The sequence below is a fragment of the Psychrobacter sp. FME13 genome (assembly GCF_014861395.1).
Lineage (GTDB): Bacteria > Pseudomonadota > Gammaproteobacteria > Pseudomonadales > Moraxellaceae > Psychrobacter.
Window position 1 is genome coordinate 1 of the sequence record NZ_RRYV01000005.1, and the last position, 57,671, is coordinate 57,671.

A 57,671-nucleotide genomic window follows, 5' to 3' on the forward strand; every position below is an offset into this window, starting at 1 on the left:
TGCTAACGTACTTGACTAATGATTAATCCCATCAGTGTATGCTGATGTAGGTTAAACCATTAGTAAAAAGCCATCCTCTTAGAGGGTGGCTTTTTTTATTGATATAATTAATCGATTTTCATAAAGTAAATCAACAATAATACGATTTTTATAGAAAAAGAGAGCTGATGTTTACTACAAAAATATTAGGATCTGAGTCAGATGATCACGCAGAAGTTATTAAAGCAGTTGCAATGATTGAAGCTATTGTGCAATTGCAAGAGCCGTGGAATGAAAAAACTTTGAACGATTTGCTTGCACAAGATAGCATCAGTTTGATGGTCGTAAGCACTATGGGTAGTGATGAAACGGTTGGTTACTGCTTATACCAAGTGATATTTGAGCAAGCAGAAATTCTACGTATTGCTACTCATCCTAATAATCAACGGCAAGGTGTTGCCTCGCAAATTTTTGCCAACTTAAATACAGTATTAATGAATAATCAGGTAGAGAGCTTATTGTTAGAAGTACGAGCAGATAATATGCCCGCGATAGCCTTATATGAACAACAAGGGTTTGCTGTGATTCATAAACGTAAAGGGTATTATCAGCAATCACATCAGCCAGCAATTGATGCTTTAATCATGCAGCATGTTTATCATTAGTGGTATGTGATTTGAGGCAGCTTTATTGTTTTAGAAGGTTTGTTATTTAGTTTTGATATGAGAGCTTTAGTCACTGTTTGATAGCATACATTGAAGCTCTTTGATATGTTCGGTCAATAGCTCAATCATGATGCTAGTATTTTCTTGTTGTTTTTGGACTTGTTCCAGTTTGTTTTGATGAAAATTTAGCTGTTCATCGAGTCCCATTTTTCCCGTATAAAAATCATTGAAGCCATCTTTAATTTCATTGAGAGTAAAACCTACCGTTTGTGCGCTTTTGATTAGTTCAATACGTTCTACACATTCTGGATGAAATTCGGTATAAAATCGAGATCCTGCTTGACGCTTACGTGATTTTAGCAAACCCAACTGATCATAATGGCGAACGGTATCCTTAGTGGTGTTGGCTTTTTTTGCAAGTGCGCCAATTAACAGGAATGATTTATCAGATGCCATAATAGTCTCATAGGTCTATAGGTAAGTGCTGGTCAATAGCCATGATGCTCATCGTAACTTGAGCTGCCAAGGTTCTGTATTGTTTAATAACGATACTGCCAATGGTTTATGCGAATCATTTCGCCATCTGACTGAATGACTAGCTATTAAACTGTCTAATTGAGTCAAAAAATCAGTGCGTGGCAAGGTGACAGCACCTAAGCTCATCAGATGTTCGTTCGGTAGCTGACAGTCGACAAGCCCTACGTTACTCTGTTCACATAAGCGCATCAAGCCCCAAAATGCTAGTTTTGAAGCATTGGACGCACGGTGAAACATTGATTCACCAAAATAGAGATTACCTATCTTTAAGCCATAGAGCCCACCAATTAGCTGCCCTTTATCATCCCAAACTTCGATACTGTGTGCAAACCCTTTGGCATGTAATTCAGTATAGGCTTGGATCATGTCATTATGAATCCAAGTATGCTCGCCTTCAGGTAGCTCGTCATTACGGGGCAAACTACAGGCATGTATTACGTCATCAAATGCTTGATTGAGTGTCAACTGCCAACGTGAGCGACTGGCTTGCTTGCGTAGTGACTTGCTGGGTGTGTAGTCGGCGGGTACAATCACACATCGTGGTTCAGGGCACCACCAAGCGATCGGCTCGTCTTCATTAAACCAAGGGAATAACCCTCGTGCATAAGCAGAAATGAGCGTTTCTGGTGCCAAATCACCACCTATGGCGATGATTCCTATGCCTTCAGGATCGATAGAAACAGGATCGGGGAAGTCATAACACCCAAGACTTTTTAATGTCTCAGGTGTGATGTTTTTATCATTTAGTTGCAAGAAATTAACCATTTAGGCTTCTTTATCAGCAGTTGATGTTGATGCATAAGTATGATCATGTGCGATGGTCTCTCCTAATGCATCCAAGTATTTTTCAGCATCAAGCGCAGCCATACAACCGGTACCAGCAGACGTAATAGCTTGACGGTAGACATGATCAGCGACGTCACCTGCGGCAAACACCCCTTCGATACTGGTTTGAGTGGCGTTACCTGCGAGGCCACTTTGGACGACCAAATAGCCATCTTTCATATCTAGTTGATCTTTGAATAAGTCTGTATTGGGCTTATGACCAATCGCCACGAACATACCAAATACGTCTAATTGTTTGGTGCTGCCATTTTCAGTAGATTCAATAATGACACCATTAACGCCTGAATCATCACCAACGACTTCTTTGACGTAGTGGTTCCATTCAATTTTAACATTGCCATTTTTGGCTTTTTCAAACAGTTTGTCTTGCAGAATTTTTTCTGAGCGTAAGCTGTCACGGCGATGAACTAGTGTGACCTCTGCTGCAATATTAGATAAGTATAAAGCTTCTTCAACGGCAGTATTACCGCCACCAATGACAGCGACTTTTTGGTTTTTATAAAAGAAACCGTCACATGTGGCACAAGCCGAAACCCCTAAACCTTTAAACTTGGTTTCTGATTCTAGTCCTAGATACTGCGCAGATGCGCCTGTAGAGATAATCAAAGCATCACAAGTATAGCTGCCGTTATTGCCGGTCAGCTCAAAAGGGCGCACATTTAAATTCACCGCATTGATATGGTCATAAACCAACTCTGTACCGAAGCGTTCAGCGTGTGCTTTCATGCGCTCCATCAATGCAGGACCCGTTAAATCATGGGCGTCGCCTGGCCAGTTATCAACTTCAGTCGTGGTTGTCAGCTGTCCACCCACTTCCATGCCAGTGACCATGACTGGTTTTAGGTTGGCACGAGCAGCATAAACGGCAGCAGCATAACCAGCAGGACCTGAGCCTAAAATAATGAGTTTTTCGTGACGTGTAGCGGTGTTGTCAGTTGCCATGAGTTGTTCCTTGCTAAATATAAGAGTTGAAAATGTGAAGAATCAATATAATCAGAATATTCTAAAGTTTGTCATTAGGATATGTTCTTATTTTAAAAATGGTGATAAAAATGAGATAAATTGCCGTTAAACAAGAAAAATAGTATTGATAATATATAGAATATTGACCAGCTATTTGACGATGTTTAGGTAGATTTAGCCGTTTTTAGCCCATCGAGATGACTATCGATTAAATTGAAGACACGCCCCAATACAGTTTTTATCATTGTTGTGTGATAGTAACATAAGGGTAGTGGCCGAAAAGTGCAAGTTTGCTAAAACAAAGATGGGTATCATTAGAATCAAAGCATGTTTGCCTTGAAATATTATAGCGATGAAACATGAATATTTTGTAGCGTTTCTACAAATTTCTAGCGTTTCTGCAAAATTTCTAGCAATTATTCTGTTAGCTGTATGTCTAAAATATGGTTTTTTGTTTAAATTCGATATTGACAGACTTTCTTGGACTCTTTCTTGATAAGACTGTCGCCACTACGGCTATGTATTTGTTATTATAAGAAGTTATGCCAAGCGTGGTATGAGTCAAAAACAGTTGCTAACGATAGCTTTTATTTATGGCTTTTAAGACGATCAATATCTTTGTAATACTTCGCTAACCATTTTATATCAGCACTTTATGTCAGCATGATTAGGATTAGTCATGTATTGACGACCATCTTTAATAACAAGGCAGATCTTACGTGATATCAGCACCGCTTATTGAGTATTTAAAAAAAGGAATATTTACCCTTATTGGGTTAATACTGGCCGTTTATCTGTTTGTCATTTTAATGACCTATACAGGTAATGATCCTAGTTGGTCGCATATCAGTAGTGATATGACCACGATTAATAATGTGGGTGGCGCATCGGGTGCTTGGTTGTCTGATTTGCTCTATAGTTTCTTTGGTTTTGGTGCATGGTGGCTGTTAGCATTTTTGGTTTATGAGTCCGTCCTTATTTGGTGGGACAATAAGCCAACATTTTGGTTGATGCGTTTGATTGCTTATGTCTTCTTATTGTTAAGTGCCAGCGCCTTATTTGCGCAATTGGTTGCCTTGGTTCAGCACGTAACTGATGCAACTGTAACAAAGCTTGAGGGTGTGGCTGGTGGCATTATTGGACTTGAGTTACAGTCACGTTTGGCTCAGCTTTTATCGCAGTGGGGGAGTGTGTTTTTCTTGACTGCTTTCGTTGTTATTACCGCTACCTTTGCCTTTAATATTCATTGGCTTGCGATTTATCAGAAGGTTACAACGTTGTCATGGCTTGGCTCAGGAGTAAAACAAAAAGATATCATAAATGATACTCGCTCAGCATCTCAAGCAGGCATGATCTCTGAGAAAAGTAATGAAAGCAAAGAGAATGAGAAGACTAATAAAGAAACTGCGGAATACGAGCAGTTGCCACTTGAATTACAGTCTACGGAGAGTGCTCAATCACTGGATAACAGTGGTCGGTTTAGTCACGTTTTATCAGATTTCTTAGCGACATCGGGCCTTGCCGATAGCGTGAAAGCCTCTGTGGTAGCAGCAACACAAACAGCGATGTCTAGTGCTTCTAGTAATGACAATAGAGAGCATTTTCAGACGGCAGAATCGATGCCTAGCGGTACTGTAGATAATACGGCTCACCATACGAATGTATCGTCGACGTCAAGTGCAGCACCGACTCCGGTTCGTAAAGTTGAACCTAGCTTTGCTTGGAATGATGCCAATACCGTGGATGACTTGCTGGCCAGTGAGCAAATGGCTTATAACGCTGATATTGTGAACGATTCGGCTTCTGCTATATCGGTACCTAATGACAGCAAAACTGAGTCGCCAGATATGGCAAATTCAGTCTCTACAAGGATGTCAACCACAGAAACATCTGACGCTCAACCAACGATTCGTTCGCAGACAAAAGCGATTCAGTCGCCAATTGAGGCGCCAGAAGCAACAGCAACAACAGAGAGTATTGATACATTGGCAGATGCTTGGCTAGCAGAGCATGCAACGCCTATCGTTGATAAGTCTATGACAGCGTTGCAATCAGATAATATGGCTGCACAGCCAGTGCAAGAGGCGTCTGTCGAATCTGAGCGAGATATGTCCAGTGAGACTCCGATTAATAACGCTACTGCAGCTGCCAGTATAACGCCGTCCTCTTTTGATGAATTATCTAATAACCAAGTGGAAGTATCTAGTAACGCTATAGCGCCGACTGTGATTGAAAAACCTATCACTAAACCGGTACCAGTAGTCAGCGATCCTGTGTCAGCAGCGATAGATATGACACCAACCAATACGCCTCCTGCCAATCCAAAAGCCGCACCAACGGTAGAAGTAACCAGTCTAGCCTCAAACGTGCCTGAGCCTAAAACGCCTGCGCAACCGTCTGTTAGCTTCGCTGTGCCAGAGGGTGATAGCAGTAATCATATCACTGATATGATGCCAGAGAGCGACAATGACGATACCAATGTACCAGTCATGCCGCATATTAGTGATGATGAAGCTTTTAGTCAAAAATCACGTTCGATGCAAACGGCAGCCTATCGCAGCAGTCTAACGCCTATTCCAGAAATGTCTATATTGGATAAGCCCGATCCTGACCGTAAGCCTAGCTATACCGTGGTTGAGCTGGAAAAACTGTCTGAGTTATTAGAAATTAAGCTACAAGAGTTTAATGTAAAGGCCTCTGTAGTTAATGCTATTCCAGGACCTGTCGTCACTCGTTTTGAAGTGGAGTTAGCTGCTGGGGTCAAAGCCAGTAAAGTAACAGGCATTTCACGTGATTTGGCGCGTTCATTATCGATGGCTTCTTTGCGTGTCGTCGAAGTGATTCCAGGCAAACCATATATCGGTATTGAAGTACCTAATAAGAAACGTGAAATGGTACGTTTGATTGAATTACTCAATACCGAAACGTTTAAAGACCCAAAAGCGCAGATTAGTATGGCGATGGGTAAAGATATCGGTGGTAATCCGATCATTACCGACCTTGCTCGTGCACCGCATATGTTGGTTGCTGGTACGACAGGTTCTGGTAAGTCAGTATTGGTCAACTCGATGTTGCTTTCCATGCTACTCAAATACACACCAAATGAGCTGCGTCTTATTCTGATTGATCCAAAGCAATTAGAGCTTGCTAACTATAATGACATTCCGCATCTGTTAACGCCTGTCGTAACCGATATGACCGAGGCGGCGAGTGCTTTATCATGGTGTGTGGCAGAGATGGAGCGCCGCTATCAGCTCATGAGTTTGCTTAAAGTGCGTAAGCTTAATGAGTTCAATAAAAAAGTCATCGCGGCAGAGGAGTCGGGGAATCCAATGCTCGATCCTTTATGGCGGCCTAATGACAGCGTGAGCATTAGCCAAGCACCCAAGCTCAAAGTATTACCAATGATTGTGATTGTTGCCGATGAGTTTGCCGATATGATTATGCAGGTGGGTAAACAAGCTGAAGAGCTTATCACCCGCTTGGCACAAAAGTCGCGGGCTGCAGGTATTCACTTGATGCTCGCGACTCAGCGTCCGTCGGTAGATGTTATCACTGGTCTAATTAAAGCCAATATCCCTGTGCGTGCGGCACTACGAGTAAACTCAAAAGTTGATTCACGCACGATTTTGGATAGTGGCGGCGCAGAAGATATGCTAGGTAACGGTGATATGTTGTTCCTAGGGCCAGGGCAGATTGAGCCAGATCGTGTACATGGTGCTTATGTTAGTGACGAAGAGGTCAACCGTGTTTGTGATGCATGGCGTGAGCGCGGTGCTCCTGATTATATCGACAACATGGCAGGTAACTTTGAATTGTCTAGCCCAAGTGGTGGTAGCTCAGGTAACGCCTCTGGTGAAGATGATGACCTATATAACGATGCTGTAGCCTTTATTATGGAAACACGTAAGGTTTCGGCCTCTAGTATTCAGCGTAAATTTAGCATTGGCTACAACCGTGCGGCACGTATTGTGGATTCAATGGAGGAGGCAGGACTGGTCAGCTCGATGGGCAAAAGTGGCAAACGTGAGCTGCTAATGTAGCGATGGATATGCTTTATATGATCAATAAAAAGTAAAACCAAGACGACTTATTATCGTGCTACTGGTACAAACTTTACTTGCCTACTGTATTTACAAAGGCTGCGAAAAATTCATCCCAGTAGCACGGTAGCGATTTTCAAATACTTTGACTATAGCGTGGTATATATAGCGCTATATATAGTCGATTCAATTTAAGAATAGTACAAGGCAGGCGAGTGTAGATTTATACGTGATACGTCAAGCGAGACGCTGAAATACTTTTATAGTGGCGTGACTATAATACAGAGTTCAAACTGAATATCAGTGGATATAGCAACCACTCAATACCTGTATAGCGCACTGAACATGATTTGAATGAATATCTACCAATTAAAAAACAGACAACATCTATCACCGTTATTTTAGTTGTCACAAGATAACCCAGTTTTTTGAATCAATTAATGGCGATAAACGATCCGTAGCACACCTATACTCAATCAAAGCGGTAGATGTCCATGCCCAAGCTATGATGCGCCATGCTTTGGTGAATGACTGAGACACGCTGACCCGTACCTAATGCAAAAAACAACGGGAGCAAGTGCTCATCACTTGGATGAATATCTTTGTAGTCAGGGTACTGCTGCCAATCGAGTGCCGTGGGAATATCTGTTTTGAGCTGTTGAAGCAACCATTGCTTAAAGGTTTTGGCTGCTTGATCGATACTGTCAGACTGCCACCGAATAGCTCGCAAGTTATGTGTGACGCTGCCTGAGCCGATGATAAGTATTTGCTCCTCACGCAGGTGCGCCAACAGTGCACCTAGTTGATAACAGGCAACGCTGTCATAGTGCTGTGGCAAAGAGATTTGCACAATCGGTATGTCTGCTTCTGGATACAGGTGTATAAGCGGTGCCCACACGCCATGGTCACAAGCACGTACTGGATTGACACTGCAACTAATACCGCGTGTCGTAAGCTGCTGAGCTAGTGTCTCCGCCAGCGCTGGCTGACCTGAAACAGGATACTGAACGTCATAAAGCTCAGACGAAAATCCTGAAAAGTCATGCCAAGTCTTTGGTTGTGGGTTGTTGCTAATCTCCAGTTTTGAAGATTGCCAATGTGCCGACATAATCACGATGGCGCGGGGTTTGGGTAAGTTTTGTCCGATACGTGCCAGCGCACTGGTTGTGGCTGATTGTTCAAGGGCCAATGTGGGCGCGCCATGTGAGATAAATAAGGCAGGTAAAAGAGCGGTGTTTTTTAGTGAAGCGGGTACATCATCCCATGCAGCCTTAGCATTGATGGGGGCTATAGCATCAGTCGAGCTTGGCTGATGGCTTGCTTTAAGAGTCTGAGCGTTTGAATAAGTCATGTAGCGTTTATTAGGGCGGCTAGTGGTTTTTCAATCCGGCTTTGGCCAGTTGAAGGGTGAGAATTGTACGTTTGAGTTAGTATTTTTACTTCAACACGCCCTAATTAATGATTGTGAAAGCCTAATTTCCACGATGATAAGGGTGATTGTTATTGATACTCATTGCGCGATATAGTTGCTCCATGAGTACGACACGCACTAATGGATGCGGTAATGTTAGGGCGGATAGTGATAATTTTGCATCGGCTTTTGCCAATACTTCTGGTGAGACACCATCTGCACCGCCGATGACTAAGGCAATATCATCGCCTTGCTGCATGCCATCTGCTAATTTATCGGCCAAACCTTCGGTCGATATCATCTTGCCTTTGACGTCTAGTACCCATAACTGCTCTCGGCTTGATGCATTATGAGTGGCTAATATGGCTTGACCTTCTTGCTCACGATACTGTGCCAAATTAGCATCTGAAGGGTTTTTTGCCCGTTTTGCAGCTGCAATTTCGACGATTTCTGTGCTAAGCATCGGTTGAATGCGTTTGTAGTATTCGTCAAAACCTGTTTGCACCCATTTGGGCATTTTATTACCAACAGTCAAAATCCTTACTTTCATAGTGCTTACCATCTCGATAATTAAATTCAAGCTTACTAGGGTGTACCCTAAATAGTTTGTATCGTTCGTTATTTACGGTCTACAATTTACATTAGAGGGCTAATGGTTTCTGATATGTGATTGTTTGCGCTTCGATCATCGCCGCTCTTATCCGCTTGGTTTGGCTTTGGAATAACAGTAAGCTTTGCATCAGATTCAAAAACAATGGCTTCAACATCATCGAAACTATTAATCCCTTCAGAACGCATTGAGCATTCGAGCTCTTGACGAGTCAGTCGCTCCTCTCGCATTGCATCTGGTAAAAACTGTCCTTGATAAAAGACGATACGGGGTTCAGATAAGATAAAGTTACTAAAGGGCGTTGAGATAGAGGCGTATTTGGTGACCAAAAACTGTAAAACATATAGCGTGATAATTGAGGCTGCACCTTCTACAAAAGGGATCTCTTTTAGCAAAATAGTGCTGGCTCCCAGTGAGCCAATCATCACCGTCACAATCCAATCAAAATTATTTAGCTGAGAGGTTGAGCGTTTGCCAGAAATTTTGGTGGTAATCACGATGAGCACATAAACCATGACGGCGGTGAATACAATACGCCCAAGTTTGTCGATACTATCAAAAAAAACAATGTCCATCGTGTTGACTCCTCATTATCTTGAATGCCAAGTTTTTAAGGTGCAAACCTCGCCAAGCGCTTTGTTGGCAGTACTGTATTTATTTGGGTGCTAAGAAATGATTGAAAGCCCACAATCCTAAACGTGTGCTAACCAAGGTCAGCACTATCATCATAAGCAGTGCACCAAGTAATGGCAAGGGCTGCTGTGTGGCCATATCTGTTAATACTTCGCGGCTAACTGGTGTAAACAAAAACAGCCACAACCCTAACATATACAATGCATTTAACAACCACATGGCGGCCACGCTACCAATGGTCAAGCGGTTCATCTCACTGATGGTGAGCGTGCGCTGTTGATGTTTGATGAATTTGTGCGCCGCAATATAAGCGCCAACCAGTACTGCTACCGTCATCACAACGTATGGGCTGAGCGTTAGCTTGGTTTGGACGACCATAAAAATAGCGTTGGCTAAAATGTAACCAATGACAAAAAACCCCATATACATTGGTAGCTTAAATGCTGACGGTAGCCGTGCTGGCGGTTTACTTTTCTTACGTAAATTGTCGGTAGCGTGTGGCATAAAATAGCCTATATTAATGTAAAAAATAAAGGGTGGATAAATTATTATGGTATGGGCGTGTCATCATAGTTAGCCATTTTAAGATACTGAATGTATAGTCGATCCACTATAAAATAAACACAGCGATACTGGGTGCATTTTGCGTAGCCTCTGTCTGCGCAGGCACAGCAAGCAAGGAAAATGTATACCTGTATCGCATGGTTACATTTGTATCTGTTTTATTTAGGACTGACTATATCAAGGTGTTCATTGATGACACGTTTCTATTATACAGGTGCTGTTTTATTGCTGTGCTGTCCAATCTAACATGGCATCTAATACAGTTCTAGCCGCATATACATTGAGCGCCTGATCGGTATTAATCAGTCCGACCACGGTATAATCTTGCCCTGATTGCCCTTTTACATAGCCGGCCATTGAGGTGACATTGTTTAAGGTGCCGGTTTTAATCCACGCGCGTCCAATAGCGGCTGATTCAGGTAACCGTTTGCTATGGGTGGCAATGGTGCCACTAACGCCTGCTATCCCCAAAGAGTCCACATACGCATCAAAGCTTGGGCTGTCGTACGCATAGCCTAACAACTCACTTAGATTGGCGGCACTCACGGTACAGGTGCGGCACAAGCCAGAACCATTGGTGAGATATGGCGGCGGTGTTTTTAAGTGTGTCTGCCACCACTGATTAATGGTTTGTAGCGTTGTTGGGTAGTTGGTGTGATGCGAGCTGCCAAAGTCATATAGGCTGGTTGTGCCCGATATAGTCATGGGTGTAGCTGCATTAGTAGAAGCTGCTTGGCTAGCAGAGGTGGCTGCATACGCCCCAATAGACAATGCCACTTGTTCGGCCATGACATTATTTGAAAAGTGGTTGATGTCATAAATTTGCTGTGCCAATGTGAGTGATGGATAGCTGACAATGGGCAAAGGCGACAGTGGTAATGCGGCTAGACTGCCTGCTTTATGGGTATTGGTCAGGGTGTTGTAAGGGCGTTCTTGGCTGATAATTTGACCGCTTAGCGTATTACCTAGTGCATACCATTTATCTGCCAGTACGTGGGCAGCAAAATCTTTGGCATCGGGATAAGCAATATAAAAAACGTGCTCGCCGCAACTGCTAGGCAGCTCAGAATTTATCTGAAGCTGATTGGCTTGCCACTGCGGGTTCAAGCTGTAATTGGCTGACGCACAGGCCCCTGCACGAGTATTGACAACACTTGGTAGCTGATAGTCGGCCAATTTCGGCGTATAGGTTAATTGTGCTTGCCCATTGTTTAACGGCTGACTTTTAATACCGATGCTGCTAAAGTTGACCAAAAAGCCATCTGGGCTAGCGTTATAAGGGCGTAGCGGCGCATTATCAAATGCGGCAGGGTCTTTACTCACTTGTTCAAAAACTGCGCTGTCAATAACAATATTACCATCAATGTGTTTAATACCTGCTTGTTGCACATGATAAAGCAGCTGTTGTAAGCGCTCATGCGTCATTTTTGGGTCGCCACTGCCCTGAATCACCAAGTCGCCGTATAGGCGGTCGCCCACAATAATACCAGTATGGTATACCCGAGTGAGCCAAACAAAATCAGTGCCTAAGGTATCTAACGCAATAAAGGTCGGTAGCAGTTTCATGGTGCTGGCAGGTGTGCGTGCAGTATCTGGTTGGTGGCTAATCAACGGCGAAAACGAGATATGAGTAGAACCAGCATTGGTATTTTTATCGTTTGCGTCGCGATTTTTATGTTGGTTGATGGTAGCGTTGGCTTGTTGGTCGTCAAGTACATCGGGAATACTTTCTATGCTTTGGTAGGTATAAGCATCATCGGTATAGGCATGTATTTCTTTCTCATGCTGCTCAATAGTTTGGCGCTCAATGGTAACTAAGGTACTTTGTTGGGGAATGCTGTTGTTTTTATTACTGTTTTGATGATTGTCTTGTTGAGCGTTTGGCTGGTTGTCATCAGTATGGTTTTGTGCACTATTAGCCACAGCTTGTTGGCTGCTATCAATTACTTGAATAGGCGTAGGCAAGTGGCTGTTATTTTTATCGCCAACTGGGGTGATGACCATGCTGATGTCAGATTCTGTTAAATTGGCGCGCGTTAATGCTGCCTGAACCGCTTCTGGTAGTGTTGCTTGCGCATATAGTGGCGTTACTGTTAAGGCCAGCACGGCCAATGACTTACTAGCTTGACTGAACGGTCGTAGATGATGAAGCATTGGTGAAATTTTAGTGGCAATAGCAGAATAACGAGAGCGTTCAGAAGTAGGTCGCATGAGCATCTTTTAGTAAGTGGTAAAAGCCGACTATACTAACATGAGTTAAGGCTTTCTCGTAGATGCAGAAGCATGTTAAAAGTTTGATTTTGTCGTCAAACAGCGCGCTTAGCGTACGTGCAAAAACGCCATTGCGGTCATGATGGCATCGTTATAAGCATCATGAGCACCCAGTTCAGGAATATTGTAATGAGCTAAGATATTGGTTAGGTGCTGTGATTGGTTAGAGAGACCCTGAGTATGACCACTCCTGCGCCGACTGTACAGATGGCGTATGTCTATGATTTTGTTTGGCAGTGTTGATCCCATATACTTTTTAACCAGTGGGTTTAAAAAAGCAGTGTCAATTTGCGGGCAGAAACCTACTATAGGGCGGTTGTTTATAAATGGTAGCAATAGCGCTAACATCTCCTCATAGCTCATACCATGTTCAACATCAGCGGTACGTAAACCGTGAATTATAATCGTATCGCGGTCTGGCATCACAGGTGGTCTGCAGACTAAATGCAGACCATTGCCTGTATCGATCGTATTACCATTGATATGAATAGCCGCAACCGATAACAAATGGTGTTTTTTAGGATTAAGTCCAGTCATCTCGCAGTCAATAGCGACCCACTGCTCAGGCATAGGTTGGCTAAACATCGATGCCAGTTCTGGACGTTGTAGTTGAGTCTTTTGCCAAGTGCAAGACAACTGCTGTAGCCAACTCATAGTGGTTGTTCATCCATTTATGAAATCTCTAATTGATAGTGCTGGCGGAGCTGAGCTTTAAAGCTTTTTACCACAGCTAGACACTCTTTTAGCAAGTCACGCTCAAGCGCAGTTAACGTCATTGGATTGACTTGCCGAGCATACTTATCGTCAGTAGAGAGCGCAACTGATAAGCGCTGCGCCATAAAAAACTCTAATGCTTCTAATAAAGTGTCGGCACGCTCTTGGGTCAAGGCTTGAGTTTGCACCAAGGCTTTGAGCCGGTTTTTACTACTGGGCACTTCCAAAATATCATTTTCTAATGCTAAGGTGCGAATACCGTGAACCAATGGAAAGATACCGGCTTTTTTTAGATCAATATCTTGCGAGTTTGACTTATTACCCAGTAGTGGGACAAACTTTTGCCACCATTGGTTTACGTCACCAAACTGCAGTGCGGCGCGTGCGAACTGACGCACAAACATAGGGTCTGACTGTCGGTGGGCTACTTTTAGATGTTGGCGTATTTGGGTCAATAATGATTCATCACCGCAGACGTATTCAGCATCGAGGATGGCGGATAAATAAATGCCATGCATTGGTTCGGTATTTCTAAACCATGAGTTGATTTGGGTATTAAATGCTTTTAGCGGTTGTCGCCATATAGGGTTGGTCATCATGATGAAGCCATCACACAGTGGATAACCAAGGTTTGCCAAATGATGATTAAACGAGTCGGCAAACTGTGCCAAGTCATCATGTGTGTATCCGTCACGTATGATGAGTGCATTGTCTTGATCAGTACGCATGATCTGCTCACCACGACCTTCTGAGCCCATAACGATGAGGCAAGTATTGACCATGACCTCATCAGGTACGATAAGTTGCCAAAGCTTGGTAAATACTTGTGCATTGAGCGTCTGTACCATGCGGCTGATGTTACCGATTTTGACGCCATTTTGATGCTGTGCACGAATATAACGACCGATAAGTTCGACTGCGGTATCTAGGCTCGTCAGATCTTTTGCTTGTTCAATTTGAATACTAATGAGCTGTGAATGATGGCTGATATGAGCGAGCATGTCGCTTTGCCCAAGGATACCTATAACCTTACCTTGGTCATCTAGCACAGGCAGTCTATGGATACGATAACGAGTCATGGTTAGTAGCGCATCGCCAATCTCATCATCAGACTTGATGGTACGCAGGTTAAAGTTGGCATAATCTTGACATGACGTCGTGGCAGGGTTTTTTTGCTCACTCACGGCGCGGCAAATATCGGTATCGGTTAAAATACCTAATAGATGACCTATACCGTATGATGTCTCTTGTACATCTTCTTTTATCGTTTGTACATAAGTCGATGGTCTTACCAGTACGTGCTTTATTCCTATTTGGGTCATAACGCTAGCAGCGTCATACAGGCTATTATTGGCATCAACGATATGTACTGGAAGTAAACGGACATCAATCACTGGTTGCAGCATGATTTGCTGTACTTCTTGTTGATTGGTATAGATGGTTGGGTCAGTTCCTGTGTTGTGACGGCGCTGTTGTAGTGCTTTGAGTCGCTCAGGAAGCTTGTCTGATAGCATTTGGCGAACTAGATGATTTTGAGCACTGATTTTGTCAACAGTGCTACCAGCCACTTGAAGCAGTAGAGTGTCTTCGGTAGCTCGAAATTGATAAGTTTTAGCTGTATCTGCAAGCCCTGTAGCCTCTTTGGTGAGAGTGTTATCAGTCAGTGACTCAGGCTGGCGACGGCTATCGAACCAATCATTGTTGTTAAGGTGATCAGAATGATTGCTACCTAAATAAGAGACGACAAACTCACCGTCGAGTAATTGCTCAACCTGTCCTTTAATGACTACATAAAGGTACTGTAAGTCTTCTGCAAGCAAGCTTTCATCTTTAGCAAGATAGCGTATTTGCGTGTTTTTCCTGATACTTTGGCGTTCAGCTAAACTGAGTACATCAAAGGGCGGCTGGGTAAAATCAAGATGGGGCATGGCATCATCCTTGATGGCATATTGGACTATAGGTAATTACTTATAGATCATTACTATAGCATCATTCACATAAAAAACCTGCAATAACCACATTTATATTATGGTTATTGCAGGTAAATAGCACAATTATTGTGTCAAGTAAGGATGTTGATATCGCGAATTTAACTATGCACCAAGCAATTTTCGAATACGGCTTATCGCTTCACGGCTTTCTTCGACACTAGCGACCAAAGCAATACGCACATATCCTTGCCCAGGGTTGCTGCTATTTACTTCACGTGAGAGATAGCGTCCTGCTAATGCATGAATATTTGCCTGCTCATATAGCGCTTTGACAAACAGTTCATCATCACCATTGAACTGCTCAGGCGCTTTTATCCAAAAATAAAATCCTGCATCAGGCATCCGTAACTCTAATAGCTCACCAAGCTCAGACATCCATAAGGCAAACTTTTCTTGATAGAGTGAGCGATTATTTGCCACATGTTTTTCATCTTGCCAAGCAGCGATAGAAGCCAGTTGATGCGGTATCGGCATCGCACAGCCTTGATAGGTACGATATTGCAAATAAGCCTGTAAAATATCGGCATCACCTGCTATAAATCCAGACCGCAAACCTGGTAGGTTTGAGCGTTTGGACAAAGAATGAAAGACGATACAGTTTTTAAAGGTGTGGCGACCAAGTATTGCGCAAGCCTGTAATAGACCGATAGGGGCGCTATCAAAATAAAGCTCGCTATAACATTCATCGCTGGCAATGATAAAGTCATATTGATCTGACAGACGAATCAGATACTCCCAATCATCCATTGTCATGACAGAGCCAGTTGGATTGTTAGGACTACAAACGAATAATAGCTGCGTACGCTCCCACACTTCTTTGGGTACTGCTCGGTAATCTCCTTTAAAATCATTATCTAATGTGCAGGGTACAAAGTATGGCGCTGCTTGTGCCAGTATCGCTGCGCCTTCATAGATTTGATAAAACGGATTGGGCATCACAACTACAGGAGGCTTACCTGATACAGATAACGAATGGTTTGCTGTGTCGATGACTTTATGATCGACAACTGCTTGTACCAAGCTAAAAATAGCCTCACGCGTGCCCATTACCGGTAATACTTCGGTATTGGCATCGACATGATTCAAAAAAAACCGCTTTTCCAGCCAATGAGCGATGGTCTGACGCAGTTCAAACATACCGTTGGTGGTTGGATAACGACTTATTTTGTCCAAATTTTCGTGTAGTACGTCCAGTACAAATGCTGGTGGCTCATGTTTTGGTTCGCCAATGCCTAGTTTGATTTCACTGTAGCTATCGGCTGGCGTGCTATTGGCAAGTAACGCTGCCATTTTTGCGAAAGGGTAAGGATGCAGGTACGTTAAGTTGTGATTCATAAGTAGGGTAACTATAATAGACAATTAATAATAAAGTTATAAAGAAAAATTACATTCAAGCAGTGTAGCACTTCTCTTGTTTTTTGTCTTTTTCTTATAACAGTACAATAAGCCGCTGTCAGCCTTGATGATAGTTTATGGTAAGGACAATTTGATATGCCTGGTGTTACACAACCCGATAGTCCAAACGCTAAAGATATCAACGATAAAAATTCTGACGATAACTTATCGCGAGATAAGCTATATGAGCTATTAAAACAGCGCGAACAATGTTGGTGGCAAGCGCGGCAGCAGCTCACTAGCCGTAAAGAGAAAAAACTGTTTTGGTACGGTGAAAATAGCTTGATGATGTGGTTCTTATGGCAGTTGGTCAGCTATGTCATCGTGGCGATGTTATTGATGCTGCTTAGTAAGTTGTTGGGCATCATGCTGCCTGTATGGCAGTATGTTGCTTTGTTTGCCATACAGACAGTGATTTTTATTGTCATGCTGTCACTAAAAGGTCGCATGGCTAATATTTTGCAACGCAAGATTGATAAAGATGAGTTGCAACGTGAAGAAGCGCTGAATGAGATGATTATCTTGGCAGAAGACAGTCTTTATCCAGACGTACATGCCAATTCACCTATCTCCTTAAGACAGCTGTATGAGTATTTTGATCAAAGCTTTCATTTGGCCAGTTTACATTGTCTGTTACAAAGAGAGGTCGATACTGGGCGTATAATGCTGACGCAAAAACAGACTGAGGCAGAGGTTCTGCCGCCAGACCTCGCTGATGATGAACTTAATGAACATGCTAGTGAGATTATATATAAAAGCACTTTATAGGAATTAGCTTTGCTCTGAGGTGCGCCTTAGATGTTAAAAAGATTAGATATTAAAAAAACTAGACAGAAAAAAGCATGGCATTGATCGTTTTATCAATGTCATGCTTTTTTATTATGTTTTTTATTAACTCTTGAATGATACCTAATAGAGAGGACAGTCTTTCTGCACACTGAGACTGGTAAGCAGTGCTGCTTTCAGAGAGTCAAGTCGGTCAGTAGATAGCGGCTTATCGTTATGATCACTGATATAAAACATATCTTCTGCACGCTCGCCTAAGGTGGTAATACGGGCAGCATGTACCTCAATTTTCTCTTCCAAAAACACTTGTCCAACTCGTGCCAATAGCCCAGGCTGATCAAGCGTTTCTAAGCTCATGACGTGTTGATCTGAGGCTTCATTGAACTCAAAATTGATAACTGTGGTTACCTCAAAGTTTCGAAGCTGACGTGGAATCCGCTTGTTTGTAATTTTTAATACTGTTGGATCTTTAAAGGCACTAATCAAACGCTGCTTGAGATCCTTTTGGCTGTCTTCGTCAATTAATAGTGTACCGTTCGGATCTAGTAGCACATAAGAGTCCAACGCAAAATCACGGGTAGCAGTGATGATTCGTGCGTCCAAGACATCCAGATTCATCTGATCGAACACTGCCATGGTAACCGCAAATAAGTTTTCTTGATCTTGGGTGTAAACAAATACTTGAACGGCATCAAGTGCCAGCTCTCTATGCTCACGTAGTACGACTAGCGGTGGACTATCTGTATTGGATGCAAGTCCAATAGGGGGGTGATTCAAGATAGCCTCGGTATGCCATAAAATATCCTCAGCGATCTCACGCAAGAAATATTCATCACCCAAATCGTCCCATAGCCTCAATACTTCATCGCGATTCATGTGCTGATTGTTTACATTATCTAGCATGGTTAAGGCTTGTTTACGTGTGGCACTGATCATATCTTGGCGGTTGGTCGGTGCATCAATATCAGCACGCAAAATACGACGAGTCTGTGAGTATAGCTGTTTCATTAGCGTGGCGCGCCAACTGTTCCATAATTGTGGATTGGTGGCGTTCATGTCAGCGACGGTTAGCACGTATAGATGATTGAGATGGGTGACATTGCCCACTAGGTCTGAAAATATAGTCACAATCTCTGGGTCTGATATGTCTTTTTTCTGAGCGGTCATCGACATTAATAAATGGTAACGTGTCAGCCAGCCAACCAAATTAGCATCCGCCAAACTCATGCCATGCGTCAAGCAAAACTCAATGGCTTCGGTTTGCCCAAGCTCGCTATGATTACCACCACGACCTTTAGCAATGTCATGGAACATTGCTGCCAGTACCAAGATTTCTTTTCGTTCGATGCGTTGAAAGATAGAGCTGACCAACGGGAAGTCTTCATAAAACCGTGGGTCAGTGAAACGATGGAGGATGCGAATCAAAAACAAGGTATGTGCATCAACGGTATAGCGATGAAATAAGTCATACTGCATCAGCCCCGTTACTTGTGAAAACGCAGGAATATAGTTACCCAAGACGCCATATCGATTCATCGTACGCAGGCGATGAAACAGGTAGTTTTGTTCTTTTAGGTTGGCTAAAAACAGCGCTTGGTGAGCGGGATTGTCACGGTAAACTTGATCGATACCGCGTGCAGCAATTTTTAGCGCGCGTAGGGTATGGGTGCGGACGTTTTTAATATTGTGCTGACCCATCAATAAAAACATCTCTAAAATAGCGTCAGGGTGCTGAGCAAAGACGCGATGATGCGCCATCGATATTTGATCACCTATTTGGTTAAAACGTGCGTTGATGGGCTGTTTTTTGGGACTCTCATCATCAGTCAGTCTTGGTTCTATAATCGTTTCGTAATAATGATTGATCAGCATCTCGGATAGTGTTGATATCTGCATGGCGCAGCGATAGTAATCACGCATAAAGCGTTCTACTGCAGCATTAGGTTCATCATCTGGCTGCGTCTCATAGCCCATCAATTGAGCAATCTCACGCTGATAATCAAACAGTAACTTGTTTTCGTTACGACCGGTCAATACGTGCAAATAGTGACGTATTTGCCATAGATATCCTTCTGCAAAACTCAGCTCGTCAAACTCTTTTTCGGTCAAAAAGTTTTGCTGCACCAAGTCGTACAGTTTGCCCACTCGAAAGTAACGTTTGGTCACCCAGCCGATGACATGAATATCGCGTAAACCACCAGGAGCTGTCTTGATATTTGGCTCAAGATTGTATTCTGTGGCATTGTGCTGTAAGTGGCGTACCTTACTTTCTTCGATTTTTACTTCAAAAAACTGCCGCGGCGACCACTGCTCGTTGACAATTTTTACTGGAACATCTTGCAAGTCTTCATTACCAATCAACAGTCGAGCTTCTAACTGAGCACTGGCAATGGTGTGATCAAGTGCTGCTTCTAAGGCATCTTCAATCGTACGCACAGAAAGTGCAGGGTCCAATCCTATGTCCCATAGTAACGCTACCAAACGATCAATCTTTCCACTAGTATCAGTGTCAATTTCATCAGGAGATAGCAGTAAAATATCGATGTCTGAATACAGCGATAACTCGCCACGCCCATACCCACCAGTGGCAAAGAAAGCCAAGTCAGTTTTATCTAACTCAAAAAATTTAAATAAAGCAATCAGTAACTCGTCGATGGCACAGGAACGAACCTCAACCAATTGACGAATATTGACACCACGCTCAAGTGCTCGATTGATGTCTTCATTAATTTGAGTTAACCAGTTAGGGATCTCCAGTAGCCATTTTTCGGCCGCGTCGTTATCCGTTGATACTGATGTATCTGTTTCTGCATCATCAGGTAGCAAAGGTAGGGACGTTAGGTCAATAGAAGTGATATCACAATTAAACATAAGTGTTATCCAATTAAGAGTTTAAAGGCAGCTGTTTGAGCTTAAGGTTGTTTTATTATTTGAAGGACATGGTTATCAGAACTCTAAATATCAGTAAGCATAATACTTAATTTATCTTGATTATAGTGCAAAAAAAAGACCGCCTAGGCGATCTTTTATTATATTACTGAGTTAAAAAGCTTAAATCTTCTTCAGGGCGGACAGTAAATACTTCACAGCCATTATCTGTGACGACCATCGTGTGCTCCCACTGAGCAGATAGCTTACGGTCTTTGGTAATTGCCGTCCATTCATCCGGTAAGATTTTGGTCTGCCACTTACCTTCATTAATCATAGGCTCGATGGTGAATGTCATGCCCGTTTTTAGCTCAAAGCCAGTGCCTTTTTTGCCATAGTGCATGACTTGTGGTTCGTGATGGAATTCATTACTAATACCGTGACCACAGAATTCACGTACGATACTGAAGCGCTCAGGCTCGACCACTTCTTGAATTGCAGCGCCAATATCACCCAAACGTGCACCGTCTTTGACGACGCTCATACCTGCATAGAGAGCATCTTGTGCCACTTTGCAGATACGCTTGGCCATAATAGAGCCATTGCCAACGATCCACATTTTTGAGGTATCGCCATAATAGCCGTCTTTAATTACGGTCACATCGATATTGATAATATCGCCATCTTTTAGCAGTTTTTTCTCACTTGGAATACCATGACAAACCACGTGGTTGACCGAGGTGCAGATTGATTTTGGGAAACCATTATAGTTGAGTGGTGCAGGGATAGCATCTTGTACATTGACAATATAGTCATGAGCAATTTGGTTTAACGCTTCGGTGCTAACACCTACTTTTACGTGTTCGTCTAACATAACCAACAAATCACTGGCAAGCTTGCCGGCGACACGCATTTTTTCTATGGCTTCTGGAGATTGGATAAGGGATTTTTTAGTCATCATAATCGTACTTATAGTTATGGAATGAATAGGGTGAATTATAGCATAAATGCATCAATGACTGTTTTGGAAGATTGGTTGGCAAGTCTAACCGCTTATCTACCTGCTTTTAAAAAGTGAGCAGCTCGCGCTATGTCTGGCAAGCTAGGTTAGCAAAAAGCTATCAAGCAATACTGAACTGATGATTGTTGCAATCATATACTCAATCTATAACGACAATCAGGTATTCGTTATGCATAATGGTCTACATTATTTTGGTCAATGAATAAAGCAATAAGTCCATTATAATAAAGCGTGTTGAACATGCAGCAATAGTCGTTGTCAGTGCTATGGTTGAATATCAAACACGCTCTAACGATAACGCTCACTGAGCGTACGTAATATTGTTTTTTAATCTTTTGAATAAAATCACTATAGGAGTTTATATGAAGAACACAACTAGCATGATGATGGCGGCAACACTGGCTATAGGCACACTGGCTGCTGGTTGCCAGACCACAAGTATTACCGCACCAGTCACTCAACCAGTCACATCAAACCTTTTGCAAGCCAACGATTGGCAACTGGTCGATGCTAAGGATACTAATGGTGAACGTATAAATTCTTTGTTTATTGATGAGAGTAAACCTCTTACTTTAAAATTTATGACCGTCGAAGGTAACAATCGAGTTGCGTTTATAAACACTTGTAACAGCATGGGTGCAGGGTATAGTGTGACAGATGGTGAGGTAAACCTCACTCAAGGCATGAGCACAATGATGGCATGCCCTGAGCCTCAGGCCAGTTTTGATGCGGCAGCTTTAGCGACTGTAGATGGCAAGTATAGTATTAATAATAATGTTAATAATACACCTATTCTGACCATTAAGAACGACAGCCAAGTTGCGCACTTTAAAGCCGTTTCTAAATAAACCTACCTATTCACTATAGGTAATTTGGGTACAACGAGCATTATCTAAAAATCATTTTTTAACACGATATATCTGTTTAAAAAAGCCTCACGAATAGTGGGGCTTTTTTTGTCTAAAATCAAAGTTAAATGTACGTTACACTAGTGTAACTGTTTATATCTAAACACTATCGTGTAGCGTAGCTATCGATAACTTATCAGTGTTTATTTATAACAAATCTATCTATGAACGACTATTGGACTTGCCTTATGCTAAAAGCTTTTGTATCAAAACCAACGATAAACCTGCATACGATAAGTAGCACAGTTATCATTGCTGCGACTAGCGTTTTAGTGGGTTGTCAGACATTGCCAAGCACCGTATCGAAAACATCTGTAGATATGACGGCGAGTAATCCACTAACCGCTAAAATGCCAGCGATAGATCGCCAAGGACGTATTGCTTATATAGAAGAGCATGGCATGGGCGCTGCAAAAATATCGACACTGTATAGCATCCGTCCTGATGGTGGCGATCGTCAGTTGGTTGATCAGATAAATGGTTATATCTATTCGCCTGCATGGTCTGCGGATGGTCAATGGCTTGCTTATAGCAAACAAGCAGCACGTCAAAACCCAAAAATTTATATCTATGACCGAAAAAGTAACACACAAAGTCTGATCGTTAATGCTGAAGGCAGTAACATGTCCGCGTCGTTCTCACCTGATGGTCAAAAACTCCTCTATAGCTCAACCGTCGGCGGTAATGCAGACATCTATGAGATGCGTCTCAGCGATGGTAATACCAAACAGTTGACTACATTATCAAGCACTGAGGTACAGCCAAGTTATGCGCCAGATGGCAAAAGCTTCGTGTATACCAGTGATAAAGTTCGTGCTGGACGCCCAAGCATCTATCGATACCGTTTCGATGATGGCAAAGCCGAGCGCTTGTCTACAGGCAGTTATGCTGCCAGTCCTCAGCTCAGCTTAGATGGGCAGCAATTGGCTTATCTTGATGGCAGTAAAGCTGCAATTATGACATTGGCTACAGGGCAGATACTATTTCTAGCAGAAACAGGACTCGATGAGCCTGCGCGATTGTCACCATCTGGACAGTATGCAGTCTATCCGATGAGCGCTTCTGTAGTGAGTAATCAAGGCTCTATTAATATGGGGAATTTGGTTATTCAATCACTAACGGGTAACACCAATTTTACGATTAGTAGTGAGGCTGGCGGGGTCATTCGCTCTCCCGTTTGGGGCCGATGATGACGAAATCTATGTATTATATAGTGAGATATCTATATAATTATTAATAAAGAAACATAAGTTGATTCTGAAAACCTAGGTTATAGGTATATAAAAGGAGAAAGCGTGTAATGCAAGAGTCGTTTTTAGTATTCATTACTAACATCAGTCTATACCCTACGGTGATTTTTACTGGATTGGTGATGTTTGTGACCTTGTATTGGATAGTTTCCTTACTAGGTATGGCAGATATGGATACAGTCGATATAGGTGATGCAACTGGAGACGGTGGTGACTTAACTTCATCGGGTTTTGTCTCTGGACTTTTACTCAAATTTGGTTTGTATGGCGTACCTCTCATCATTATTCTTAGTTTAATCAGTTTGATTGGTTGGTTGTTAAGCTATTTATACACCAGTTTTTTACACCAAAATTTTGATTCTGGTCTTTGGTATTACGTCTTTGGCACTGGTGCATTTGTTCTTGTCTTGGTGGTATCTATGTGGTTAACAGGTCTCATTATTTCACCCATTCGCAAAAACATTGCCAGAATTCCTAAACGTAATGCTTCTAGCAATATAGGTAAAATTGCTGTGGTACGCACACTTAGCGTGACACATAAGCATGGCGAAGCAGAGCTTAATGATGGCGGTGCAGGGTTGATACTAAAGATACGCTCAGATATCGATGATAATTTACTCAAGCAAGGAGATAAAGTGATGTTGGTTGAGTATTTAACAGATGCCAATACTTATCGAGTTGCTGTTGTGGAAGATAAAGAAGCATTGTAAAGCTATTAATAGCACCTAACAGTTTTAAATTTGGTTATAGTCGGTTCAAAGTGACTCAGATATAGCGACGGTGATTAGCAGGGCTGCAAAGCGCACGTGCTATAAAAAGCACGGTAAACACTAGGCTTAGCATGCTTGCCACCGTATCTGATTTACATGGAATTGATTGTAGAATGTTTTAATTAAAGGAATGAATATGGACATACTCATTATCGTCGGCGTGGTGGTTGTGCTGGCGTTTGTTTTCGTCATGGCAGCGCTGCTGATGCTCAAAGCCTTTTATGTAAAGGTTGAGCAGGGTAAAGCGCTGATTATTAACGGCGTTAGTAAAATAGCTGTACGTTTTGATGGTGGTTTTGTTTGGCCAGTTATCAATAAAAAAGAATTGATGCGCATATCGCTCATCACATTAGAAGTGGACAGACGCGGTAAAGAAGGTTTGATTTGCGCAGACAACATGCGTGCTGATATTACCGTGGCATTTTATTTACGCGTCAATGAAACCGAAGAAGATGTGCTAAAAGTCGCCAAATCGGTTGGGGTAGATAGAGCATCAGATAAAGTCGCTGTTAATGAGCTGTTTAATGCAAAGTTCTCTGAAGCATTAAAAACCGTTGGTAAACAGATTGATTTTGTCAAACTATTCGAAAATCGTAGCGAGTTTCGTGACAGCATTGTCAAAGAAATTGGTAATGATCTAAATGGTTATGTCCTAGAAGATGTTGCGATTGACTATCTGGAGCAAACGCCAAAAGTATCATTAGATTCAAGCAATATCTTGGATTCTGAAGGTATCAAAAAGATTACCCAGTTGACGGCTACGCAAAATGTTATTACTAATGAACTTGAGCGTGATGAAGAGCTAGCGGTTAAGAAGAAAAATGTTGAAACTGTTGAAGCCATGCTTGAGCTTGAGCGTCAACAAGCTGATGCAGAAGCCAAGCAGAAGCGTGAAATCTCGTCAGTGATTGCACGCGAAACTGCCGAAACTCGCAAAATTGAAGAAGAAGAGCGTAAAAAGTCTGAAACCGCTATTATCACGGTTGAGCAAGACTTGGCCATTCAGCGTGAGAATCAGCAGCGTGAAATAGAAGTGGCTGGACAGAATCGTCTGCGTGCAGTCGTGATCGAAGAAGAAAAAGTCACGCGTGCTCGTGATTTAGAAATCGTCTCTCGTGAGCGTGAAGTTGACTTGCAACGTATCGAAGCTGAACGCGCGATTGAGCTTGAGAAAAAAGAAATCGCTAACGTCATTCGTGAACGTATCGCAGTGGACAAAACCGTTGCGCAAGAAGAAGAGCGTATCAAAGAAGTTCGAGAAGTTAGTGAAGCGGATCGAAATAAGCAAACACGCGTCTTAGCAGCAGAAGCCGATGCCGAAGAGCTCAAAGTACGTCAGGTCAAAAAAGCCGAAGCAGAAGAGTTGTCTGCTAAGCACAAAGCTGTTGAGATTACGACGCTTGCTGCCGCTAATCTTGAAGCATCAGCCAAAGATTCAGAAGCCAAAATTAAAATGGCCGAAGGTATCAAAGCAGAAGAGTCGGCACATGGTTTCGCCGAAGCCGCTATTCAAGAAGCCAAGGCTTCATCGCTTGAAAAAGAAGGCATTGCTAAAGCCAACATCATCAAAGCGACAGGACAAGCCGAAGCGCAATCAGAACGTGAAAAAGGCATGGCAGATGCCGAAGTTATCGCTGCTCGCGGCGAGTCTAAGGCAAAAGCTGAGCGTGATATCGGTATGGTAGACGCAGAAATCATCGCAGCTCGCGGTGAATCTACCGCCAGAGCTGAGCGCGAAAAAGGCATGGCCGATGCTGAAATCATTGCAGCTCGCGGTGAGTCTAGTGCCAAAGCAGAACGCGAAGTTGGATTGGCAAAAGCCGAAGTTACTCGCGCGCACTTCCAAGCCGAAGCAGATGGTCTGGTCGAAAAATTCAATGCCATGGGTAGCATGAGCAAAGAAGCACGTGAACACGAAGAGTTCCGCATGGGGCTTGAAACTGCCTTGCAAGAAGCGCTTGCCTCTATTGACGCTGGTAAAGAGATTGCGAAAGAAAATGCTGAAGTATTGGCAGTGGCGCTACAGAAAGCCAAAATCGATATTGTTGGCGGCGAAGCGCATTTCTTTGACAACTTTGCCAAGTCACTGTCTATCGGTAAAGCCATTGATGGCTTAGCGGGTAAGTCAGACACATTGAGCGGTATCATCAATGGCGTGATGGCCAGTCAAGCTATGAAATCTAACCAGCAAAATGATGATAAAACGACTTACTAATAGGGTCTAAATGCCTAGTCTTAACGGGTAAGTATTAGTGAGTAAGTTTTTTACCAATAAGCAAGTTTTTATCGAACAGTATAAATAAGTAATATTCTCTGAAATTCAAAATCTGTCGTTTAGGCGGCAGATTTTTTTGGCTAACTCACAGTGATTCAGAACGATGAATAACGATGAGTTGGCTAATCTAAAAAAACAGCAGTGACGACTCGTTTTCTTAGATTAGCCAAGTGCTTCTTTACTTTCAATGATCCTTTATTGCCCAAAATTCTCTTATAGTGGATTCAGTTTAAAAGAGATACAAGGCAACCGAGTGCAGATGTATATGTGATACTTCAAGCGAGGTTAACGCTGTAGCTCTTTTATAAAGGATTGACTATATTATGTAAAAACAGAAACGGACGAGTAACGATGGCGGATACGCAAACTTCAAAGAACTCAGATAGCAACAACGATAATAGCAACGACAATAATAATGCTAATCAAGCAAACCAAACCGATCAGGCAGTTGCTTCAGGCAATGCTTATGAGCTCATCAAAAAACGTCTAACGGAACAAGGCGGCCGTTTAGAGCAGCAGACGCAGACGCTAAATAATGCGCGTCTCGAAGAGTTTGGCAGCACCCAGATGCAAGTCATCGCCCGTACTCGTATTCGTACCGAGCACAACTGTGTGGCGCAGGATATGGTGCAGGTTGGTGATTATCTGCTATTTGGTTATAACGTCTTTATGGGGCTCAAGCGTGCGAGCAATATTAAGGATGTATTGTCGCTATATCGTCTGAACGAGCCAGCTGGTAACGAAGAAGAGTATCAGCTCGAAGAAGTCGATTTAAAGGGTACTTTTTTAGATCAAGATGCCTTTGTCCAAGACTTCAATGAGTTATATCGCTATTACAAGCAAACGCGCCTGATTCAAATAACAGTGAAAGACAGCAAGTTACTGTTGGCGTTTCAGATTGGTGAGCGCATCACTGATATTCGAGTGTTCCGTTTCGCATTAGATTTTAGTCAAGGTACGCCAGAGTCGGCGCAAGTCGCTTATGTGGATAATCGAGGCGAGCGTGATATCGAGTTGCCACCTGCTTATGATTTCGACTGGATTGAGACCACCCGTGATCAGATGATCAATGGCAAATACCCACATATGAATATCTTGGATACGATATTTGTGGAAACGGTCGGTGGCGATCTGACCATCAAAATTGAGGACAATACGCAGTCCGGCCAGGGGATTTATAGCGAACCGGTCAATGATCGCACCCAATCGCTGACGGATGCTGAAATTGCTTATGCCAAAGTCGGTAGTCTAATACTGCTCAAAATATTGCCTTACCGTGAAGAGGACTACCGTTATTTTGTTTATAACACTTTGACCGAAGCGGTTATGCGGTTGGATGCGATTGGACAGTCGTGTGTCCAGCTACCAGAAGACCATGGCATTATGTTTCCGGGTGGTTATTACCTACAGACCGGTGAGTATAAGCTGTTCGAGGCCAATAATGTTGGCGCTACCGACCTGCGCTTTAAGCGTAAAATTGTATCGCCAAATGGAGAAGACGTTCTATTCTTATTCTATGACAGAGACTTGGGCGTCACGGGTCTGTTTCCTTATAACTTGATTAAAAAGCAATTGGCAAACCCTATTTACTGTAACGGTATGGCGTTGGCAGAAGATGGGCGTTTGGTGCTGTTTAGCGACCAAAGCGAGCCATCTCGCATTCATCCGATGCAGATATGGCACACGCCTTATGCCTCACCTGAATATGTAAGCGAGTTGCCTGAGAGCACCAGTTTTTATGGCAAAATTGGCAATAAAGAGCTGGTACGCGGCATCTCGGATCTGTATAGCATCACGCGCCTGATTGATAATCAAAGCGTGTCACAAAAGCTCTATGAAGAGCTGACCAATAATACCAGCCGACTCTTTGACAGCTATTACTGGTTGTCTGAGCCTGAACTGAGCGAAGTCGCCAGCAGTATTAAAGAAGTGACGGCCACGGCTGAACTGGTCATTGACGAGTTCGCTAAAGTACAAAGCATCCAAAAGCAAACCCAAACCGCATTAAGCGATGCCGATACACAGCAAAGTGAGATTTTGCGGCAGATACGCATCACTAGCTTTGAGTCTGCCAGCGATTATGTCGAACAGTTGTCCGCATTAAGACGCCAAAAAGGCCGCTTGGTTAGTTTGGAGGATTTGCGTTATTTAGATGCCGATAAACTACAAGCATTGCAGACGCAGTTAGAAGAAGCCGAGAGCGAGTTGGCTGAAAAGACCGTGCTATTTTTGAGTGGTGAAGAGGCACTATCAAGCTACGAAGGCATATTGGTTGATGTCAGTGAGCGCTTAAACACCGCTGAAACCAATGCGGAGCTAAAGCCAGTACTAGAGAAAATCGACGAGACCGCGCAAGGTTTGGATCTACTAACTGAGCTGCTAGGCACACTGGACGTAGCCGATGCCACGGTGCGTACGCAAATTATCGACGACATATCGACCATTTATGCCAGCCTAAACCAGAGCAAAGCCAAGCTTAATCATAAGCGTAAAAACTTAGGCTCGGCTGAGGCTGTGGCGCAATTTGGTGCGCAGTTTAAGCTGTTTGGTCAGTCGATTGCCAATGCGTTATCTATTGCCAATACCCCTGAAAAATCAGATGAGCAAATGGCAAAGCTGCTAGTACAGTTAGAAGAATTAGAAAGCCAGTTCGCTGATCCAGAGACCAACAGCGGCGATCAGTTTTTAGCCGATATCATCAGTAAGCGTGAAGAGATTTATGAGACTTTTGAAAACCATAAGCAGCAATTGCTCGATGCTCGTAACCGTAAAGCGCAAAACTTAGGTGATGGCGCGCTACGAATGCTCGAAAGTATCAAAAAGCGGACACAAAGCACTGGCGTCACAGGATTTACCGAGGAAGAAGCGCTCAATACGTATTTTGCGGCTGATGGTCTGGTACAAAAAGTCCGTAACATCGCAAAAGAGTTACAAGCGATGGACTTTAGCGTCAAAGCAGATGACATCGACGCTCGCCTAAAAGCCATTCAAATCGAGAGTTATAAGAGTCTAAAAGATAAGTCGGATTTGTTTGAAGATGGTGGTCAGATCATCAAACTGGGCAAGCACCGTTTTTCGGTCAATACTCAGCCATTGGATTTGACTTTACTGAGCCGTCAGCAGTCAGATGGCACACGTGTATTAAACCTGCATCTAACGGGCACAGACTATTATGAAGTGCTCAATAATGCTGAGCTGAACGCTTTGCGTCCGTATTGGGACATGAATATCGCTTCTGAGTCTGACAAGGTATACCGCGCTGAGTATTTGGCATACAGCATCATTGAGAGCGCCAAAAACAGTCAGGACGGCTTAACCGAAGAGCGTTTATATCAAGCATACGATGCGACCATCATTACCCTCGATGTTAATGGTGATATTGATAATGACAGTCCGTTGTCCAAATTGGTCAAAGCGTACGCCACCCCTCGCTATCAGCTAGGTTATGACAAAGGCATTCATGATCATGATGCGACGTTATTACTGATGCAGATATTGCCGACGCTACGTGAGGCAGGGCTGCTGATTTATACCCCACAAGTACGAGCATTGGCGCAGTTGTTTTATTGGCAGCTCAATATCGTACAAGCGCTTGGCTTAGACAGCTTACGCCAGTTCGGTTACGACGCTTGGCTGAGTGAGTCTGTACTGACGCGCGCGAGTAACTGGACAGATCGAGCCGCGACCGCCGAGCAGCTACGCCGTGCATTGGGTAGTGATAAGGCCAAATCGCTATTGGTCGAAGACATGGCTCAAGTGATGCGTGATTTTGTGAGCACCTATAACGACGACAGTAGTGATGAAACTGTTAAAGAGCTGACTATAGAAACAGATGAAAATATAAGTGACGATTACAGTGCTAGTATCTTTAAACCTAGTATTTTTAAGCTAAGCTATGTGCAACTGGCCTGTGAGTATCTGGTTAGTGTCATGGGGCAGTCAATGCAAGCCGTTACCCCTAATGCCAGTACGCATAAAATACACTGGCAAACCAGCCAACAAGCGCAGCAGTTGTGTGAGCAGCTAAGCCAAACGCTAAGCGCTTCATCAGCGAGTATGCAAGCGACTGCCAGTTTTGATCAATTACAATCCTCAATCGGCAAGCTCGGTTTTCAGCCAAAATCAGCCTATGAGCTCTTGACCACATGGTTTCATGCGTTACTTGATAAGACTTACGGTGATACTGACTCGGCCAATGCAGCAGCGGATGGTACCGATGAAGACGGCGAGCTCAGTGAAGAGCAGCTGGCCAAGATTGCAGCAAAAGAAGCGTTACGCAAACAGCAGCTAGAAAGTGGCCGTCATTATGTGCCGGAGGCGATTGCTGTATTACTCACTCAATTGAACGATGCCCAACGTGAAGCTTTGGTGCAGCGCCTTATTGAATCAGGTGCTAGCTTTGATAAAGGGGCTTTTAATAAAGGGCAAGGTAGTAAAAAAATAGATAATCAAGGCGCAAGTGGAACACCATCGGCCTTGTCATTTTCTTCAATCAGCTCATCGCCAGTTTCATCGACTACATCATTGACCAGTATTAACAACCCGCTCAATCAAGTGCAAAGCTTTGAGCGTAGTACCGGCAAGGTATCGCTTGAGATTCAGGTGAATAACTTGCTAGGTGAGCATCCACGCATTCATCAGCAGACTCTAACCTTTGCCGTCGACGACTTCTTAAATCGTCTGCATCATCATGATACTCAAGTTATCCCTGCCTATAGACGTTATCTAGCCATGCGCTCAGAGATTTTGCATGATTCAAAAGAGACGTTGCGACTAGATGAGTTCATGCCGCGTCCGTTGTCCTCATTTGTACGTAACCGCCTGATTAATGAGAGCTATTTGCCACTTATTGGTGACAACCTCGCCAAACAGATGGGTACGGTCGGTGAAGATAAGCGTACCGATTTGATGGGTATTCTCATGATGATATCGCCACCAGGGTATGGTAAGACGACCTTGATGGAGTATGTGGCAAATCGTTTGGGCTTAATCTTTATGAAGATTAACTGTCCATCGCTCGGTCACGATGTCACCTCATTAGATCCCGAAAAAGCCCCGAATGCGACTGCCCGAGAAGAGCTGAATAAAATCAACTTAGCTTTTGAGATGGGCAATAACGTCATGCTCTATCTCGATGATATTCAGCATACGCATGCGGAGTTTTTGCAAAAATTTATCTCATTGGGTGATGGCACACGCCGTATCGATGGCGTCTGGCAAGGTAAAACCAAAACCTATGACATGCGTGGTAAAAAGTTTTGCGTGGTCATGGCAGGTAACCCATATACCGAAAGCGGTGAGGCATTTAAAGTGCCTGATATGCTGGCCAACCGTGCCGATATCTACAACTTAGGCGATATCATGAGCGGTATGGAAGAGGTGTTTGCCCTCAGTTATATCGAAAACTCGCTGACTTCTAATACGGTACTTGCACCAATGGCCAACCGTGATTTAAGCGATGTACATCGTTTGATTAAAATAGCAAAAGCGGACAATGCTAACCTTGCCCAAGCACAAAGCAGCGAGTTGACCTATCCGTATAGTACTTCAGAGATTAATGAAATTGTCGCAATCTTGCGTCATATGTTTGCTGTGCAATCGGTTATTTTGGACGTCAATCAGGCCTATATTGCCTCTGCTTCACAAGATGATAAGTACCGTGTTGAGCCGATATTTAAGCTGCAAGGCAGTTATCGTAATATGAACAAGATGACCGAAAAGCTGTCGGCGGTCATGAACGAAAGTGAGCTGAACCAGCTAATAGATGATCACTATTTGGGCGAGTCGCAGCTATTGACCCAAGGCGCGGAGAGCAACTTACTTAAACTCGGTGAGATGCGCGGCACCTTGAGCGAAGAAGAAAAAGCGCGTTGGGAGCAGATCAAAGCGGACTTCTTACGTAACAAAGCCATGGGCGGTGAAGATGGTGATACAGGTGCGCGTATCGTCGCCCAACTGGTTGACTTGGCCAGTGGCTTCAATGCCATCAGTAGCCAGTTTGAAACCTACTTATCCAAAAATGACCCAGAGAAAATCGCTCGCTTACGCGCAGCAGAGCAACAAGCGCAGTTAGACACTCAGATTGAGGCGCAGATAGAAGCACAAAAAGTCCTCGCCGATAGCGTCATTAACAATGCCAAAGTGGTCAGCGACAGCATCGACAATGGCTTTGAGAAGAGTATGAGCCAGCTGATACAAATCTATAAGCATGATCATAAAGCCGAAGGCGAGCATCTCAAGCAAAACCAATATGTACAAAAACAGCTTATGGTGCAGCTGGTCAATGCGGTGGAGCAACTGGCGCAAAAAATGGCAGATAGCTTGGTTGGCAATAATGACAATCAGGTAAATGCTAATCAGCTAGCAGAGAACGATATACCTAATGTGCAGCAGCAGACTGCACTGATGGCAAATGCTCTCAAAGAAGCACTGGCGCCATTGACGATGCGTATGGATGAGAAGCTGGCGATTGATACCAGTACTGATCAATCTGGCAAGCTAATCGTCAACAGTCTCAATCGTCTAAACAAAATATTTGATGACTATGATTAGTAGGCTATAGTGACCAGTGACTAATGTAGTAAACAAACCAATGAGAAAGCTATGGCGCACAAAAAGAAGAACGTCCGCAAAAAAGAATGTCCAGTTTGTGAGCGCGAGTTTAGCTGGACAAAGAAGTTGGATAAAAACTGGGACAATATGGTTTATTGCTCAGACCAGTGCCGCCGAGTTAAGAAGTATGAGGGTGTCGAGCATCATCAATAAGGCTCAGGTTTGGTCATAAAAATTTGGAAAGATAAAGATAAGGGAGCAGACGATGGCACATAAAAAAGTAAACCTACCGCAAAAAACCTGCCCCGTCTGCCAGCGCCCGTTTACGTGGCGCAAGAAATGGGAGAAAGACTGGGAGCAGGTGATTTATTGTTCTGAGCGGTGTCGGCGAGGGAGAGATAAAGATAAACCTAGCTAAGGTCTCGACATTATCGTCGGTTTACGCCTAGTTTGATGCGATTTTAGCGATCAGCAGTCCTAATATTTGAATGTTCAACAGACCCTATACTTTTATATAGCCAGTCCTAAATAAAAAAGATACAACCACGCGATACAGGTTACATTTTTCTTGCTTGCGGTGCCTACGCAGCAGACAGAGGCTGCGCAAAATGTAACTCGTATCGCTGTACTTATCTTATAGTGGATCGACTATAGTGGAATAACTATATTTAGAAGGTTATCGAGTGAATTAAAGATACAGCCCAGCATAAACAGTCTTATTTGATGAATCCAAAACGATAAATTAATTGTATTTCATCGTCCTTTCTTTAAAAATCACCTCATATTAAAAATTAATCAACAAAATTTTATAAAGTCCTCGAAGTTACTAAACTTATAATCTATAATGCTTTTTTAAATTTTCCGTTATTTATTAATAGTGCAAAAATGCACTTAATTCAACTTGTTTAAAATAAACATTCACCAAAATTTTATAAGGCTTTAGGGATAGGATGAAACAAATACAGTTTAAAGGTGACGGAACAGAGTATTTTAAAATATGGATCGTTAATGTTTTATTGTGCATTGTCACTATAGGGATTTATTATCCTTGGGCGAAAGTACGTACGCGCCGATATTTTTATGCGAATACTGAATATGCAGATCGATATTTTGATTACCATGCAACAGGAAAGCAATTATTTCTGGGCTATTTAATCGGTGTGTTTATATTATTTGCTTTACAGATTGTAGGCTCTGTTTTGCCTACTATTGGTGCAATTTTACCCATTGTTTTATTTGCTTTTATTCCTTGGATTATCATGCGCAGCCTAAAGTTTAATATGCGCATGACCAGCTTTAGTAACGTGCGCTTTAGCTTCAACGGTAACCTAAAACCAGCCTATATTATTTTTATGCTTATCCCTATATTGGGTTATTTAGCAATGTTGTTGCTTTTCTTTGGCAGCATATTGCCAATGTCAAAATTAGATGAAGGTCTTAACGTAATCTTTGCCTTCATGATATTTTTAGTAGGTATAATCGCAGCGATAGCGATAGGTGTCTTTGTCATAGGGCTGTTCACTAAAAAAGCAGCTGAATATCAGATTGGTAATACAAAATTTGGCCAAGGTGATTTTTTCATCAATATCAATACTTCAAAGTTTGTAAAAATTCAACTTAAGAAAATACTCATCATTATTGGCTGTTTGATTGTTCTATCAATACTTTCAGGCTTAATATTCGCAGCTACCATATCAGGTGGGTTTGATCTTGGTAGTATTTCTAACGATATTGAAAACGCAGAGGCAAGTCCATTATTCGTGGTTGGCTTCTTAGTTATATATTTTGGTTTTATTGCTACGTTTTTATTCGCTACCGCCTATTCATTTAGCCGTCAACGCCAGTATATATTTGAAAACACCACGTTAGATAAAGCCATCAGTTTTAGGTCAACCGTTGCTGCTAAACGCTACTTTTATATCTTAGTGACAAATATGCTAATGGTTTTATTTACTGCTGGTTTAGCATTACCTTGGGCAAAAGTCCGTGTGGCTCGTTATATCGCGAGTAACTCTTGGATAGAAGCCTCGGATATAGATATCAATAGTTATTTGACCCAAAAAGAGCAAGAGCAGTCTGCTATTGGTGAAGAGATTGGTGATGTCTTAGATATCGATATAGACATTGCAATCTAAGCCAGACACTAGTGGATACAGTGAGAGTATTAATGATGAATTCAATATCAGGCAAATGGTATCCCAAAGACAGCTCGGTGCAATATACCGCGCAACTGACAGTCACTAAAACGAGATACGAGGTAGATATTGTATCTAATGAGACTAGGAGTGGATTTGAGCGTAGTCAGAATATCAGTGGTCAGTGGTCGCAAGTTGCGATCAGTGACCGCCTAGGCAATACTGAGCGTAAGCTTACACTCGCTGATGGATCACTATTTACGACTCACGATAATGATGCTATTGATAACTTTATCAGTAGTCATCAAGGTAGCAGTACAGGTTCAAAATGGAATTTATTTTTACATCGTCATGAAACAAAAATGACCAGTGTATTAACGATGCTGGTTTTGACGATTATTTTTGTGCTTAGTTTTTTCAAATGGGGCATTCCTTGGACCAGTCAAACGGTCGCACATGCTTTACCACAAGCAACAGGCGACTTTATTGGCAAAAAGTCATTAAAGTTTGTAGATAGTTATTTTTTACAGCCTACTAAGATAAGTGACGCTGAACAGCAGGATATTCAATCACGATTTGAGACACGCCTTGAACGCTTTGGCGGTGATGACAGAATTCATTATCAGATTCATTTTAGGGATATGAACATCAATGGATCGAGTTTGCCCAATGCTTTTGCACTGCCATCGGGTGATATCGTCCTGACAGATAAGTTTGTAGAGTTAAGCAAAAATGATGATGAGATAGATGCTGTGCTATTGCACGAGATGGGCCACGTTGTGGAGCGTCACGGCTTAGAGATGCTCACTCAAAACTCATTAACGACTATGATTGTCATACTGGTATTAGGCAACCCAGACGGCATCAGTGAAATTGCTACGGGGCTAGGGACTGCACTGGTATCAAGCCATTACTCACGTCAATACGAAACTGAAGCAGATGAGTTTGCCTTTAACAAGATGCTTGAGATCGGTATCGATCCGCAAGCTTTTGTGGATATCCTGAGCCGGATGGAAGACTATTCGAAGACGATAAGCGCTACAACAGACGTCGATGACGCTACGCATGAGCATGACGATGAAGATAAAGTTAGCAATGAAAAAGTCGATAATGAAAAAGCTGAAGAGGTTGAAGGAGAGAGGTTGTCTGACTTCTTATCGACCCATCCTAATACCCAGTTACGGATTCAAATGGCAGAAAAATATAGCAAGTGCTTTGAGCAAGGGTTAAAGGTTTGCGAATGAAAAACGTAAAAACTAATCAGGGTACGTAAAAGAATAAACCTACCGCAAAAAACCTGCCCCGTCTGCCAGCGCCTATTTACATCGCGTAAGAAGTGGGAGCAGGTTTTTTGTTGTTCTGAGCGGTGTTGGCGAGGGAAAAATAAATCAGATTGAGTTAACAGTACATTGTATAACCTTGATTAATTCAATTTTAACCAATCAATGAACGCTACTAAAAATTGTAACGGAACATAAAAACTATGTCGCTCTCTTTTACGCACTTTTCTTTTATTAATCAAATCATCAAAAGTTTTCTTGCTATTGTGGTATTAATAAGCCTGTCTCAAGCTCATGCCAACTTTGGTTGTGAGTTAAACCAGGGATATGAGCTACCCGAAGATATTAGCTTTAACTGGCTATGCTCGTTTAGTAATGAGCTTGCTCCTGCGCAGCAACTCTCAACAGAGAAGTACGGCGCTGTCAACCGACAGGGGGTTGCGGTAATACCATTTGAATATGATTCACCAGTAGAGTTCATCCAAAGTAGAGCGCTGGTAAAAAAAGTGGATAAGTGGGTGCTAATCGACATGGCAAATCATAAAATAGCCGAATTTGATTTTCAAGAAGCATGGAATTTTACCCCAGTAGGGTTAGCAGAATTTAAGCAAGATGATAAATGGGGATATATAAACACCAAGGGAGATATCGTTATCCAACCTCAGTTCGATAGCATAGTGTATGGCTTTGGTTATCCACGACTAAATGAAAATGTTATCGCCATCTTTGGATTAGACGGTAAACAAGGTGCTATAAATCAGGCAGGTAAGATTATCATACCAGCGCAATTTGATGATATTCGTCGAGCAAATGATATTTTATTCGTGTCTAATGACGACAAAGTGGGTATTTATGACTATCAGGGCAATATGATACAACCCGTTGAGTTCGAATTTACAATGTATAATGGCTTTTATTCAGATAATCAATGGACTAACGAGAACTGGCTATCCATTACCAAAAATGGAAAAGTAGGCGCAATAGATAAAAGAGGCAATATTATAGTTCCTACTGAGTTCGATGATGTAGAAATTATCAGTGAAAATACTTTTAAAGTTTCTAAAAACGGTAAATATGGCATACATGGCATAAATAACCTAATAACGCCGCTAAAATTTGATTATATCGCAAACTCTTTGGAAGGACCTACCCGTGTAAAACTTGATGGTAAATGGGGTTATTTAGATAGCTCTGATTCATTGATGATGGTTGATTACGATGAGGCTTATGATTTTTCGGAAGGACTGGCGATGGTTGGTAATCATAAACAGCAATCCTCTCAAGAGAATCAATCAACGCTTTGGGGCTATATTAATACTGTAGGCGAGGAGGTTATACCCTTGCACTATGAGGACAATAGATATTTTCATGGAGGGCTCGCTGCGGTTAAGTTAAATGGTAGATGGGGGGTGATTGATTTTCAAGACAACCAAATTGTGCCTTTTGAGTATGAGGCGATCAGTGAGTTTAAAGATGGTTATGCGATAGTAGCCAAAAAACATGTAGAAGTAGATGATAATACAACAATAGCTGAAGAACTACAGCAATCATTATCAAATGATAGTAACGATGATGAGTTTTATATTTATTATTTAGGTGACAGAGATGAAGCCGATATGAAATTTGGTATCATTAATAGTCAAGGCAGTATCGTCTTACCAGTAGAGTATGACAATGTTTCTCGAGTCTCGGAAGGAATGTTCGGTGTCAAGAAGAAGGATAAGTGGGGATTTACCAATCTGCAAGGGGATTTGGTTATTCCCTATATGTTTGACAGAATACTTCCGCCATTCAGTCACGGAACCATTCAGGTTGATGACTGCTTTGATGACGAGGCCAATACTATTTCGTGCAACTCTGAAGAGTATAATATGCATTCTAGACAGATCGATAAGCAAGGTAATATCATCTTTGAATCGTGGGGTAGTATGGACGTAGCAGAGGAAGTAGTAGAAGAAACGATAGATTGATTTTGTACTGATCAAACAATATTCCTTGCCTAGCGCTATATAACAAAAGGACAGTCATGGTATATAAAAAGTAAACCTGCCCCGTCTGCCAGCGCCCGTTTACGTGGCGCAAGAAGTGAGAGAAAGACTGGGAGCAGGTGATTTATTGTTCGGAGAAGTGTCGTCGGATAAAAGTAAAATCAGATTGAGCTGAAGTTAATATAGTCCAACACCACTATATGTTCTAATCCAATTTTGCGAAAGACTGAAGATAGCGACACTGTTACAGTTAAGAGTACTCTACTAGAAAAGACCGAGAGTAATGAAAAGATATAAACAAAGAAAACATCGGAAGCATAATAAGAAAAACCGAAGACAGTTCGCAAATAATTCCAAAGGAAAGTCAAAAAATCATCCCAAAAAAAGAGAGTATCAAACTATACAGTTTGATAATCATCAGGAAATTGTTCAAAAGGGCTGGGTTTATGAAATAAATTTTTCGTATGCTCGCTCAAGTTTAAAACGTATTGTCACTATAGTTGCTTCTGTTTTAATAATTAGTAGTTTTCCGTTTGGGCTTTACTTAATGTTTGCTTTCGAAACCGTTCTACCTGTATTAATTATCTTAATAATCACTGTTATATTTTTAGCACAGCTAATTGAAAAGCCTCAGACTATTTTTAAAAATATCAATTGGATAAAGCAAGGTAATGTTCAAATACAAGAGGGTCAATTAGATTTTACGCTAGGTAATAAGTTGCATAGCATATCTTTAGCGGATGTAAAAAGATATCATTTTCACCAATGCGTTGGTACTAAGGATTTTGCTAAAACTGTTAAAATTATCGTAAAAATGAAAGACAGTTCTGAATTTTATCTTTATCAATCTACCAATCTTGATGCAGATGTAGTTCCTTTATTTAATATGGGCCATGTGATTGTCGCTGCTTTACCAGACAGTTTTGAAAAAATTAATAGAGGTGCATGGTTATATACTAAAAAGACAACCCATTATGCAAATATATTAACTGTATTGACGGTGTTATTTATTATAGCTCTTGTAATCTGTTCTAAGATAGAGGTTGGTATGGCATTCGTATTATTACCCATTGCGACTATGCCCCGTTTAATGCTTTTTGTACTAAAATCTGAAAAAAACTCAAATACAAACATTGTTTATGTCAATAAAGATAAGTAGTTCTTAGAGCTATTAAATTGATTTATCATAATGTCTATACCCATAGTTTGAAATTTACTCCAAAATAACATCGCAACCATAAAATCACTTATATAAAGTAAATTACAACTCTATAAAAAATGGCTTACTCATATTAAATGAATAAGCCAAAAAACAACTATTAATTTTCTACAAATTCGGATTCAACCACTTCTCAGCAGTATTCATATCCCAACCTTTACGCTCAGCATAACTCTCTAACTGATCACGACTGATCTTACCGACATTGAAGTACTCACTATCAGGGTGCGAGTAATAGAATCCGCTGACCGACGACGCAGGCCACATCGCATAGCTTTCGGTTAAAGTCGTGCCGATAGCATCTACCGTACCGAGCCAATCAAACAATTTGCCTTTTTCCGTATGCTCAGGGCAAGCAGGGTAACCAGGCGCAGGGCGGATGCCGACATATTTTTCTTTAATCATCTCATCGTTGGTGAGTGACTCAGTCGGCTGATAGCCCCAGTACTCTTTACGTACCAGCTCATGCAGATGCTCAGCGAATGCTTCGGCTAGACGGTCAGACAGAGCCTGTACCATGATGGCATTATAGTCATCGCCTGCCGCTTTGTATTGCTCAGCGAGTGCTTCTGTACCGACGATAGAGACAGTAAAGCCGCCCAAGTGATCGGTATGTGTCTCTGATGGCGAGATAAAGTCAGCCAAGCTAAAGTTTGGCTTGCCACTGGCTTTATCGCTCTGCTGACGTAAATGCTCGAACTGATAGGTTGGGCTGCCACCATCATTAGGCGCATTGTCATAGACCGTCACGGTGTCCGCACCCGTACGGCGAGCGGGCATGAGTTTAAACACCCCTTTAGCGACGATTGATTTCTCATCAATCATCTTTTGCATCAGCTCATTGGCATTATTAAACAGGTCACGAGCCGCTTCGCCGACCACATCATCTTGCAAGATTTTTGGATATTTACCTGCCAGTCCCCAAGAGATAAAAAATGGCGTCCAGTCGATATACGGCAGCAAATTAGTGATGGGGTAGTCATCCAATATCACTTGGCCCAATTTGTTTGGCACTGGTGGCACATAATTGTCCCAGTCACCTTTAAAGCCCATTTTAATTGACTCAGCATACGATACTTTAGCCGCTTTTGGTTTACGCTTGGCCAGACGTTCGCGTACCTTGGCGTACTCTTCGCGGGTCTCATCGATCAGCGCTTGACGATGTTCTTTTGAGAGCAGCTTGGTCACCACACCGACTGAGCGCGAGGCGTCTGTGACATAGATGACGCCATCGTTTTGATATTGCGGCTCCACCTTAACCGCGGTATGCGCTTTAGAGGTGGTCGCACCGCCAATCATAAGCGGTAAGGTCATGCCGCGCTCTTGCATTTGCTTGGCCACATAGACCATCTCATCGAGACTTGGGGTAATCAAACCAGACAGACCGATGATATCGACTTTTTCTTTGATCGCGGTATCTAGGATGGTCTCACAGGGTACCATCACGCCGAGGTCAATGATGTCGTAGCCATTACAGCCGAGTACCACGCCGACGATGTTTTTACCAATATCATGCACGTCGCCTTTGACGGTCGCCATCAGGATTTTACCTTTGACTTCGCCTTCGACCTTTTCGGCTTCGATATACGGGTTGAGCCAAGCGACTGACTGCTTCATTACGCGGGCAGACTTGACCACTTGCGGTAGGAACATTTTACCCGCACCAAATAAGTCACCGACGATATTCATACCGTCCATCAATGGGCCTTCGATGACTTCTAGTGGCTTGGGGTATTTCTCCCATGCTTCTTTGGTGTCCGCTTCGATAAAGGTAGTAATGCCTTTGACTAGAGCATGAGCGATGCGCTCTTCTACAGTGCCTTCACGCCAGCTCATATCGACCGTACTGTCTTTTTTCTTACCGCCATTATGATAGTTTTCAGCAGCGCCCATCAGTCGCTCGGTGGCATCTTGACCGCTTTCGCCTTGATTGCGATTGAGCATGACATCTTCGATAGCGTCACGCGCTTCCTTTGGAATATCGTCATATACCTCAAGCATGGCTGGGTTGACGATACCCATGGTCAGGCCGTTTTTGATCGCGTGAAATAAGAATACCGAGTTGATGGCTTCACGGATTGGGTTACCACGGAAACTAAATGACACATTAGACACACCGCCCGATACCATGGCATTAGGCAGATTTTCAGTGATCCATTTGGTCGCATTAATAAAGTCGGCACCGTAGTTGTTGTGCTCTGTGATGCCAGTTGCGACGGCAAAGATATTAGGGTCAAAAATAATATCTTCAGATGGGAAGCCAACTTCGTTGACCAGCACATCATAGCTGCGCTGGCAGATTTCAGTTTTGCGCTCGTAAGTATCGGCCTGACCGTCTTCGTCAAAGGCCATGACGATAATGGCGGCACCGTAACGCATACACAGCTTGGCTTTTTCGACGAACTCAGCGTGACCTTCTTTGAGCGAGATAGAGTTGACGACAGATTTACCCTGCGTGCGCTTTAGCCCTTCTTCGATGATGTCCCATTTAGAGGAGTCGATCATCAGCGGTACACGGCTGATATCTGGCTCACCTGATACGAGATTGACAAAGTGAATCATCGCCTGCTTGGAGTCGAGCATACCCTCATCCATATTGATGTCGACGATTTGTGCGCCGCCTTCTACTTGGTCACGGGCGACATCAAGTGCCTCGGTGTAGGCTTCGGTTTTAATCAAACGTAAGAACTTTTTAGAACCTGTCACGTTGGTACGTTCACCGACATTAACAAACAAGCTGTCAGTATCGATGGTAAATGGCTCAAGTCCAGACAAGCGGCAGGCAGGTGCGATTTCAGGAATCACGCGCGGCGCATAGTTTTTTACCATGTTTGCGATTTGGCGGATATGCTCAGGTGTGGTACCACAGCAGCCGCCGACGATATTTAAGATGCCTGCTTTGGCAAAGCCTTCTAGCAATGCTGCTGTTTCTTCAGCCGTTTCATCATACTCACCGAACTCATTGGGCAGACCAGCGTTTGGATGCGCTGAAACATAAGTATCAGCGATATTGGACAACGTTTGGATATGCGGGCGCAGCGCATCGGCACCAAGCGCACAGTTGAAGCCGACTGATAAAGGTTTGGCATGGCGAACCGAGTTATAAAACGCTTCAGCCGTTTGCCCTGATAGCGTGCGACCTGAGGCATCAGTAATCGTACCCGATATCATAATGGGTAATTCAAAACCAATATCATCAAACACGCCAGTGATCGCAAATATCGCTGCTTTGGCATTGAGCGTATCAAAGATGGTCTCGATTAGAATAAGGTCGACACCACCTTCAATCAAGGCCAATGTCGCTTCACGGTAGTTAAGTACTAGCTCATCAAAGGTAATGTTACGAAACGCAGGATCATTGACATCCGGTGATATCGAGCAGGTACGTGAAGTGGGGCCAACCACACCCGCGACAAAACGCGGCTTGTCTGGTGTTTTTGCAGTAAAGGCATCGGCGGCCTCGCGTGCCAGTCTGGCCGCTTCTTTGTTTAGCTCAGGCACCAGATACTGCATATCGTAATCGGCCATCGACAGGCGCGTACCATTAAAGCTATTGGTTTCAATGATATCTGCACCAGCACCAAGATGATCATCATGAATCTCTTTAATCATCTGTGGTTGTGAGAGCACCAGCAGGTCGTTATTACCGCGTACGTCTTGGCTAATATCTGCAAAACGCTCACCACGATAATCAGCTTCTTCTAGTTTATAGGTCTGAATCTGTGTACCCATCGCTCCATCTAGCATCAAAATGCGCGACGCCATTTGCTCGGTGATACGTGTCCGTGCCGTTATTTGTTGCTCTTTATAAGGAAATACGGCAGGTGGCGTCAGGACAAAGTCATCGGCAGATTGTGATGGGCTAGAAGTTGCATCGGTTTGTGAGTCAGTTGCTTGGGTCATAGGAGCGCTGCTTATATCATCAATGTTATAAAAGAAAAGAATAACAAACGGAGTGAAAATTCTTATCAGTTAAATAGCGTGGAAAAGTCGTATTATTTTAACATGAAAATCGCACAGCACGAGGGATAGTGCTGACTCTGCTAAGGTCATTGACAAATTGTCTGTTTTTTAATGAGTTAAAGTCTATTGCATAAGGTAGGTAGGCAGAAATGAGTAACTATGCACTCAAAGTTTACACAAAGCTTTGCTTGGATAAACTAAAGTCAAACATGACTCTTAAAAGTAAGACAGAACTTACACCGCCGCTACAAAAACAGCGTAAAGGTATATTGATAAACTTTTTTGAGATGTTAATTTGATTTCAGAAGAATTAGCATTGCGTAAGTAATACTTACTAATGAATGTTAATGGCTTTGACCAAAAACGTTTTTATTAAAGCCGTTTTTAACAAAAAAGTATGCACCTTTGTATCGACGTAATAGTTGCTTACGAAATGCAAATTAACCATTGAGATGACATTATCATCGGCCAAAATACTTAATCATTAATACTTAAGGATATAATTATGAAGCTTACTAAAATCGCTGCCATTGGTACATTAGCACTTTCAGTTGCAGGCCTAAGTGCTTGTAATAGCATGATGCCAGCTGATGCTGATAGTGCCTCGACTGAAGCACCTACCAGTAGTCAAGCAGCAACAGATACGCAAGCAGTATCTGATATGAATGTGGTACAAGTAGCACAAAGCAATGCTGATTTCTCGTTGCTTGTTGAAGCGGTAGAAGCTGCAGGCATCGCGGCACCATTATCTAATCCTAATGCCAACTTCACTATATTTGCACCGACCAATGAAGCATTTGCACAAGTGTTGCAAGAAACAGGTATGACGAAAGAGCAACTGTTTGCCAACAAACCATTGCTTACCAAAATCTTGGGCTACCATGTGATCAACGGTGCAGCACCAGTATATGCAGCAGATGTGAAGCCAGGTACGATTACTATGCTGAGTAAAGATGCACTTGTGGTCACCGATCAAGGCCAACTACAAGATGAAAATGGTCGTACAGTTAATATTTTAGACACTGATATTGCTGCTAACAATGGTGTGGTACACGTTATCGATAAAGTTTTGCTTCCTAAATAATTCTTGGTTGAAACCTGCTATCCGTACAAGCTAATACGTATAAGCTAATAATAGCGTCGTACACGTGATTGATACAGTGTTGCTACCTAAGTAAGCAGTAATTAAAAAATAATCAGTTAAAATCGTAGTTATTGATGTAACAAGTTTGACGTAATCGGCACTGGTCCAATTGGTATCGTTTGCAACAAATAAATTATTCACTGTTATATTCATTAACTGAGAAACCTATTTGTTAATCAAATAATGTAATTGACCATTCATTGATAAGGAAATACCCATGTTAAAGAAAAACTTACTATCTATCGCTGTTGTTACAGCTGCCATGTCATTAGCCGCTTGTAATGATACAGAAACCACGACTGATCCAGTTGAGCCTGAAGCGACTACTGAAGAAGTGGTTGTAGAGCCAATGGCTGAAACTGATGCAATGGCCGAAACAGATCCAGCGGCTGAGACTGATATGATGGACGAAGCTGCTGCTACGCAAACCATTGCTGAACTTGCTGCAGATAACGAAAATCTAACCATCCTAAACGCAGCACTACAAGCAGCTGGTCTTGACACTATGTTGATGGAAGATACCAAGCATACTGTATTTGCACCAACAGATGATGCATTTGCTCCTGTATTAGAAAGTTTGGGCGTGACCAAAGAGGAGCTATTGGCTGATACAGATTTACTTAACAAAGTACTTCCTTACCATGTGCTAGCGTCAGAAGTATTGGCTGCTGACATTCCTTATGGTACTGATATTGAAACTGCTAATGGTGCAACTATCTCTATCAGCGAAGACAACGTCATCACTGATGCTACTGGTAACACAGCCAACATCACCGGTACAGATATCATGGCAACCAATGGTGTGGTTCACACTATCGATGCGGTATTAATGCCTGAATAAGTTGTTTTTATAGACTGAGTTTTATCATTTATCAATGATATCGAAGAAGCCTAGCTCACTAGCTAGGCTTTTTTGTGTCTGACTTATGGTTGACCCGGCGTATCGCTCTAATAATGGTATCAATATAAAAGTGCTGGATAGTAGTACTGGATAAGAGGACTGGCGATACTATGAAAGTTCGTGACACCTAAAGTGAGAACAAGGCAGCCGACTATAGACTGTACAAATGGTATATTTAGAGAGGCTCATACCGTAGCGGTTTAGTAGTTCGCTGATTGTATATATATGTATATAGCGCACTGGTTCTAGTTTTTACTGACGGTTGTCACTGATATACATAGTTTGAGATTGATATTAAACGACTTTGTAAAAAGAGGTTAGAGCCTATTGAACGGCCACAAAAAAGCCCAAGACGACTGTCTTGGGCTTTGATTAAGATGATTAAGTAATCACCTGTCTTAACATGTTGTTTAGACAGGTGGTTGAGCTTGCTTATTTAACTTCTTTGTTTAGTGGATCAGCAGCCATTCTTTTTTCCAATTCTAGATGACGCTCTTCCCAGTAAGTAGCGTTTTTGATACCAAACTTTTTAGGATCAAAGACAAATCTTTTGGCAGTCGTACCGCCACCTGCTTTGAGCTGCGCTTCGTAATCTCGTAGGATAGAGATGGCAGGACGTGCGACAAAGAATACTACGATGATACCAACGATGTTTAACCAAGCCATCAAGCCAACACCAACATCGCCAAGTCCCCAAATGAAACCTGAGCTGTTTAGCGCACCATAAGCAACCATGAACATGATGATAAGTTTTACAGCAAACTGACCTGCTTTACTAGCGCCTTTACCCATAGAGCGGGTGAGGTAAGAGATGTTTACTTCGGCGATATAGTAGTACGCCAAGATAGTGGTAAAGGCAAAGAAGAATACCGCTATCGCGATAAAAGTATTACCAAAAGTACCGTAAACAGATTCCATCGCCATTTGGGTAAATGCTGGCGCGTTAATTTCAACATCCGCTGCTACGTTTTGTACCAAGAACTGGCCATCAGGCAATGTGCCTTGGATGTTGTACATACCTGTAGATAAAATCATAAAGGCAGTTGCAGAACAAACAAGTAGAGTATCAACATAGACTGAGAATGCCTGTACTAAACCCTGCTGTGCAGGATGATCAACGGCAGCCGCTGCGGCAGCATGAGGACCTGTACCTTGACCTGCTTCGTTAGAGTAAATACCACGTTTTACGCCCCAACCAATAGCAGCACCAAAACCTGCTTGTGCAGTAAAGGCATCACCAACGATGCTACCGAATACTTGTGGAATCATGCTGAAATTTGCAAATAAAATGAGCAGTGCTAAGACAATATAACCCACTGCCATGAAGGGTACTGCATACTCAGTAAAGGTTGCAATACGTTTGATACCACCAAAAATAATGAAGCCCAATACGATTAACACAACACCTAGAGCCATGATACGAGTCGTACCAGTCTCTATACCCATAAAGTTCATCGCTGAGCCTTCACCTGCAACCTGCGCAACGGCGTTGATAACCCCGTTGGCCTGTACACCAGGTAAGAAAATACCACAAGCAACGATTGAGGCGATGGCGAATAGAATACCGTACCATTTTTGACCAAGCGCACGCTCGAAGTAATAAGCAGGGCCACCACGATATTCGCCTGTTACGATATCACGCTCTTTATAAATTTGACCTAAGGTGGACTCAATATAAGCGGTTGACGCGCCCAAAAAGGCGACAACCCACATCCAAAATACGGCACCTGGACCACCGAAGCCAATGGCAGCAGCAACACCGGCGATGTTACCCATACCGACACGACCAGATAGAGAGACGGCTAGTGCCTGAAATGAAGAGATACCATCGTTATCAGGTTTCCCTTTAAATAATAGTCTGAGCATTTCTTTGAATAAGCGTACTTGTACGAAGCGTGTCATGATGGAATAGAAGAGACCAGCGCCCAAACACAGATAGATCAGTGCTGGACTCCAGATAATTCCATTTACTAAATTAACAAAACCTTCCATATGTATGTTCCTAGTACTGTCTCAAAGTGGCTTTGTATGCTTTAGAAGTAAGCTAACTGGTTAACTTACTTATTTAAGTTAAACAGTTAAATTAGCTACATCGACTTGTATGTATCAGTTAAGTCCCATACGTGCTTAGCCACCAAGAGTGAAGTGTGGTTTTCTGAACCTATCCGCTTAGCTTATCAGTGGGATTTACTATTTATATAGTACTGATACTATTAATAGCGGGTAGATCAGTGGGTTATATAGTCAAATACTTATGATCGTGACAGCATTCAACTTGCTATGAGCAGTAGAGATTGATTACACTGCTGGCGTGGCTGATTAGAATTATTGGATAAATATTAGATAGTTCATTGATATTTATACGAAAATAAAAATATTGCTAATACCAATCATGTTATAAGTCCACTACCAAATGTATTCAAACCATACGGCTACGTAACTGCAATTTGCCATATTTTTGTAGCAATTACTAGAATTTTCTTTTTTCATCAGCATATATAGTTATTCAGTACGATTCAATTTTACGTAAATAACGAGTATATATGCACGAATGAGTGGTGATATGAAACGATATCCCAAGACAGCCGCAATAATAGAGCGGAAAGTGATTATGTTTTGTAACCAATAATGGCAAAACCATATTTATAGGGCCATTATGGCTAGAGCAGCTTACAGGCTATAATATGAGTTACTATAGTCAGTCCAATATAAATCTGTTTAATGCTTATAGCATGTTAGAAAACGGTTAAAAAATATCTTACTGGTTATTTGTTACTTACCATTATTAGGAGAAACGATGATGATGCGACAATCAATTATAAAACCCATTTTGCTCGCAGCAGTACTAGCAACCTCTACCGTTGGTCTTAGCGGCTGTGGCTATAACAACCTGCAAGCGCAAGACGAGCAAGTGACTGCGTCGTGGTCAGAAGTTGTTAACCAATATCAGCGTCGTTCTGATTTGGTGCCAAACTTAGTCAAAGTGGTACAGCAGTATGCTGAGCAGGAGCAAGAAGTCTTTACGCAAGTGGCTGAAGCGCGTTCACGTGCTGGTGGTATGACAGCGACGCCTGAAGTGCTCAACGACCCAGAAGCGATGGAACGTTATGTAGAGGCGCAAGAGCAGATGACAGGGGCATTGTCACGATTGATGGCAGTCTCTGAACGTTATCCTGAGTTAAAGTCAGATGGATTGTTCCAAGATTTACAAGCGCAGCTTGAAGGGACTGAAAATCGTATTGCTGTCGCTCGTAACCGTTATATCCAAGAGGTACAAAGCTATAATACAACGGTGCGTCAATTCCCAACCAACATTACCGCAAAAGTATTTGGCATGGAGACCAAGCCAAACTTTAGTGTGGAAAATGAAGAAGCGATATCAACGGCACCAACGGTAGATTTTGGTGATGACGATGCAGCAACTACTCAGTAGAGTGCAGTCAATAAGCGCATTATATATAAGTGGCATAGAGATATAAGTGGCATAGAGCGGCAAAAGCTGCTTCATTTATTTAAAGTAAGCAGCCGAACTGCTTATTGAAGGTATTGATACAGATATTTGATAAATATGAATACCGATCAACTTATCGTTTGCGTATCATGATTCGGATCTATAAAGACAAGTAACAGTGTTACGAGTGGTAGACTAAAGGTGTTCGATACCGTGTCGGATTTATATGAGATTGACTATAGTACAGATGTATTGAGGTGGTATAGATTAGATGAATAATTCAAAAGCACTCTTATCAGTATTGCTGTTCACGCTCAGCGTCAGTGGTACGTCTATGCTGCATGCTGCAACTAATGGCAATGTTGACGATGATGCTGTCGCTACTAATAGCACCTCAAGTCTGCAAGATCGTAGTGTCGAGGATTTAGTGGCACTTGCCAAAGCAGGCGATTCCAATGAAGCCATCGATGATGCAGTACTGGGTAATGAAGCCATCAATGAAGCGGTGCTCGGCAACGATGCTATCAATCAAAGCTCAGCAAATGATACAGACAGTGTTCAAACAACAGATCAGCCACCAGTGCGGTCAAGTGCAGAAAGTGTCGATGCAGATAAGCTGATATTGAATTCGCCAGTGGTTGATCAAGCCAATATTCTAAATCCGCAAGAGAAACAGCGTTTAGAGGCGCAGTTAAAAAATATCTATCAGCAAGGTTTCGCCCAAGCGGCAGTGGTTATTGTTCCTACAACAAATGGTTTGCCGATATTTGACTATGCACTGCAAGTGGCTGAAAAATGGCAGTTAGGTGATGAAGATATCGATGACGGCCTGCTAATGGTTGTCGCTGTCAATGACCGTGAGATGTATATCTTGACTGGCTATGGGCTAGAAGGCGTCTTACCAGATGCTGCGGTGAATCGTATTATTCGTGAAGATATCACACCACTATTTAAGCAGAACGACTACGGTGCTGGGATATTGGCAGGTGTAGATGCATTAAAGACCCGTCTAACAGCTGACCCCGAGGTCTTGGCTCGTGCTGATGCGCAAGCAGCCGAGCGTAGTGCGCAACAGAGCAATGACGAAGTGCCATCGCCTATTTTTTTGTTTATTATGGCGATGATATTTGGTAGCTTTATTACCAATATATTTGGTCGCGTGTTTGGCTCTATTCTAACGGCAGGTGGATTTTTTGCTGGCTCGTTAGCACTGGGTGGCGGCTTCTTCATGACGGTGATTATGGCCATATTTATTTGGATGTTTTTGATCTCACGTGGTGGTGGCGGTAAAGGTGGCTCTGGCGGTGGTCGTCGAGGTGGTGGTATGGTATTCCTACCTGGTAGCGGAGGCGGTGGCAGCCGTGGTGGCGGAGGTTTTGGTAGCGGTGGTTTTGGCGGCGGCGGCGGTGGTTTTGGCGGCGGTGGTGCTGGCGGCTCGTGGTAGAGAGACAATGTATGTTTAAGAATACCAGAGGCAAAATGACCGTGAGTAATGATGTATTAGAGGGAATAGTATAATGACAGAAAACAACGCTTCAAAGTCCAGTCTTGCTCGCTGGTGGCGTCAGGTCGTATTTGTTCCTTTATGGCATAGCAAATGGCTGACGACAGAGGCTAAAGTGCGTCTGACAGAGCGTGTGACCCAAGCAGAGCGAGGTCACCGCGGCGAGGTGTTTTTGATTGTAGAAAACCACTTGCCCATTCAGGATGCTTATCACCTTGACTGTCATGAGCGTGCCGTTGATTTGTTTAGTGCGTACCGAGTTTGGGACACTGAAGAAAACACAGGTGTCTTGATTTATGTCAATATTTGCGAGCATCAGTTAGAGATCGTCGCGGATCGCGGCATCAGTGCTCATGTGAGTCCTACTGTCTGGCACGCGATGTGCGAAAAAGCGGTATCAGGTATTGCCAATCAAAAAATAGAAGAAAGCTTGGCTGAATTGTTAGATGAAGTAGGGCAAGTGCTGCGTCAATATTATCACCTTGAGCATGATCCAGCAGGCAATGAGCTGTCTGATACCGTGGTGTTTTTGAAGTAGCGTTTATCATGAAGTGTGATGATGATTCTCATCAGTTCTCGTTATTTGCTAGGGTTTCAGTATGAATTGAAATACAATAGCGCTTCGAAAAATAACGTGTTTTTTATAAAGAGTAGCTACTGGAACACTATGATAGAGTTAATTAAGAAATTACCAAAAGCAGAACTGCATTTACATATCGAAGGCTCATTAGAACCTGAGCTGATGTTTAGATTGGCGAAAAAAAACCAGATTGAAATCCCCTATAAAAACATAGAAGATGTCCGCAACGCTTATAACTTTAATAATCTACAGAGTTTTTTAGACATCTATTATGCGGGCGCAAATGTCCTTTTGACCAAAGATGACTTTTATGATCTGACATGGGCATATATCCTCAAATGTGTTGAAGACAACGTCATTCACACAGAGATATTTTTTGACCCTCAGACTCATACCGAAAGAGGCGTACCTTTTGCAGCCGTCATTACGGGTATCAAAGAAGCACTGGCTGATGCCAAAGAAAAATTCGGTATTACTTCTTGTATCATCATGTGTTTCTTACGACATTTATCACAAGAAGAGGCGTTTGCCACGTTGGACGAAGCGATGGTGTTTAAAGACGATATCATCGGTGTCGGTCTTGATTCTTCAGAATTAGGCAATCCACCGTCAAAGTTTAAAGAAGTGTTTGAAAAGGCAAAAGAGGCCGGCTTTAAGCTAGTGGCTCATGCTGGTGAAGAGGCTGATTTTTCTTATATTTATGAAGCACTAGATTTATTAAATATCAACAGAATCGACCATGGTGTTCAGTCCATAAAAAGCCCAGAACTCATGCAACGACTTAAAGATGAGCAAATGCCACTGACGGTTTGCCCAAACTCTAATATTGAGCTTAAGGTCTTTGGGGACTACGCAGAGCACAATATCAAAGAGCTGCTAGATTATGGTCTAAATATCAGTGTCAACTCAGATGATCCAGCGTATTTTAAAGGCTATATGAATCAGAACTTTATAAATATCTGTGAAAATCTGCCGTTAACGGAAGATGATATCATCACCTTGGTCAAAAACTCATTTAGATCGTCATTTATAGATGATGAGTTAAAAGAGCTGTATTTAGCGAAAGTGGATCTGGCATTGAACTAACCTTAATGAGTTCGATATGAGCAGAAAAGGCGCAACGGTTTATATAAATCGTTACGCCTTTTTTGTTGTCTGTCGTTAGGGCGTGTCTTCATTTAAAAAATGACGACCAAACAAAATAAATTACTGTCAAACAAGGAAAATAGCGCAGATAATATCGGGATATTAACCAGCTATTTGACGATGTTTGGTAAGATTCAGCCATTTTTAGTCCATTGAGATGACTATTGAGTGAATCGAGTGAGTTGAAGACACGCCCTAGTAATATTTACTAGCAGTAGCCATTATAAAGCAGTAATTTCTTCTATCAGCAGCGGCAGTACTATGCCAGCCTTCTCTGCTAACGTGATATCAACGAGTGTATTTTGCGTGGGGTTTGGATTGATTTCGATAACTTGCGCACCGTTTTGTTTGGCTGATTGCGCCAGACCAGCAGCAGGGTAGACGAGGCTGGAGGTGCCAATACTAATAAATACCTCGCAGTTAGTCGCAGCATTTTCAGCTGTGTGCCATTCATCTACAGGCAACGCCTCACCAAACCACACAATATCTGGTCTGATATAACCACCACACTGGGCGCAAGTCATTAGTGCTTCGTCATAACCGACAGTATTTTGGCTACTATACGAATCTCTTGCTTGCTCTTGGACAGGCGCCTCACACTGACCACACTTATTACGCCATAGATTACCGTGCAAATGGGTCACAGTACTGCCAGCCTGCTCATGCAAATCATCGACATTTTGAGTAATGAGTGTCAGCTGCTGCTCCGTTGATTGAGCATGATATTGCCACTGTGCCAAAGCATGGTGCGCAGGATTTGGTGTTTTATCTGCGACTACTTGCCGACGCCATTGATACCATGACCATACTAGTTTTGGATCACGGATGAACGCCTCTGGTGTCGCCAAGTCCTCTACGCCATAATTTTCCCATAAGCCGGTTTGCTTGTCTCGAAACGTTGGGATGCCGCTTTCTGCAGAAATGCCAGCCCCTGTTAAAATGCAAATACGTTGTGCTGATTTTAGCAACTTGGTGGCAAGTTCTACTTCTGCTATTAACGTTGGTGATAATTCTGCTAACATGAGCCAACCCTTGTCAATGATGGATGTTTTTTCTTATGATAGATGGAATTTGGTGGCTTGTCATACTGTTTACCATTATCGTGGTTTTATGGTTCGTGGCAAAATCGCGTGGTGCAAAAGCAGACGAAAAACATAGTGGCGCGAAGTCAAAAAATGTAGCACCGAATGATGCTCTACAAAAAACCTCAGCGATATTAAAGCAGTATTTTGCTAATTATCGAGTCACCCGTAAGGCGAACCATTTGCTCATTAGCAAAGAAGGCAAAAAGATTGCGATGCTTACGATTGATAAAAAGTTGGCTGTTGGTCAACGTCGTTTGGGTGATGTTCCTGTGATCAATTACCACCGTGTGCCTAGTCGCGCTCAGTTGACTGTTAACTTGCAAGATGCAGAGTGAGGCTTTCTCTATAGGTGAGAAATGCTAAGTTCGATAGGCATAGAAAAGCTGTAAACATCTTGAAGTGCTGATTTGATGAGTAAGGGTTGTTTGGAGCAGGGCAAAGGAAGAGTGAAGCAAGATTGTAAATATAATGATTGGTGCGCTCGGCGGGAATCGAACCCACGACCCTCGGCTTCGGAGGCTAGAACCACCATATTTCGTTAAATAGCATTAATGTATGATAAGTTGTTATAGCATACGTACAAAGGTTTTCATTAAAATATAGCCAACGACCTTTAGTGTCTTTTAAAGTAATAAATGCATTATCTCTTCAAGTATTTTCTGAGCCTCTAAGCTCATCTAAACAATCTACTGTGAAAGTAGTTTATTGTTTCCACTACTATCAAAAACTTGATGCTATTAAATCCATCACCTTTTAAGCAACAGACTTAGAGCCTTTTAAGTAATATTCAATCAAAAGGAAAGTTGCAAGTAATTGTTAGATTTACCTATAATTACAGCTCTAGTAGCTCTAGTAGCTCTAGTAGCTCTAGTAGCTCTAGTAGCTCTAGAGCATCCTGACTAAATCTCTTGCATTATATTCTCAGAAAATACTTATTATCTATCATGTTCTTTTGTATTGTTAATGGTCTTTGTATATGCGGTCATTGCAATTTCTATAAACCTACGCTAATTCTATGCAAATACCTATTGATAATAATTACTTATATGAATATAAGGATTGTAAATAAAATAGAGAAAAAACAGTTACATAGTATATAAACTATTCACTGCGAAAATAATAAAAAATACTTGCAATAAGTAACTGTTATATACATAATCCTTTCACTATAAAAATGGTGGACTTATGTATACAAGTATTTCGAGAACTAATGTAGCTGGCCATACTTTAGGCTTTTTAACGATCAGTATTGTCAGCATTTGTATGGGTGTCAATGCCAATGCGCTTACGCCTGAGCAGTACCAAGAGCAGCGTAGTGAAGCCTTAAAACAGCAACAATTGGTTAAGCCCAATGTCAATATAAATACTGATACGTATCAACAAGCGCCTTCCACTTCTATAGTGCCCGCCAGTTCTCAGAACGCTGATGCCGCTTCAATCCCTTGTTTTGATATTGACCATATCTACCTAACAGGTGAGCTGAGCGAAAAGTTCACTTTCGCACTCATGCCTTATACCAAAGGTAAATCATCTTTACTGGGCAGCTGTCTATCAGTCAATGATATCAACCAGCTGGTCACCAATGTACAGAATCGAATTATCGAAAAAGGTTACGTCACCACTCGGGTATTGGTACAAAACCAAAATCTAAAATCTGGTCACTTGACGCTCACCCTTATTCCCGGTCGTATTGACCAAATCACCGCTGTCGATGTTCAAGTCAGTCGTCCTGTTTATATTGATAACAGTGGCAATCCTGCCAACTTTGCCCCTGCCATGCCCATGCATTCTGGTGATTTACTCAATGTCCGTGATATCGAGCAGTCACTAGAGAACTTTAAGCGCGTACCAACCGCTGACGCGGACTTCTCCATTGCACCTAGCAGCCGAATGACCGAGCCTGGTTACAGTGATATTCAAGTTAAATGGCAGCAAGACAAGCGCTGGCGTCTGTCTGCCTCTGTTGATGATTCAGGACAGGAAAGTACGGGTGTTTATCAAGGTAATGTCACGCTATCACTAGACAATCCCACTTGGCAAAACGATTTGTTATACCTATCTTATAACCACAATTTAGATGGCGGCGGTGATGGCGAAGATAATGGTAGCCAAGGCTATAATATCGGCTACGTGCTGCCCATCAATAATACCCAACTAACACTGACCCACAGTGGCTATAACTATGATCAAACCATCGCGGGTGCCAATCAAGACTACGTCTATAGCGGCGACTCTTATAACACTGAAGCGCTCGTCAGCCATTTGGTCCACCGTGACAGCCACAGCAAAACGTATTTAAAGGCAGGTGGTTACACCAAGCAACAAAGTAACTTTATTGATGATACGGAAGTGGAAGTACAGCGTCGCCGTACGGCAGGCTATAAAGCAGGCATTGGCTACGAGACCATCATTGGTAAAACCCAATGGGTAGGTGATGTCATGTATCAGCGCGGTACAGGTGCCTTTGATGCGATCGATCCCCCTGAAGCCCTGTTTAATGAAGGCAGTGCGCGTGCGGGTATCGTAAAGGTAGGGGTTGATGTGAATCATCCTATGCAAATTGCCAATCAAGCGTTGAATTACCATGGCTCTTTTACCGGGCAGTATGCAACTGAGGCATTGGTGCCGAATGAACGTTTGAGTATTGGTGGACGTTATAGTGTACGCGGGTTCGACGGTGAGCGCAGTTTAAGCGGCGATCATGGTGCGATTCTAAAGCAAGAGCTGAGTGCCTATCTTGGTGATAAGCCTCACGCCGTTTATGCTGGTGTCGATGCAGGCTATGTGAAGCTTGATAATGATGCTCAAGATGATCTGCTGTTAGGCAATCATTTGGTTGGCGGGGTTGTAGGCGTCAAAGGCTACGTCACGCCAATTAGAACCAGCTATGACTTGTTTGCTGGCTATCCGCTAGCCCAGCCAGACGGTTTCAGTGACAAAGAGTGGGTCACTGGCTTTAGTTTAGGGTGGCAGTACTAACCCTTACTCACTAACTAGTACTATCATTTATGCCATATCCAAGATTGGCCGTTAACCTGCTTTAATAATCTATTCAATAAACACCCCCTCAAAGGACATCACAATGAACGCTCAATGCTACCGAGTTATTTTTAACAAAGCCCGTGGAATGCTCATGGTGGTGTCAGAGGCGGCACGCTCTCAAGGTAAAACCAGTAACCCTAGCGAGGGTGGTAGTTCAATCAGTCAAACTGCTGGTGGCTCACAGACAACGACTCACACTAATGGTTATTATCAAGGTGGTCAGCTGAATAGTTTGCGCTCACATCTACTGTTAGCGCTTGGTATGGCAACCATCATCAGCAATAGTTTTAGCACAAATGCTCATGCCGATAGCACCAAAATAGTCGCTGATCGTAATGCTGCCGCTGCCCAGCAAGCGGTCGTCTTGCAGGCATCAAATGGTACGGCACAGGTGAATATTCAGACACCAAGTGCTGCTGGCGTCTCACGCAATGTTTTTAGTCAATTTGATGTCGGTTCTGATGGTGCCATTCTTAACAATAGCCGTACCAATGCTCAGACCCAGATTGCTGGTTGGGTAGAAGGCAATCCTTATCTAGCACGCGGCGAAGCGCGTGTTATCTTAAATGAAGTCAATTCAAGCGATCCGAGCCGTCTGGGTGGCTATACTGAGATTGCTGGTGGCAAGGCTGAATTGATTATCGCCAACCCTGCGGGCATCAGTTGTGCTGGCTGCGGTTTTATCAACGCCTCTCGTACCACGCTAACGACCGGTCAAGCACTCATGGATCAAGGCCACTTGACAGGCTTTGATGTAACAGGTGGTAAGGTTCGTATCGATGGTGATGGCTTAGATACTAGCAGTAGTGATTACACTCAAATCATTGCTAAAACGACTGACATTAACGCCAGCGCCTATGCCAAAAACCTAGATGTAATTACTGGTGACAATCAAGTCAGCTACGAAGCGGATGCGGCAGATACGATTGTCACACCCAAAAATGCGACCAATAGCAGCAACCAAGCGACGGGTGTGGCACTGGATGTTTTAGCATTGGGTGCGATGTATGCAGGGAAGATCCGTCTGATTGGTACAGAAAAGGGCATGGGCGTTACCAACGCTGGTAGTATTATCGCAAGCGCTGGGAGCCTTCAATTAGACAGTAATGGTAATTTGATCAACTCAGGTAGCCTCGTTGCCAATCAAGACAAAGTAGATATCAGCACTAAAGATTCTAGCA

The 57,671-nt window shown here is 42.7% G+C and carries 40 protein-coding genes and 1 pseudogene (1 of these 41 running past the window's edge); 25 read left to right on the forward strand and 16 right to left on the reverse strand.

Annotation, left to right across the window (positions count from 1 at the left end; all coding sequences use genetic code 11):
• The first annotated feature begins 167 nt into the window (after positions 1 to 167).
• A complete protein-coding gene (gene rimI, locus EI164_RS01465; protein ID WP_192518229.1) occupies positions 168 to 644 on the forward strand; it encodes a ribosomal protein S18-alanine N-acetyltransferase in 477 nt (158 codons plus the stop codon).
• 66 nt (positions 645 to 710) lie between these two features.
• On the opposite strand, the gene EI164_RS01470 is transcribed toward rimI, so the two are convergent.
• From EI164_RS01470 to trxB, 3 genes are read right to left on the reverse strand one after another with little or no spacing between them, the layout of a single operon-like run.
• On the reverse strand, positions 711 to 1,100 hold the full coding sequence (locus EI164_RS01470; RefSeq protein WP_192518230.1) for a MerR family transcriptional regulator: 390 nt from the start codon (positions 1,098 to 1,100) through the stop codon (positions 711 to 713).
• Between the two features lie 48 nt (positions 1,101 to 1,148).
• On the reverse strand, positions 1,149 to 1,946 hold the full coding sequence (aat, locus tag EI164_RS01475) for a leucyl/phenylalanyl-tRNA--protein transferase (RefSeq protein WP_192518231.1): 798 nt from the start codon (positions 1,944 to 1,946) through the stop codon (positions 1,149 to 1,151).
• A complete protein-coding gene (gene trxB, locus EI164_RS01480) occupies positions 1,947 to 2,969 on the reverse strand; it encodes a thioredoxin-disulfide reductase (protein ID WP_192518232.1) in 1,023 nt (340 codons plus the stop codon).
• Positions 2,970 to 3,709: 740 nt separating this feature from the next.
• Here trxB and EI164_RS17380 point away from each other — a divergent pair.
• Positions 3,710 to 7,033 carry a DNA translocase FtsK 4TM domain-containing protein gene (locus tag EI164_RS17380; protein WP_192518233.1) on the forward strand — a complete coding sequence of 1,108 codons (3,324 nt, stop codon included), beginning with the start codon at positions 3,710 to 3,712 and terminating at the stop codon, positions 7,031 to 7,033.
• 472 nt (positions 7,034 to 7,505) lie between these two features.
• Here the strand turns inward: EI164_RS17380 and EI164_RS01490 are convergent, their stop codons facing one another.
• From EI164_RS01490 to dapC, 8 genes are all read right to left on the reverse strand, one after another.
• Positions 7,506 to 8,384: a DODA-type extradiol aromatic ring-opening family dioxygenase gene (locus tag EI164_RS01490; protein ID WP_192518234.1), complete on the reverse strand. Its 879-nt coding sequence runs from the start codon at positions 8,382 to 8,384 to the stop codon at positions 7,506 to 7,508.
• 121 nt (positions 8,385 to 8,505) lie between these two features.
• Positions 8,506 to 8,994 carry a 23S rRNA (pseudouridine(1915)-N(3))-methyltransferase RlmH gene (rlmH, locus tag EI164_RS01495; protein WP_192518235.1) on the reverse strand — a complete coding sequence of 163 codons (489 nt, stop codon included), beginning with the start codon at positions 8,992 to 8,994 and terminating at the stop codon, positions 8,506 to 8,508.
• An 86-nt stretch (positions 8,995 to 9,080) separates the two neighbouring features.
• Entirely contained in the window at positions 9,081 to 9,629 is a 549-nt protein-coding gene (locus tag EI164_RS01500) for a DUF421 domain-containing protein (protein ID WP_192518236.1), read from the reverse strand.
• A 79-nt stretch (positions 9,630 to 9,708) separates the two neighbouring features.
• The gene (locus EI164_RS01505) at positions 9,709 to 10,191 is read right to left on the reverse strand and encodes an ABZJ_00895 family protein (protein ID WP_192518237.1); all 483 of its coding nucleotides are present in this window, start codon (positions 10,189 to 10,191) and stop codon (positions 9,709 to 9,711) included.
• A 282-nt stretch (positions 10,192 to 10,473) separates the two neighbouring features.
• Positions 10,474 to 12,462, reverse strand: coding sequence for a D-alanyl-D-alanine carboxypeptidase/D-alanyl-D-alanine-endopeptidase (locus EI164_RS01510; protein ID WP_192518238.1), 1,989 nt, complete (start codon positions 12,460 to 12,462; stop codon positions 10,474 to 10,476).
• A 108-nt stretch (positions 12,463 to 12,570) separates the two neighbouring features.
• On the reverse strand, positions 12,571 to 13,176 hold the full coding sequence (locus EI164_RS01515; protein WP_192518239.1) for a 3'-5' exonuclease: 606 nt from the start codon (positions 13,174 to 13,176) through the stop codon (positions 12,571 to 12,573).
• Positions 13,177 to 13,193: 17 nt separating this feature from the next.
• The gene (locus EI164_RS01520) at positions 13,194 to 15,164 is read right to left on the reverse strand and encodes a DUF294 nucleotidyltransferase-like domain-containing protein (protein WP_192518240.1); all 1,971 of its coding nucleotides are present in this window, start codon (positions 15,162 to 15,164) and stop codon (positions 13,194 to 13,196) included.
• Positions 15,165 to 15,329: 165 nt separating this feature from the next.
• Positions 15,330 to 16,562: a succinyldiaminopimelate transaminase gene (gene dapC / locus EI164_RS01525; protein ID WP_192518241.1), complete on the reverse strand. Its 1,233-nt coding sequence runs from the start codon at positions 16,560 to 16,562 to the stop codon at positions 15,330 to 15,332.
• Positions 16,563 to 16,718: 156 nt separating this feature from the next.
• On the opposite strand from dapC, the gene EI164_RS01530 reads away from it, so the two are divergent.
• On the forward strand, positions 16,719 to 17,390 hold the full coding sequence (locus tag EI164_RS01530) for a hypothetical protein (protein WP_192518242.1): 672 nt from the start codon (positions 16,719 to 16,721) through the stop codon (positions 17,388 to 17,390).
• 141 nt (positions 17,391 to 17,531) lie between these two features.
• Here EI164_RS01530 and glnD read toward each other — a convergent pair whose 3' ends face one another.
• Together glnD and map are read right to left on the reverse strand one after the other, a co-directional pair.
• Entirely contained in the window at positions 17,532 to 20,279 is a 2,748-nt protein-coding gene (gene glnD / locus EI164_RS01535) for a [protein-PII] uridylyltransferase (protein ID WP_192518243.1), read from the reverse strand.
• A 163-nt stretch (positions 20,280 to 20,442) separates the two neighbouring features.
• Positions 20,443 to 21,234, reverse strand: coding sequence for a type I methionyl aminopeptidase (gene map / locus EI164_RS01540; protein ID WP_413038420.1), 792 nt, complete (start codon positions 21,232 to 21,234; stop codon positions 20,443 to 20,445).
• 425 nt (positions 21,235 to 21,659) lie between these two features.
• Here map and EI164_RS01545 point away from each other — a divergent pair, with 425 nt between their 5' ends.
• From EI164_RS01545 to EI164_RS01605, 13 genes and pseudogenes are all read left to right on the forward strand, one after another.
• A complete protein-coding gene (locus EI164_RS01545) occupies positions 21,660 to 22,145 on the forward strand; it encodes an META domain-containing protein (RefSeq protein WP_192518245.1) in 486 nt (161 codons plus the stop codon).
• A 248-nt stretch (positions 22,146 to 22,393) separates the two neighbouring features.
• Complete coding sequence (locus EI164_RS01550; RefSeq protein ID WP_192518246.1) at positions 22,394 to 23,395, forward strand: PD40 domain-containing protein; 1,002 nt, start codon at positions 22,394 to 22,396, stop codon at positions 23,393 to 23,395.
• Between the two features lie 110 nt (positions 23,396 to 23,505).
• A complete protein-coding gene (locus EI164_RS01555) occupies positions 23,506 to 24,165 on the forward strand; it encodes an OB-fold-containig protein (protein ID WP_192518247.1) in 660 nt (219 codons plus the stop codon).
• 196 nt (positions 24,166 to 24,361) lie between these two features.
• Entirely contained in the window at positions 24,362 to 26,440 is a 2,079-nt protein-coding gene (locus tag EI164_RS01560; protein ID WP_192518248.1) for a flotillin family protein, read from the forward strand.
• A gap of 411 nt (positions 26,441 to 26,851) precedes the next feature.
• Entirely contained in the window at positions 26,852 to 33,052 is a 6,201-nt protein-coding gene (locus tag EI164_RS01565) for a DNA repair ATPase (RefSeq protein WP_192518249.1), read from the forward strand.
• A 51-nt stretch (positions 33,053 to 33,103) separates the two neighbouring features.
• Complete coding sequence (locus EI164_RS01570; RefSeq protein ID WP_192518250.1) at positions 33,104 to 33,265, forward strand: DUF2256 domain-containing protein; 162 nt, start codon at positions 33,104 to 33,106, stop codon at positions 33,263 to 33,265.
• A 52-nt stretch (positions 33,266 to 33,317) separates the two neighbouring features.
• Positions 33,318 to 33,470, forward strand: coding sequence for a DUF2256 domain-containing protein (locus EI164_RS01575; RefSeq protein ID WP_192518251.1), 153 nt, complete (start codon positions 33,318 to 33,320; stop codon positions 33,468 to 33,470).
• A gap of 532 nt (positions 33,471 to 34,002) precedes the next feature.
• Positions 34,003 to 35,187 (forward strand): YjgN family protein, encoded by a 1,185-nt coding sequence (locus EI164_RS01580; RefSeq protein ID WP_192518252.1) that lies wholly within the window; start codon positions 34,003 to 34,005, stop codon positions 35,185 to 35,187.
• A 32-nt stretch (positions 35,188 to 35,219) separates the two neighbouring features.
• On the forward strand, positions 35,220 to 36,431 hold the full coding sequence (locus EI164_RS01585) for a M48 family metallopeptidase (protein ID WP_192518253.1): 1,212 nt from the start codon (positions 35,220 to 35,222) through the stop codon (positions 36,429 to 36,431).
• A gap of 33 nt (positions 36,432 to 36,464) precedes the next feature.
• Positions 36,465 to 36,584 carry a DUF2256 domain-containing protein gene (locus tag EI164_RS01590; protein ID WP_318779505.1) on the forward strand — a complete coding sequence of 40 codons (120 nt, stop codon included), beginning with the start codon at positions 36,465 to 36,467 and terminating at the stop codon, positions 36,582 to 36,584.
• Between the two features lie 86 nt (positions 36,585 to 36,670).
• Positions 36,671 to 38,437 carry a WG repeat-containing protein gene (locus EI164_RS01595; RefSeq protein ID WP_192518254.1) on the forward strand — a complete coding sequence of 589 codons (1,767 nt, stop codon included), beginning with the start codon at positions 36,671 to 36,673 and terminating at the stop codon, positions 38,435 to 38,437.
• An 86-nt stretch (positions 38,438 to 38,523) separates the two neighbouring features.
• Positions 38,524 to 38,625: pseudogene (locus EI164_RS01600) on the forward strand (DUF2256 domain-containing protein); the annotation flags it as partial.
• A gap of 113 nt (positions 38,626 to 38,738) precedes the next feature.
• On the forward strand, positions 38,739 to 39,614 hold the full coding sequence (locus tag EI164_RS01605) for a hypothetical protein (protein ID WP_192518255.1): 876 nt from the start codon (positions 38,739 to 38,741) through the stop codon (positions 39,612 to 39,614).
• Positions 39,615 to 39,782: 168 nt separating this feature from the next.
• Here EI164_RS01605 and metH read toward each other — a convergent pair whose 3' ends face one another.
• Positions 39,783 to 43,577, reverse strand: coding sequence for a methionine synthase (gene metH / locus EI164_RS01610; protein ID WP_192518256.1), 3,795 nt, complete (start codon positions 43,575 to 43,577; stop codon positions 39,783 to 39,785).
• A gap of 565 nt (positions 43,578 to 44,142) precedes the next feature.
• On the opposite strand from metH, the gene EI164_RS01615 reads away from it, so the two are divergent.
• Both EI164_RS01615 and EI164_RS01620 read left to right on the forward strand, forming a co-directional pair.
• Entirely contained in the window at positions 44,143 to 44,721 is a 579-nt protein-coding gene (locus tag EI164_RS01615; protein ID WP_192518257.1) for a fasciclin domain-containing protein, read from the forward strand.
• A 277-nt stretch (positions 44,722 to 44,998) separates the two neighbouring features.
• The gene (locus EI164_RS01620; protein ID WP_192518258.1) at positions 44,999 to 45,622 is read left to right on the forward strand and encodes a fasciclin domain-containing protein; all 624 of its coding nucleotides are present in this window, start codon (positions 44,999 to 45,001) and stop codon (positions 45,620 to 45,622) included.
• A 492-nt stretch (positions 45,623 to 46,114) separates the two neighbouring features.
• On the opposite strand, the gene EI164_RS01625 is transcribed toward EI164_RS01620, so the two are convergent.
• Positions 46,115 to 47,674 carry an alanine/glycine:cation symporter family protein gene (locus tag EI164_RS01625; RefSeq protein ID WP_192518259.1) on the reverse strand — a complete coding sequence of 520 codons (1,560 nt, stop codon included), beginning with the start codon at positions 47,672 to 47,674 and terminating at the stop codon, positions 46,115 to 46,117.
• 808 nt (positions 47,675 to 48,482) lie between these two features.
• Between EI164_RS01625 and EI164_RS01630 the strand changes: the two genes are divergently transcribed.
• From EI164_RS01630 to EI164_RS01645, 4 genes are all read left to right on the forward strand, one after another.
• Positions 48,483 to 49,115, forward strand: a complete 633-nt coding sequence (locus EI164_RS01630) for a LemA family protein (protein WP_192518268.1) — start codon at positions 48,483 to 48,485, stop codon at positions 49,113 to 49,115.
• Positions 49,116 to 49,404: 289 nt separating this feature from the next.
• Complete coding sequence (locus EI164_RS01635; RefSeq protein ID WP_192518260.1) at positions 49,405 to 50,577, forward strand: TPM domain-containing protein; 1,173 nt, start codon at positions 49,405 to 49,407, stop codon at positions 50,575 to 50,577.
• A 73-nt stretch (positions 50,578 to 50,650) separates the two neighbouring features.
• Positions 50,651 to 51,175, forward strand: a complete 525-nt coding sequence (locus EI164_RS01640) for a TPM domain-containing protein (protein WP_192518261.1) — start codon at positions 50,651 to 50,653, stop codon at positions 51,173 to 51,175.
• A 129-nt stretch (positions 51,176 to 51,304) separates the two neighbouring features.
• On the forward strand, positions 51,305 to 52,303 hold the full coding sequence (locus tag EI164_RS01645) for an adenosine deaminase (protein WP_192518262.1): 999 nt from the start codon (positions 51,305 to 51,307) through the stop codon (positions 52,301 to 52,303).
• Positions 52,304 to 52,584: 281 nt separating this feature from the next.
• Here the strand turns inward: EI164_RS01645 and EI164_RS01650 are convergent, their stop codons facing one another.
• Positions 52,585 to 53,385: an SIR2 family NAD-dependent protein deacylase gene (locus tag EI164_RS01650; RefSeq protein ID WP_192518263.1), complete on the reverse strand. Its 801-nt coding sequence runs from the start codon at positions 53,383 to 53,385 to the stop codon at positions 52,585 to 52,587.
• Positions 53,386 to 53,420: 35 nt separating this feature from the next.
• Between EI164_RS01650 and EI164_RS01655 the strand changes: the two genes are divergently transcribed.
• From EI164_RS01655 to EI164_RS01665, 3 genes are all read left to right on the forward strand, one after another.
• Complete coding sequence (locus tag EI164_RS01655; RefSeq protein ID WP_192518264.1) at positions 53,421 to 53,783, forward strand: hypothetical protein; 363 nt, start codon at positions 53,421 to 53,423, stop codon at positions 53,781 to 53,783.
• 850 nt (positions 53,784 to 54,633) lie between these two features.
• A complete protein-coding gene (locus tag EI164_RS01660) occupies positions 54,634 to 56,427 on the forward strand; it encodes a ShlB/FhaC/HecB family hemolysin secretion/activation protein (protein ID WP_192518265.1) in 1,794 nt (597 codons plus the stop codon).
• 103 nt (positions 56,428 to 56,530) lie between these two features.
• Positions 56,531 to 57,671, forward strand: the 5' portion of a protein-coding gene (locus EI164_RS01665) for a filamentous hemagglutinin N-terminal domain-containing protein (RefSeq protein WP_192518266.1). Its footprint extends 4,829 nt past the window's final position; only the first 1,141 of its 5,970 coding nucleotides appear in the window; the start codon lies at positions 56,531 to 56,533; its stop codon lies beyond the right edge, outside the window.

Coding starts and splice junctions, on each gene's coding strand:
- EI164_RS01630 (WP_192518268.1), top strand. CDS start 48,483: ATGATGCGACAATCAATTATAAAACCCATTTTGCTCGCAGCAGTACTA.
- EI164_RS01550 (WP_192518246.1), top strand. CDS start 22,394: ATGCTAAAAGCTTTTGTATCAAAACCAACGATAAACCTGCATACGATA.
- EI164_RS01645 (WP_192518262.1), top strand. CDS start 51,305: ATGATAGAGTTAATTAAGAAATTACCAAAAGCAGAACTGCATTTACAT.
- EI164_RS01635 (WP_192518260.1), top strand. CDS start 49,405: ATGAATAATTCAAAAGCACTCTTATCAGTATTGCTGTTCACGCTCAGC.
- EI164_RS01660 (WP_192518265.1), top strand. CDS start 54,634: ATGTATACAAGTATTTCGAGAACTAATGTAGCTGGCCATACTTTAGGC.
- EI164_RS01500 (WP_192518236.1), bottom strand. CDS start 9,629: ATGGACATTGTTTTTTTTGATAGTATCGACAAACTTGGGCGTATTGTA.
- map (WP_413038420.1), bottom strand. CDS start 21,234: ATGACTAAAAAATCCCTTATCCAATCTCCAGAAGCCATAGAAAAAATG.
- EI164_RS01510 (WP_192518238.1), bottom strand. CDS start 12,462: ATGCGACCTACTTCTGAACGCTCTCGTTATTCTGCTATTGCCACTAAA.
- EI164_RS01570 (WP_192518250.1), top strand. CDS start 33,104: ATGGCGCACAAAAAGAAGAACGTCCGCAAAAAAGAATGTCCAGTTTGT.
- EI164_RS01595 (WP_192518254.1), top strand. CDS start 36,671: ATGTCGCTCTCTTTTACGCACTTTTCTTTTATTAATCAAATCATCAAA.
- EI164_RS01640 (WP_192518261.1), top strand. CDS start 50,651: ATGACAGAAAACAACGCTTCAAAGTCCAGTCTTGCTCGCTGGTGGCGT.
- EI164_RS01555 (WP_192518247.1), top strand. CDS start 23,506: ATGCAAGAGTCGTTTTTAGTATTCATTACTAACATCAGTCTATACCCT.
- aat (WP_192518231.1), bottom strand. CDS start 1,946: ATGGTTAATTTCTTGCAACTAAATGATAAAAACATCACACCTGAGACA.
- EI164_RS01625 (WP_192518259.1), bottom strand. CDS start 47,674: ATGGAAGGTTTTGTTAATTTAGTAAATGGAATTATCTGGAGTCCAGCA.
- trxB (WP_192518232.1), bottom strand. CDS start 2,969: ATGGCAACTGACAACACCGCTACACGTCACGAAAAACTCATTATTTTA.
- EI164_RS01515 (WP_192518239.1), bottom strand. CDS start 13,176: ATGAGTTGGCTACAGCAGTTGTCTTGCACTTGGCAAAAGACTCAACTA.
- EI164_RS01605 (WP_192518255.1), top strand. CDS start 38,739: ATGAAAAGATATAAACAAAGAAAACATCGGAAGCATAATAAGAAAAAC.
- EI164_RS01580 (WP_192518252.1), top strand. CDS start 34,003: ATGAAACAAATACAGTTTAAAGGTGACGGAACAGAGTATTTTAAAATA.
- EI164_RS01655 (WP_192518264.1), top strand. CDS start 53,421: ATGATAGATGGAATTTGGTGGCTTGTCATACTGTTTACCATTATCGTG.
- EI164_RS01620 (WP_192518258.1), top strand. CDS start 44,999: ATGTTAAAGAAAAACTTACTATCTATCGCTGTTGTTACAGCTGCCATG.
- EI164_RS01565 (WP_192518249.1), top strand. CDS start 26,852: ATGGCGGATACGCAAACTTCAAAGAACTCAGATAGCAACAACGATAAT.
- EI164_RS01505 (WP_192518237.1), bottom strand. CDS start 10,191: ATGCCACACGCTACCGACAATTTACGTAAGAAAAGTAAACCGCCAGCA.
- EI164_RS01545 (WP_192518245.1), top strand. CDS start 21,660: ATGAAGAACACAACTAGCATGATGATGGCGGCAACACTGGCTATAGGC.
- EI164_RS01520 (WP_192518240.1), bottom strand. CDS start 15,164: ATGCCCCATCTTGATTTTACCCAGCCGCCCTTTGATGTACTCAGTTTA.
- EI164_RS01560 (WP_192518248.1), top strand. CDS start 24,362: ATGGACATACTCATTATCGTCGGCGTGGTGGTTGTGCTGGCGTTTGTT.
- dapC (WP_192518241.1), bottom strand. CDS start 16,562: ATGAATCACAACTTAACGTACCTGCATCCTTACCCTTTCGCAAAAATG.
- EI164_RS01470 (WP_192518230.1), bottom strand. CDS start 1,100: ATGGCATCTGATAAATCATTCCTGTTAATTGGCGCACTTGCAAAAAAA.
- rimI (WP_192518229.1), top strand. CDS start 168: ATGTTTACTACAAAAATATTAGGATCTGAGTCAGATGATCACGCAGAA.
- EI164_RS01585 (WP_192518253.1), top strand. CDS start 35,220: ATGATGAATTCAATATCAGGCAAATGGTATCCCAAAGACAGCTCGGTG.
- EI164_RS01575 (WP_192518251.1), top strand. CDS start 33,318: ATGGCACATAAAAAAGTAAACCTACCGCAAAAAACCTGCCCCGTCTGC.
- EI164_RS01650 (WP_192518263.1), bottom strand. CDS start 53,385: ATGTTAGCAGAATTATCACCAACGTTAATAGCAGAAGTAGAACTTGCC.
- rlmH (WP_192518235.1), bottom strand. CDS start 8,994: ATGAAAGTAAGGATTTTGACTGTTGGTAATAAAATGCCCAAATGGGTG.
- EI164_RS01490 (WP_192518234.1), bottom strand. CDS start 8,384: ATGACTTATTCAAACGCTCAGACTCTTAAAGCAAGCCATCAGCCAAGC.
- EI164_RS01615 (WP_192518257.1), top strand. CDS start 44,143: ATGAAGCTTACTAAAATCGCTGCCATTGGTACATTAGCACTTTCAGTT.
- glnD (WP_192518243.1), bottom strand. CDS start 20,279: ATGTTTAATTGTGATATCACTTCTATTGACCTAACGTCCCTACCTTTG.
- EI164_RS01530 (WP_192518242.1), top strand. CDS start 16,719: ATGCCTGGTGTTACACAACCCGATAGTCCAAACGCTAAAGATATCAAC.
- metH (WP_192518256.1), bottom strand. CDS start 43,577: ATGACCCAAGCAACTGACTCACAAACCGATGCAACTTCTAGCCCATCA.